At 70.9% G+C, this 55,231-nt stretch carries 42 protein-coding genes and 2 tRNA genes (1 of these 44 cut by a window edge); 24 read left to right on the top strand and 20 right to left on the bottom strand.

Going from position 1 to position 55,231, the window contains the following annotated elements; translation table 11 throughout:
• Positions 1-302: 302 nt before the first annotated feature.
• The 8 genes from HAV40_RS16250 to HAV40_RS16215 all read left to right on the top strand — a co-directional run bounded on the left by HAV40_RS16250 (position 303) and on the right by HAV40_RS16215 (position 11,205).
• Positions 303-1,256 (top strand): sulfotransferase family protein, encoded by a 954-nt coding sequence (locus HAV40_RS16250; RefSeq protein ID WP_239086484.1) that lies wholly within the window; start codon positions 303-305, stop codon positions 1,254-1,256.
• Positions 1,257-1,546: 290 nt separating this feature from the next.
• Entirely contained in the window at positions 1,547-4,372 is a 2,826-nt protein-coding gene (locus tag HAV40_RS16245) for a glycoside hydrolase family 3 protein (protein ID WP_166381956.1), read from the top strand.
• Positions 4,373-4,451: 79 nt separating this feature from the next.
• Positions 4,452-5,498 (top strand): LacI family DNA-binding transcriptional regulator, encoded by a 1,047-nt coding sequence (locus HAV40_RS16240; RefSeq protein WP_166381954.1) that lies wholly within the window; start codon positions 4,452-4,454, stop codon positions 5,496-5,498.
• Positions 5,499-5,719: 221 nt separating this feature from the next.
• The gene (locus HAV40_RS16235) at positions 5,720-8,593 is read left to right on the top strand and encodes a glycoside hydrolase family 9 protein (RefSeq protein ID WP_240935357.1); all 2,874 of its coding nucleotides are present in this window, start codon (positions 5,720-5,722) and stop codon (positions 8,591-8,593) included.
• Positions 8,594-8,950: 357 nt separating this feature from the next.
• Positions 8,951-9,271, top strand: a complete 321-nt coding sequence (locus tag HAV40_RS16230) for a YbaB/EbfC family nucleoid-associated protein (RefSeq protein WP_166381952.1) — start codon at positions 8,951-8,953, stop codon at positions 9,269-9,271.
• Positions 9,261-9,581 (top strand): type VII secretion target, encoded by a 321-nt coding sequence (locus tag HAV40_RS16225; RefSeq protein ID WP_239086509.1) that lies wholly within the window; start codon positions 9,261-9,263, stop codon positions 9,579-9,581. Before HAV40_RS16230 ends, HAV40_RS16225 begins: the two co-directional genes overlap by 11 nt.
• On the top strand, positions 9,578-10,708 hold the full coding sequence (locus HAV40_RS16220; RefSeq protein WP_166381948.1) for a hypothetical protein: 1,131 nt from the start codon (positions 9,578-9,580) through the stop codon (positions 10,706-10,708). The genes HAV40_RS16225 and HAV40_RS16220 overlap by 4 nt, the downstream gene beginning before the upstream one ends.
• A 14-nt stretch (positions 10,709-10,722) precedes the next feature.
• Positions 10,723-11,205 (top strand): hypothetical protein, encoded by a 483-nt coding sequence (locus tag HAV40_RS16215; protein ID WP_166381946.1) that lies wholly within the window; start codon positions 10,723-10,725, stop codon positions 11,203-11,205.
• Between the two features lie 75 nt (positions 11,206-11,280).
• Here the strand turns inward: HAV40_RS16215 and HAV40_RS16210 are convergent, their stop codons facing one another.
• From HAV40_RS16210 to HAV40_RS16170, 9 genes are all read right to left on the bottom strand, one after another.
• Positions 11,281-12,867 (bottom strand): pectate lyase family protein, encoded by a 1,587-nt coding sequence (locus HAV40_RS16210; RefSeq protein WP_166381944.1) that lies wholly within the window; start codon positions 12,865-12,867, stop codon positions 11,281-11,283.
• A gap of 100 nt (positions 12,868-12,967) precedes the next feature.
• Complete coding sequence (locus tag HAV40_RS16205) at positions 12,968-14,824, bottom strand: LamG domain-containing protein (protein WP_239086487.1); 1,857 nt, start codon at positions 14,822-14,824, stop codon at positions 12,968-12,970.
• Between the two features lie 8 nt (positions 14,825-14,832).
• Positions 14,833-16,479 (bottom strand): pectate lyase family protein, encoded by a 1,647-nt coding sequence (locus HAV40_RS16200; protein ID WP_239086489.1) that lies wholly within the window; start codon positions 16,477-16,479, stop codon positions 14,833-14,835.
• A gap of 154 nt (positions 16,480-16,633) precedes the next feature.
• Positions 16,634-17,992: a pectate lyase family protein gene (locus HAV40_RS16195; protein ID WP_166381942.1), complete on the bottom strand. Its 1,359-nt coding sequence runs from the start codon at positions 17,990-17,992 to the stop codon at positions 16,634-16,636.
• 179 nt (positions 17,993-18,171) lie between these two features.
• A complete protein-coding gene (locus HAV40_RS16190) occupies positions 18,172-19,287 on the bottom strand; it encodes a Gfo/Idh/MocA family protein (protein ID WP_166381940.1) in 1,116 nt (371 codons plus the stop codon).
• 124 nt (positions 19,288-19,411) lie between these two features.
• Positions 19,412-20,776: a mannitol dehydrogenase family protein gene (locus HAV40_RS16185; protein WP_166381938.1), complete on the bottom strand. Its 1,365-nt coding sequence runs from the start codon at positions 20,774-20,776 to the stop codon at positions 19,412-19,414.
• Positions 20,767-22,062 (bottom strand): enolase C-terminal domain-like protein, encoded by a 1,296-nt coding sequence (locus tag HAV40_RS16180; protein WP_166381936.1) that lies wholly within the window; start codon positions 22,060-22,062, stop codon positions 20,767-20,769. Before HAV40_RS16180 ends, HAV40_RS16185 begins: the two co-directional genes overlap by 10 nt.
• A complete protein-coding gene (uxaC, locus tag HAV40_RS16175) occupies positions 22,059-23,516 on the bottom strand; it encodes a glucuronate isomerase (RefSeq protein ID WP_166381934.1) in 1,458 nt (485 codons plus the stop codon). The genes HAV40_RS16180 and uxaC overlap by 4 nt, the downstream gene beginning before the upstream one ends.
• Before the next feature lie 4 nt (positions 23,517-23,520).
• Positions 23,521-24,834 carry a Gfo/Idh/MocA family protein gene (locus HAV40_RS16170; RefSeq protein ID WP_166381932.1) on the bottom strand — a complete coding sequence of 438 codons (1,314 nt, stop codon included), beginning with the start codon at positions 24,832-24,834 and terminating at the stop codon, positions 23,521-23,523.
• A gap of 247 nt (positions 24,835-25,081) precedes the next feature.
• Between HAV40_RS16170 and HAV40_RS16165 the strand changes: the two genes are divergently transcribed.
• The 5 genes from HAV40_RS16165 to HAV40_RS16145 all read left to right on the top strand — a co-directional run bounded on the left by HAV40_RS16165 (position 25,082) and on the right by HAV40_RS16145 (position 30,031).
• Positions 25,082-26,128 (top strand): LacI family DNA-binding transcriptional regulator, encoded by a 1,047-nt coding sequence (locus HAV40_RS16165; RefSeq protein ID WP_166381930.1) that lies wholly within the window; start codon positions 25,082-25,084, stop codon positions 26,126-26,128.
• A 5-nt stretch (positions 26,129-26,133) separates the two neighbouring features.
• Positions 26,134-27,498, top strand: coding sequence for an ABC transporter substrate-binding protein (locus HAV40_RS16160; RefSeq protein ID WP_166381928.1), 1,365 nt, complete (start codon positions 26,134-26,136; stop codon positions 27,496-27,498).
• A gap of 149 nt (positions 27,499-27,647) precedes the next feature.
• Complete coding sequence (locus HAV40_RS16155) at positions 27,648-28,631, top strand: carbohydrate ABC transporter permease (RefSeq protein ID WP_409364981.1); 984 nt, start codon at positions 27,648-27,650, stop codon at positions 28,629-28,631.
• Entirely contained in the window at positions 28,631-29,464 is an 834-nt protein-coding gene (locus tag HAV40_RS16150) for a carbohydrate ABC transporter permease (protein WP_166381926.1), read from the top strand. Before HAV40_RS16155 ends, HAV40_RS16150 begins: the two co-directional genes overlap by 1 nt.
• A gap of 3 nt (positions 29,465-29,467) precedes the next feature.
• Positions 29,468-30,031: a hypothetical protein gene (locus HAV40_RS16145; protein ID WP_166381924.1), complete on the top strand. Its 564-nt coding sequence runs from the start codon at positions 29,468-29,470 to the stop codon at positions 30,029-30,031.
• Positions 30,032-30,252: 221 nt separating this feature from the next.
• Here the strand turns inward: HAV40_RS16145 and HAV40_RS16140 are convergent, their stop codons facing one another.
• Positions 30,253-33,204 carry a glycoside hydrolase family 48 protein gene (locus HAV40_RS16140; RefSeq protein ID WP_409364982.1) on the bottom strand — a complete coding sequence of 984 codons (2,952 nt, stop codon included), beginning with the start codon at positions 33,202-33,204 and terminating at the stop codon, positions 30,253-30,255.
• Between the two features lie 282 nt (positions 33,205-33,486).
• Here HAV40_RS16140 and HAV40_RS16135 point away from each other — a divergent pair, with 282 nt between their 5' ends.
• The 4 genes from HAV40_RS16135 (at position 33,487) to HAV40_RS16120 (ending at position 36,296) form a co-directional block, all read left to right on the top strand.
• A complete protein-coding gene (locus HAV40_RS16135; RefSeq protein WP_166381922.1) occupies positions 33,487-34,320 on the top strand; it encodes an aldo/keto reductase in 834 nt (277 codons plus the stop codon).
• A 71-nt stretch (positions 34,321-34,391) separates the two neighbouring features.
• Positions 34,392-35,129 (top strand): hypothetical protein, encoded by a 738-nt coding sequence (locus tag HAV40_RS16130; RefSeq protein WP_166381920.1) that lies wholly within the window; start codon positions 34,392-34,394, stop codon positions 35,127-35,129.
• Between the two features lie 34 nt (positions 35,130-35,163).
• Positions 35,164-35,733: a hypothetical protein gene (locus tag HAV40_RS16125; RefSeq protein ID WP_166381918.1), complete on the top strand. Its 570-nt coding sequence runs from the start codon at positions 35,164-35,166 to the stop codon at positions 35,731-35,733.
• Complete coding sequence (locus tag HAV40_RS16120) at positions 35,730-36,296, top strand: hypothetical protein (RefSeq protein ID WP_166381916.1); 567 nt, start codon at positions 35,730-35,732, stop codon at positions 36,294-36,296. Before HAV40_RS16125 ends, HAV40_RS16120 begins: the two co-directional genes overlap by 4 nt.
• Here HAV40_RS16120 and HAV40_RS16115 read toward each other — a convergent pair.
• Both HAV40_RS16115 and HAV40_RS16110 read right to left on the bottom strand, forming a co-directional pair.
• A complete protein-coding gene (locus HAV40_RS16115; protein ID WP_166381914.1) occupies positions 36,177-37,568 on the bottom strand; it encodes a hypothetical protein in 1,392 nt (463 codons plus the stop codon). The genes HAV40_RS16120 and HAV40_RS16115 overlap by 120 nt on opposite strands.
• A 30-nt stretch (positions 37,569-37,598) precedes the next feature.
• Complete coding sequence (locus HAV40_RS16110) at positions 37,599-38,348, bottom strand: TetR/AcrR family transcriptional regulator (RefSeq protein WP_166381912.1); 750 nt, start codon at positions 38,346-38,348, stop codon at positions 37,599-37,601.
• Between the two features lie 118 nt (positions 38,349-38,466).
• Between HAV40_RS16110 and HAV40_RS16105 the strand changes: the two genes are divergently transcribed.
• Both HAV40_RS16105 and HAV40_RS16100 read left to right on the top strand, forming a co-directional pair.
• Positions 38,467-40,089 carry an MFS transporter gene (locus HAV40_RS16105; RefSeq protein WP_166381910.1) on the top strand — a complete coding sequence of 541 codons (1,623 nt, stop codon included), beginning with the start codon at positions 38,467-38,469 and terminating at the stop codon, positions 40,087-40,089.
• Positions 40,090-40,194: 105 nt separating this feature from the next.
• Complete coding sequence (locus HAV40_RS16100; RefSeq protein WP_166381908.1) at positions 40,195-41,088, top strand: siderophore-interacting protein; 894 nt, start codon at positions 40,195-40,197, stop codon at positions 41,086-41,088.
• A 100-nt stretch (positions 41,089-41,188) separates the two neighbouring features.
• Here the strand turns inward: HAV40_RS16100 and HAV40_RS16095 are convergent, their stop codons facing one another.
• The 3 genes from HAV40_RS16095 to HAV40_RS16085 form a co-directional block, all read right to left on the bottom strand.
• A complete protein-coding gene (locus HAV40_RS16095; RefSeq protein WP_203671525.1) occupies positions 41,189-42,622 on the bottom strand; it encodes a glycoside hydrolase family 76 protein in 1,434 nt (477 codons plus the stop codon).
• Positions 42,623-42,733: 111 nt separating this feature from the next.
• A complete protein-coding gene (gene recQ / locus HAV40_RS16090) occupies positions 42,734-44,551 on the bottom strand; it encodes a DNA helicase RecQ (RefSeq protein ID WP_166381906.1) in 1,818 nt (605 codons plus the stop codon).
• Positions 44,552-44,622: 71 nt separating this feature from the next.
• The gene (locus HAV40_RS16085) at positions 44,623-44,994 is read right to left on the bottom strand and encodes an iron chaperone (RefSeq protein WP_166381904.1); all 372 of its coding nucleotides are present in this window, start codon (positions 44,992-44,994) and stop codon (positions 44,623-44,625) included.
• Positions 44,995-45,090: 96 nt separating this feature from the next.
• Between HAV40_RS16085 and HAV40_RS16080 the strand changes: the two genes are divergently transcribed.
• The 3 genes from HAV40_RS16080 (at position 45,091) to HAV40_RS16070 (ending at position 47,856) form a co-directional block, all read left to right on the top strand.
• Positions 45,091-45,270, top strand: a complete 180-nt coding sequence (locus HAV40_RS16080) for an RNA polymerase sigma factor (RefSeq protein ID WP_166381902.1) — start codon at positions 45,091-45,093, stop codon at positions 45,268-45,270.
• A 69-nt stretch (positions 45,271-45,339) separates the two neighbouring features.
• Positions 45,340-46,317 (top strand): LysR family transcriptional regulator, encoded by a 978-nt coding sequence (locus tag HAV40_RS16075; protein WP_166381900.1) that lies wholly within the window; start codon positions 45,340-45,342, stop codon positions 46,315-46,317.
• Positions 46,318-46,368: 51 nt separating this feature from the next.
• Positions 46,369-47,856 carry a S1 family peptidase gene (locus HAV40_RS16070; RefSeq protein ID WP_166381898.1) on the top strand — a complete coding sequence of 496 codons (1,488 nt, stop codon included), beginning with the start codon at positions 46,369-46,371 and terminating at the stop codon, positions 47,854-47,856.
• 63 nt (positions 47,857-47,919) lie between these two features.
• Here HAV40_RS16070 and HAV40_RS16065 read toward each other — a convergent pair.
• Positions 47,920-47,996, bottom strand: a tRNA-Met gene (locus HAV40_RS16065).
• Between the two features lie 147 nt (positions 47,997-48,143).
• Here HAV40_RS16065 and HAV40_RS16060 point away from each other — a divergent pair.
• Positions 48,144-49,637 (top strand): cellulose binding domain-containing protein, encoded by a 1,494-nt coding sequence (locus tag HAV40_RS16060; RefSeq protein ID WP_166381896.1) that lies wholly within the window; start codon positions 48,144-48,146, stop codon positions 49,635-49,637.
• An 80-nt stretch (positions 49,638-49,717) separates the two neighbouring features.
• Here the strand turns inward: HAV40_RS16060 and HAV40_RS16055 are convergent, their stop codons facing one another.
• From HAV40_RS16055 to HAV40_RS16040, 4 genes are all read right to left on the bottom strand, one after another.
• On the bottom strand, positions 49,718-50,185 hold the full coding sequence (locus tag HAV40_RS16055) for a helix-turn-helix domain-containing protein (RefSeq protein WP_166381894.1): 468 nt from the start codon (positions 50,183-50,185) through the stop codon (positions 49,718-49,720).
• A 21-nt stretch (positions 50,186-50,206) separates the two neighbouring features.
• Positions 50,207-50,280, bottom strand: a tRNA-Met gene (locus tag HAV40_RS16050).
• A gap of 100 nt (positions 50,281-50,380) precedes the next feature.
• Positions 50,381-53,278, bottom strand: a complete 2,898-nt coding sequence (locus HAV40_RS16045; protein WP_166381892.1) for a UPF0182 family membrane protein — start codon at positions 53,276-53,278, stop codon at positions 50,381-50,383.
• Between the two features lie 176 nt (positions 53,279-53,454).
• Positions 53,455-54,528 carry a YlbL family protein gene (locus tag HAV40_RS16040; protein WP_166381890.1) on the bottom strand — a complete coding sequence of 358 codons (1,074 nt, stop codon included), beginning with the start codon at positions 54,526-54,528 and terminating at the stop codon, positions 53,455-53,457.
• Between the two features lie 108 nt (positions 54,529-54,636).
• On the opposite strand from HAV40_RS16040, the gene HAV40_RS16035 reads away from it, so the two are divergent.
• Positions 54,637-55,231: the 5' end (the start) of a zinc-dependent metalloprotease gene (locus HAV40_RS16035; protein WP_203671526.1), read on the top strand. The gene runs 695 nt beyond the window's last position; 595 of the gene's 1,290 nt are visible here — the first part of the coding sequence; it begins with the start codon at positions 54,637-54,639; its stop codon lies beyond the right edge, outside the window.

The following is a 55,231-nucleotide window of genomic DNA, read 5'->3' as shown; positions in this document are numbered from 1 at the left end:
GCGAACACCAGCTCCCGATGAAGGTCATCGCGGTCGACCACGTGCCCGCGCAACTCTTAAAGAGTCGCGCCTACAGACGACCGCTGTGGCCGCAAGTTTTTAAGAGTTGCGGCAGGGCTGGGGGCCGGCGACGCGTGCGGGCGTGCTCCCGGGCGGGGGGTGCGCATCGTGGGTCGTTTGCGGGTCGTTAATAAGGGTGTAATACGGACAAGACGCCCTTATGGACGGAGTTGCTCGTGGGTAGTGATCGGCCGGTGTTCGTTGTGGGGTGCCCGCGGTCGGGCACCACGATGCTGCAGCTCATGCTGCACGCGCACCCGCGGATCGCGATTCCGCCGGAGACGCGTTTCCTACTGGGGGCGTATCTCGACCGGGCCAGCTTCGGCGATCTCGGCGAACCCGCCAACCGGCGCGGCCTGGCGGAGTGGATCACCGGCGGGAAGACCGCCTTCGGGGACCTGGGCCTGGACGCGGACGCGGTGGCCGAGGAGATCGTGACCGGGCCACCGACGCTGGGCTCAGCGCTCGGCATCGTGTTCCGGGCGTACGCCCGCCGCTTCGACAAGCCCCGCTGGGGTGACAAGCGCCCGGCCTACCTGAACAACCTCGGACCCCTGCTGCGCCTGTTCCCGGACGCGCAGGTCGTCAACATCGTGCGCGACGGCCGCGACTGCGTCGCCTCGCTCGGTGAGACGCCGTGGCAGCAGGGCAAGGACGTGTGCCACGCGATCTCCGACTGGGCGCGGGCGATGGACTCCTCCGCGTGGGCCCGGCGGACCATGGACGCGGGCTCCTACCACGAGGTCCGCTACGAGCGGCTGGTCGCCGATCCCGAGCCGGAGCTGCGGGCGATCTGCGCGTTCCTCGGCGAGGAGTACGACCCGGCGATGGCCGAACCGGCCCGGCTGGCCGACGTGGCCGTGCCCAGCCGTAAGAGCTGGCACCGGCTCACCCACGAGCCGGTGACCACCGAGCGGGTCGGCAGCTGGCGGGACCGGCTGGAGCCCTGGCAGGTCACGCTGTGCGAGGCGAAGCTGGGCGGGCGGCTGCGCGAACTGGGCTACCCGGTGGCCGACGAGCGTTCGCCCTGGCTGCGCGGACCTGGCAGGGCCCACCACCTGCACTACGCCCACGTCGACGGCCCGCGCCGCACCGTCGCGGCGCGCCGCGTGCTGACCCTGCTGCGCGACCGGATGCGCCCCGCCGAGGCGCTCGCCTACCGCCCCGCCGAGCCACGCGAACTTCTGCCCCGCTGACGGGTATCGACGCTGCTGAGCCGCCCGGCCCCGGACCGGCCCGGAGCAGCCGTGGGAACGCTCCCTTGACGACGACCCGTCGGACACGGTAAATCTCTGGCGTACTCCGTTGCGAAACACGGCAGAAACCCACGCCGAGCGGAGTCTTTTTCAGACGATCGTCGAAGCGCTTCGAATGTGGACCGCGACCCGTGACTTCCGCGGTCGGCTGTCGAAGCGCTTCGACAGAACAGCACCGCCCACTCCACGACGCATCTTCCGACCGTCCGCCCAGACGAAGGAATCCGGCGATGAACTTCCGCGACCCCTCCTCCCCTGTCCCTGACCGCGTCGCCGACCTGCTGGGCCGGCTCACCCTCCCCGAGAAGATCGCACTGCTGCACCAGCACCAGCCGCCCGTCCCCCGGCTGTCGCTGGGCGGCTTCCACACCGGCACCGAGGCACTGCACGGACTGGCCTGGCTCGGCGAGGCGACGGTGTTCCCGCAGGCGGTCGGCCTCGGCGCGAGCTGGGATCCCGACCTGGTACGCCGGGTCGGCTCGGCGGTCGGCGACGAGGTGCGGGCCAGCCACCACAAGGACCCGTCCGGGGCCGGGCTCAACGTGTGGGCCCCGGTGGTCAACCCGCTGCGGGACCCGCGCTGGGGCCGCAACGAGGAGGGCTACAGCGAGGACGCCTGGCTGACCGGGCTGCTGGGGCAGGCGTACGCGAGCGGTCTGCGCGGCGAGCACCCCGTCTACCTGAAGACCGCCCCGACGCTGAAGCACTTCCTCGGCTACAACAACGAGAACGACCGCTGTGTCAGCTCCAGCAACCTCGGCCCTCGCGTGCTGCACGAATACGAGCTGCCCGCGTACCGCCCCGCTGTCGAGTCCGGTGCGGCGGTCGCCGTGATGGCGTCGTACAACCTGGTCAATGGCCGTCCGGCGCATGTCAGCCCGCACCTGCGCGACGATCTGCGGTCGTGGACCGGTGACGAGGTGCTGGTCGTCTCGGACGCGTACGCGCCGAGCAACCTGGCCGACCCCGCCCAGCAGGCCTACTTCCCGGACCACGCGACCAGCCACGCGGCCTCGCTGAAGGCGGGGGTGGACAGCTTCACCGACGCCGACCGGAACTCCGACGTCACCATCGGGCGGCTCACCGAGGCGCTGGAGCGCGGCCTGATCACCGAGGCCGACGTGGACGCCGCCGTGCGCCGGATCCTGACGGTCCGGCTCCGGCTGGGCGAGTTCGACCCGGCCGAGGCGAACCCGTTCACCGCGCTCGACCCGGACACCGTGAACTGCCCCGCGCACCAGGCGCTGGCCCGCGAGGCCGCGACCAGGTCCATCGTGCTGCTCAAGCAGGAGTGCCGCCTGCTGCCGTTCGACCGCGAGCAGGTACGCCGCGTCGCGGTGATCGGCCCGCTGGGCGAACAGTTGATGGCCGACTGGTACAGCGGCACGCTGCCGTACCAGGTCACCGCCCGGGACGGGCTGGCCGCCCGGCTCGGCGCGGACCGGGTGACGTTCGGCGAGGGCGCGGACCGGGTCGCGCTGCGACTGATCGGCGGCGGCTACCTGGCCGTCACCGAGCCGGGTGAGGTGCGGCGGGCGTTCGCCGATCCGCACGGGTTCGACGTGTTCGACTGGGGCAGCCACCCGGGCCCGGCCGGGCACCACGGCACGAGCGTGCTGGCGCTGCGCTCGGCGGCCAACGGGCGGCACCTGACCGTACGCGACAACGTCCTGGTCGCCGACGCGCCCGGCCCGCACGGGTGGGACGTGCACGAGACGTTCCGGCTGGTCGAGCGGCCCGACGGCACGCTGTCGCTGCACCACGAGCTGAGCCGCAGCTACCTCGTCGTCGGCGAGGACGGGGTGGCCGCGGTCGGCGCGTCCTTCGAGCAGGCGGCCCGGCTCCAGGTCGAGGTGCGGGTCAGCGGGCCCGAGCAGGCCGCCGCCGTCGCCGCCGAGGCGGACGCGGTGGTCGTCGTGCTGGGCAACCATCCGCTGGTCAACGGCCGCGAGACCGAGGACCGGGAGAACCTGGCCCTGCCGCCCGCGCAGGAGGCGCTGCTGCGCGCGGTGTACGCCGCCAACCCGCGCACCGCCCTCGTGCTGACCAGCAGCTACCCGTACGCGATCAGCTGGGCCGACGTGCACCTGCCCGCCGTGTTGTGGAGCAGCCACGGCGGCCAGGAGTTCGGGCACGCGCTCGCCGACGTGCTGTTCGGCGACGCCGAGCCTGCCGGGCGGCTGCCGCAGACCTGGTACCGCAGCCACTGCGAGCTGCCCGACCTCTACGACTACGACATCATCACCAGCGACGCGACCTACCTGTACTACCGCGGCACCCCGCTGTACCCGTTCGGGCACGGCTTGAGCTGGGGCGAGTTCGAGTACGGCGCGGTCGCCCTGGACGCCGACGCGATCGACGCCGACGGCACGGTCACGGTGACCGTCGAGGTCGCCAACGTCGGCGAGCGCGCGGGCGAGGAGGTCGTGCAGCTGTACACGCACCAGCAGCGCTCGCGGGTCAAGCAGCCGCTGCGCCGGTTGCGCGGCTTCCGGCGGATCCGGCTGGCACCGGGCGAGCGGGCCGTGGTCAGCATCGAGCTGGCCGCGGCCGACCTGTCGTTCTGGGACGTGACCACGGGACGGCCGGTGGTGGAGGCGGCCCGGCACAAGGTGATGGTGGGCCGCTCGGCGACCGACATCCGCGGCTGCGCCACGCTGACCGTACGCGGCGAGCGGATCGGCGCGCGGCGGCTGCCCGGCCTGCTGCGCGCGATCGACCACGACGAGGCCTGCGGCGTGGTGCTGGTCGACGCGGCCCCGGAGCGCGGGGACGCGGTCCGGGCCGGTGACGCGGGTGCCTGGCTGTCGTTCGGCGCGACCGACCTGACGGGCTGCGAGCAGGTCGTCTTCGCCGTCGCGGGCGGCGCGGGCCGGGTGGCGCTGGTCGCCGACGACCCGCTCGACGGCGAGGTGCTGGCCGAGGCCGTCGGCGCGGGCGGCGGCCGGTACGCGTACGAGAAGATCAGCTGTGCGCTGAGCACTTCCGGCCGGACGGACCTGTACCTGGTGTACGACGCACCGGGCATCATCGTCAGCGAACTCGAATTCTCGTGAGCTCGCGGGCCATGATGGCGGTTCCGCCCGCGCGGGGACGGGCATGACCATGAACGGGAGCAGCGGGGAGGTGCCGCCGATGAGGAGCCGTCCACGGCGGTCGTCCGCGCGCGAGGGCGTGGTGACGATCGCCGACGTGGCCCGGCACGCGGGCGTGTCGACCAGCACGGTGTCGTACGTGCTCAGCGGCAAGCGGGCCATCTCGGCCACGACCAGCGCCCGGGTGCACGCCAGCATCCGTGCGCTGGGCTTCCACCCGCACGCGGGCGCGCGTTCGCTGGCCAGCAAGCGGTCCAGCGTGATCGCGCTGGTGCTGCCGCTGCGGCAGGGCATGCACCTGCCGGTGCTGATGCAGTTCGCCACGGCGGTGGTGACCAGCGCCCGGCAGTACCACCACGACGTGCTGCTGGTGACCGCCGACGAGGGCCCGGCCGGGCTGCGCCGGGTCGCCGCGGGGGCGATGGTCGACGGCCTGGTCCTGATGGACGTGGAGATGCACGACCCGCGGGTGCCGACGCTGCGGCGGCTGGAGCGGCCCAGCGTCCTGATCGGGCTGCCCGCGGACGCGGCCGGGCTGACCTGTGTCGACCTGGACTTCCACCGCGCGGGCGCGCTGTGCGTGGAGCACCTGGCCGGGCTCGGCCACCGGGAGGTGGCGCTGCTCGGCGCGCCGCGCGTGGTGTACGACCGGGACACCGGTTTCGCCCACCGCACCCGGGACGGCTTCCTGGAGGCCGCGCGGCGACTGCGGCTGACGGCGTACGCGCAGCCGTTCGAGGAGCATCCCGAGGCCGTGCAGGAGTCGCTGGCGCAGTTGCTGGCGCACCATCCGGGGCTGACCGGGCTGGTCGTGCACAACGAGGCCGCGGTGGCGCACGTGCTGCACTCGCTGCGCGCGCTGGGCCGCCGGGTGCCCGAGGACGTCTCCGTGGTGGCGATCTGCCCGGACGAGCTGGCCGTGCGCTCGTCGCCGGTGCTGAGCTCGGTGCAGATCCCGGCCGAGGACGTCGGGCGGCAGGCGGTGGAGCTGCTGATGCGCAAACTCGACGAGCGCGCGGTGCCGCCGACGACGCTGCTGTCGCCGATGCTGACCCACCGAGCCAGCACCGGACCCGTGACCAGGTAAGGGAAATCGGGGCTTCACAAGAAGGCAACGGCGCGGTTAAATCGTGCTGACAGAGATGGGAGCGCTTCCATCGATGTCGACCGAAACGTACAGGAAAACCCTGACTTACCCACCGCCACCGCGAGCTGCGATAGCGGTGGGGCGGATGCGCCCACACCCGCCCCACCTGTGCCCTACCGCAGCGACTCGCGTCGCGCGGCTCCACGGACAGGAGAATCCTAGTGCCTACCCACAGTGACGGCATCCGCCCTCCGGGCCGGTGGCGTCGGTTGTTCGCCGGAACCTGCGGCGCCGTTCTGCTCAGTTCCCTCGCCGTCGCCACGACAGCCGCGCCCGCCCAGGCGGCGGCCCCGTACAACTACGGCGAGGCGCTGCAGAAGTCCCTGTTCTTCTACGAGGCGCAGGCCGCAGGCCCCAAGCCCTCGTGGAACCGGGTCTCCTGGCGCGGCGACTCCGCCCTGAACGACGGCTCCGGCGTCGGCGTGAACCTCACCGGCGGCTGGTTCGACGCGGGCGACCACGTCAAGTTCGGCTTCCCGATGGCCGCCACGGCCACCATGCTGGCCTGGGGCGCGGTCGAGTACCGGTCCGCCTACGCGGCCTCGGGGCAGCTCACACCCCTGCTGAACAACCTGCGTTTCGTCAACGACTACTTCATCAAGGCGCACCCGTCGGCGAACGTGCTCTACGGGCAGGTCGGCAACGGCGGCACGGACCACCAGTGGTGGGGTCCGGCCGAGGTGATGAAGATGGCGCGGCCCGCGTACAAGATCGATTCTAGTTGCGGCGGCACGGACCTGGCGGCCGAGACGGCGGCCGCGATGGCCGCGGCCTCGATGGTCTTCCGGCCCACCGACGCGACGTACGCGAACACCCTGCTCAGCCACGCCCGCCAGCTGTACACCTTCGCCGACACGGTGCGGAAGAAGTACAGCGAGTGCATCACCGACGCGAGCAGCTACTACAACTCGTGGAGCGGCTTCAACGACGAGCTGGTCTGGGGCGCGATCTGGCTGCACCGGGCCACCGGCGAAGCGGCGTACCTGGCCAAGGCCGAGTCCTACTACGCCAACCTGGGCACCGAGCCGCAGTCGAGCACCCACTCCTACAAGTGGACGCACGACTGGGACGACAAGACCTACGGCTCGTACGTGCTGCTGGCCAAGCTCACCGGCAAGCAGCAGTACGTCGACGACGCCAACCGGTGGCTGGACTACTGGACCGTCGGCGTCAACGGCCAGCGCATCACGTACTCCCCCGGCGGCCAGGCCTGGCTGCAGCAGTGGGGCTCGCTGCGCTACTCGGCGAACACCGCGTGGGTCGCCTTCGTGTACTCCGACTGGATCACCGACGCGACCCGCAAGGCCCGCTACCACGACTTCGCGGCCCGGCAGATCAACTACATCCTCGGCGACAACCCGAACAACCGCAGCTACGTCAACGGCTTCGGCACCAACCCGCCGAAGAACCCGCACCACCGCACCGCGCACGGCTCGTGGACCGACAGCCTGACCAGCCCCGTCAACAACCGGCACGTGCTGTACGGCGCGCTGGTCGGCGGCCCCGGCTCGGCCAACGACGCCTACACCGACGACCGGCAGAACTACCAGATGAACGAGGTCGCCACCGACTACAACGGCGGCTTCACCTCGGCCCTGGTCCGCATGTACGGCGAGTACGGCGGCACCCCGCTGGCCAGCTTCCCACCGGCGGAGACCCCCGACGACGCCGAGCTGTACGTCGAGTCCGGCCTGAACACCACCGGCACCACGTTCACCGAGGTCAAGGCGCTGGTCTACAACAAGTCGGCGTGGCCGGCGCGGGCGCTGAGCAACGGCTCGTTCCGCTACTACTTCACCCTCGACGGGTCGACGACGCCGAGCCAGATCAGCACGTCGGTGGCGTACAGCCAGTGCTCGCCGCCGACCGGCCCGACCCAGCACAGCGGCAACGTGTACTACGTGACGGTCTCCTGCGCCGGGCAGAACATCATCCCGGCCGGGCAGTCCGACTGGCGGCGCGAGGTGCAGTTCCGGATCACCAGCTCCGGCACCTGGGACGTCACCAACGACTGGTCCTACCAGGCCACCATGGCCCGCAACAGCAAGATCACGCTGTACGACGGCACGACGAAGGTCTGGGGCGACGCCCCCGGCGGCGGCACCCCCGACACCACCGCGCCGAGCACGCCCGGCACCCCGTCCGCGTCCTCGATCACGTCCACCTCGGCCACGCTGACCTGGACCGCCTCGACCGACACCGGCGGCAGCGGCCTCGCGGGCTACCGCGTCTACCGCGAAGCGGGCACGACCGACGTGCTGGTCGGCTCACCTGCGACGAACACGCTCGCCCTCACCGGCCTGACCGCCTCGACGTCGTACACCTACTACGTCGTCGCCCTTGACGGAGCGGGCAACACCTCCAGCGCCTCGTCGCCGGTCACCTTCAGCACCACCGCGCCGCCGAACGACACCACCGCTCCGACGCAGCCGGGCACCCCGACGGCCTCGTCGATCACGTCCTCCTCGGCGACACTGACCTGGACGGCGTCGACCGACAGCGGCGGCAGCGGCCTGGCCGGTTACCGCGTCTACCGCGAAGCGGGCACGACCGACGTGCTGGTCGGCTCACCTGCGACGAACACGCTCGCCCTGACCGGCCTGACCGCCTCGACGTCGTACACCTACTACGTCGTCGCTCTCGACGGAGCGGGCAACACCTCGACCGCCTCGACCCCGGTCGCCTTCACCACCTCGGGGACCGGCGGCGGCGCGAGCTGCGACGTGGCATACGTCATCGAGAGCCAGTGGCCCGGCGGCTTCAGCGCCAAGGTGACCGTCAAGAACACCGGCACCACGACCGTCAACAGTTGGACGCTGACCTATCCCTTCCCCGCCACCGGCCAGGCGGTCAGCAGCGGCCACAGCGCGAACTGGTCCCAGTCCGGCGCCACCGTCACCGCCACCAACCTCTCCTGGAACGGCGTCCTGTCCCCCAACGCCTCCACCACCATCGGCTACAACGGCCTCTGGACCACCACCAACCCCGAACCCACCGCCTTCAAGCTCAACGGCGCCACCTGCACCGTCAGCTGAGCACGCCAGCACCGCTCCACTGCGCCGCTCCGCTGCGCTGCCCCGCGGCGTCGCCACCGTGAAGATCGCTGTTTCGTGTCGAAATCCTTGGTCTGACCAGAGGTTTTGGCACGAAACAGCGATCTTGTCTTGGCGCGTCCGGCTTCTGCGGCCGCCGCACGGGTGCTGGCCGAGCGGGTGGGCCGGGTCGCGGACGGGGTGGCCTGTGAGCTGGGGCATCGCGGGCACTTTCCTCTCCGTCGAATCCTCATTGGACCTCGCCTGTCGTCTCATCCGGCGTTACGCTGCGCCGGTATGCCGACAGGCGAGGGGGAGATCGCGTGAGGGTCGACGAGTGCGGCGAAGGCGAGGTGTGCGATGTTCGGTGATCCGGAGGAGGGTTACCGGCGCGTCGACGACTGGCAGGCGGCGATCGAAGCCCGCGCGGCCCGCGCTCGCGAGCTGGCACAGCGGCAGAGCGAGCTGGGCGCGACCGTGTCGGTGGCCGAGGGATCGGTCACCGCGACCGTCGACCACAGCGGCAGGCTGACCACGCTGAAACTCGACGACCGTGTGCGCGGCTGGTCGCTGGAGAAGCTGTCGCGGACCGTGATCGAAGCCAACGACGCCGCCCGCCAGGCCGTGCGCACTCAGCTCGACCAGCTCATCGACGAGGCGGGGCTGCGTGATGCGCCCTGACGACGGCGGCCCGCCGCTACGGGCGCTGCCCGACCAGATCCGCGGCCACGGCCGCACCGTCGACCGCCTGGTCGAGGACGTCGCCGAGACCCGCGCGGCGGCCACCCGCGTCGGCTACGACACCGGCTCCTACGGGCTGATCAACTCCTGGCTGCCACAGCTGCTGGACGGCCTCGTCGACCGGGCGGTCGAGTGCGTCGACCAGACCGCCCGCACCATGGACGCCATCGCGGACGGCCTGCGCGCCGTCGCCGACAACTACGCCGCCACCGACGCGGCGGCCGACACCACCGTCCGGGGCGCGCGATGAGCGAGCCCGGAGACTCACTGGTCGCCGACCGGGTCGACTCCACCACCTGGTTCTCCGGCGTCGGCATCGCCGAATCGCTGGACATGCTCATCGACGGCATCGACAACGGCTCCTGGATCGACGGCACGCTCGGCGGCGCGACGCTGGTCATCGAGGGCGCCGCCTGGGCGCTGGATCCGTTCGGCATGCTGGTCACCGCCGGGTTCGGCTGGGTGGTGGAGCATGTCGAGCCGCTGTCCTGGTGCCTGGACCAGCTCGCGGGCGACCCCGACCAGCTCCGGGCCAACGCCCGGACCTGGCGCAACATCGCCGCCGAGCACCGGAGGATCGCCGACGGATACGGCCGCGGCACGGTCGCCGACATGCCGGACTGGACCGGGGACGCGGCGGCGGCGTACGCCACGCACGCCCAGCGCAGCATGGAGATGCTGTTCGCGCTCTCCAAGATCGGCGAGTGCATGGCGGTGATCGTCGAGGCGTCCAGTTCGCTGGTCGAGGCGGTGCGCACGATCGTGCGGGACCTGATCGGCGAGTGCATCGCCACGCTGCTGGCCCGGCTGCCGCTCTGGACCGCCGAGGAGGTGTTCACCTTCGGCCTGGCCACACCGGTGGTCGCCGCGCAGGTCGGCACCGTGGTCGCCCGCTGGGCGGCGAAGATCGCCCGGATCATGAAGGCGCTGGTCCGCAGCCTCGGCAACCTGATCCCGGTGATCAGGCAGGTCGACACCGGCATGGGCACGTACATCGTGTTCGCCAAGCGCCAGCAGCCCGAACTGCCCGGCCGTGGCGGGCGCGGCGTGACGCCGACCAGCGACCTCGGCGGCCTCACCCGCCCCCCAGACCCGACGAGCCAGGCGGGCGACGTGGGCCTGGTCGCCGACAGGATCGCCGAGCACGCGGGCCAGCGCAGCATCCCCGGCGTGGACGACGCCGACATGGCGGGTCACCTGGAGGACGTCATGCGGGCGAACCCCGGCCATCGGGTGCGGGACACCCCGAACGGCACACCCCGGTATGTCTGGTGGGACCCCGACACCGGCACGATCATCATCAGGGAGGGCGACCGGGGCACGTTCATGCAGCCCGACAACGGATACGCCTACTACCTGCAGCAGCTCAACGAGTGAACGGGCACCGGCATATGGCAGTGGACTGGGCCGACGACGCCCCCGCGACGGAGACCGCGTGGACGCGGCTCACCCCCGCCGAGCGGACGACGATCGAGCGGATCGACGCCGAGCGGCTGCACCACGAACGGGCGGGCATGTCGCCCCGGTTCGCCGACCGGCTGCTCGAACCGCAGTACGCGGTCCGCAACCGGTTCCGGCTCTGGGAGCACCTGATCCGCCGCCTGGAGCAGGACAGCCTCGGCGACGGCTACCTGATCGACCTGTACTTCAACGACCTGGCCAGCCGCGACTCGCTCGGCACGATCATGGAGGCGCACCCGGAGCTCGCGGCCGGGGAACTGGGCACGCTGCTGACCTCGCTCGACCGCCGGTTCGACGCCGCGACCGACTTCGACGGCGGCACGGAACGGCGGCGGTGGACCACCCGCTTCGAGTCCGAACAGCTCAGCCCACGCTGGTCCCGCCGCCCCCGCACCCTCCCCTGGGAGCACTGAACACACCGCCCGGCAGGAAACGAAGGGCATCTTCTCAACTCGTAGCGCTATGAAGATGCCCTTCGTTCGCGTTGGTCACAGGTGGCCGACGCCCGCGGTGGCGGTGACCTTGGCGGGGACGGTGTTGGCGGGGTCGAGTTGGTAGCCGTAGAAGGTGCTCGGCTCGGTGACGGTGCCGTTGGCTTCGCAGGGGCCCGAGTTCACGAACGCGTTCGCGCGCTGGACCAGGCGGCCGGGCGCGCTGTCGGCGTACCCGTTCGTCGAGTAGCACGGGAACGCCACGTTCTCGAAGTAGTTGCCCTCGACGACCACGCCCGCGTTCTCCGTGGACGCGACGCCGTACAGGCCGACGTTGCGGTAGTAGTTGTTGTAGACGTGCACCGGCTCGCCGAACCGCACGCGCGGGTGCCGCTGGTTCGAGCCGTCGAACAGGTTGTGGTGGTAGCTGACCTTCAGGCGCCCGATGTCGTCGGGGAACGTGTCGGAGTGCCCGAGCAGCATCGACTTGTCGGTGCCGTGGAACACGTTCCAGGACACGGTGACGAAGTTCGACTGCCGCTTCACGTCGACCGAGCCGTCGAAGCCCGGCCAGAACTCGTTGTGGTCGATCCATACGTGGTGGGAGGCGTTGTGCACGCTGACCGAGTCGTCGGATGCGTCGCGGAAGGTGATGTTGCGGACGATGACGTTGTTGCCGGGGCGGGTGGTCGTGCCCATCTGCAGGCCGCCACCGGTGATCTCGGCGGTGGCGCCGACGCCGATGATGCTCTTGTTGGCCACCACGGTGATCATGCCGCTGACCGGAATCCGGCCGGAGACCATGATGACGTAGGGCTCCGCCCGTCCCGCGTAGTCGGCCAGTTGAGCGGCGCTAGTGACGGTGACGGTCTGCCCGCCCGCGCCGCCGTACGTGCCGTTCTGGCCGAGGGAGTTCACCGAGGCGTAGCCGTCGGCCTGGCCCGGTGGGGGCGTGGGCGGCGGGCTGCTGCTCGGCGATGGCGAGGCGGGAGCCGAGGGTGAGGCGGACGGCGACGGATCGGGGCCGCTGCCGGTGACGACCTGCACGTCGTCGAAGGCGGCGCTGGCGTACGAGCCGACCAGCCCGATCCGGCCCGCGCCGAACGCCGCGTCGGTCGCGGTGACCAGCTGCGTGCCGTTGACCGTGCCACGCAGGGTGCTGCCCGTGACCTGTAGGGCGACGGTGTGCCACGCACCCGGGACGACCGTGGTGGCCGCCTGGGCCAGCACGGTCACGCCCCCGCCGCTGGTGCGGCGCAGTTCGGCGCGGCCCGCGCCGACGAGCACGAGCGAGTAGAAGCTGGATGTGCTCGACGCTCGCGCCGCGATGCCCGCGGCGCGGGTGCCGTTGGCGAACGCGATCGGTTTGACCCGTGCCGAGACCGTGTAGTCGGTCCAGGTCGCGGTGCCGGACAGGGACTTCGCGTCGGCGCTGGTGCTGGCCTGGCGGTAGGCGCGGGAGCCGTCGGTGACCACCGACCAGCTGCCGCCGGAGCTGCTCCAACCGGTGGCGTTGCCGTCCTCGAAGTCGTCGCTGAACAGGGTGGCCGCGGACGCGGCGGTGGTGAGGCCGACCGCCAGGGCGAGGGCGGCGGCGATGGTGCCGGCGAGGAGTGCGGTGCGCCGGCGGTGCGGTGTCGACATCTCTCCTCCGGATCAGGTACGTGAGCAGGGGTTTCGTGCGCGAGTGGTGGAGAAGGGCACCTTCTGCCACGCGGAGCGTTAAGAAGGTGCCCTTCCTTTCTCAGAGGCTGACTACACGGCCGCCGAGGGTGACGACGAGGTTGCCGCCGGAGGCGAACGACCAGCCGAGCGAACCGGTGTAGGAGGCGCAGCGGGAGCCGTTGGAGCCCATCCACCACTGGTTCGAACTGTCCGTGTTGCCGACGATCTTGTCGTTGGTGCCGCTGGAGCTGCGGCACGACGTGTTGTTGCGGAAGACCGAGGAACCGGCCTCGAAGGTGAAGTTGCGCTCGGTGTTGTTGATGGCCAGGTTGTTCGAGATGGTCATCGAGCCGGGGTTGCGGTTGAAGGTGAAGCCGTGCTTGCCGTTGGCGAAGGAGATGGTGCGGCGCACGATGTGGTTCACGCCGATGTCCTCGCCGCCCAGCTTGAAGCCGTTGCGGTCGCCGTTGCCGGCCTGGCCGCCGTTGCTGAGCGTGCCGTTGTTGTACGCCAGCGAGTCCTCGATCGTCACCGCGCCGATGGCCCCGGTGTCGGTCTTGGTGTACAGGTCCCAGCCGTCGTCGATGTTGTTGTGGGACACGCAGTAGCGGAAGACGTTGCCGGAGCCCACGGTCAGCTTGGCCGCGAAACCGTCGGCGTCCTCACCGTCGGAGTCGGCGTTGTCGTGCGACTCCGCGCTGAGGATGAGGTTGTTGGCGGGCCAGTCGGCCTTCGGGGTCGTCGACAGGGTCCGCGACAGCTGCAGGCCGGTGTCGCGGTTGTAGCGGGTGACGGTGCGCTCGAAGATGTTGTTGCTGCCGCCGACGAAGATGCCGTTGTCCCCGGCCCGCTCCACGACCAGGCCGTACACGTGCCAGTAGTTGCCGTTGACGGCCAGGCCGCGGTTGGCGGGGTCCTCGGCCTGGGCCGAGAAGTTCAGCACCGGGGTCTCGCCGGGGTACGCGGACAGCTTCTTGCGGGCGCTGGAGGTGCCGTTGTTGCCCGTGGCGACGGTGACCGTCTGCGCGTAGTTGTAGGTGCCGCCCCGCATGTAGATCGTCCCGCCCGCCGTGACGCGGGTGAGCGCCGAGGTGAGCGTGGTCGGGTTGCCGATGGTGCCGGCCGCGCCGTCGGTGCCGCCCGGTGCCACGTACACGGTGCCGCTGCTGGGCGGCGGGCTCGTGCTCGGGCTGGGGCTCGCCGGGGCGCTGGGTGAGGCGCTGGGACTGGTCGGGGCGCTCGGCGACGCGCTCGGGCTGGCCGGGGCGCTCGGTGACGGGGCGGCCCCGTCGGAGACCACGACGTCGTCGAAGCGGGCCGAGGCGTACGACGTGACCAGCACGATCCGGCCCGCGCCGAACAGGCTGCTGCTGCCGGACGCGACCTGGGCCCCGTTGACCCAGCCGGTCAGCGTGGAACCGCTGGCCGACAGCTGCAGGGTGTACCAGGTGCCGGTGGTCACCGACAGGTTCGTCCCGCCGATGACGGTGACGGTGCTGCCGTTGACCGCCTGCAGCTCCGCCCGGCCCGTGTTGAGCAGCGCGAGCTGGTAGCGGGTCGACGAGCCGGTGGAGCGCGCGCCGAGCGCGGCGTAGCGGCCGGAGCCGCTGAAGCCGGTCGGCTTGACCCGCGCGGTGACCGTGTAGTTGGTCCACGAGGCGCTGCCCGCGAACTGGCGGGCCAGCTCGCTGTCGGCCTTGCTCTGCTGGAACGTGCCGGTGCCGTCGGTGACCACCGACCAGTCGCCGCCGGACTTGGACCAGCCGGTGGCCGATCCGCTGTTGAAGTTGTCGGAGAACAGCGTGGCCGCCAGGGCGACGCCGCCGGTCAGGTTCAGCAGGGCCGTCATGACCATCGCGAGCAGTGCGGTGACCGCCGCGGTGACCAGGCCCGCCCGCCGGGCCCGGGGGCGTACGGGAAGGGATGTGCTTCTCATGGTGTCTCCTAGATCTTTCCGACGCCCGCGCTGGCCGTGACGATGGCCTTGACGTCGTTCGGGTTGTCGAGCACGTAGCCGTAGTAGGCGCTGGGCTCCTCGACGGTGCCGGAGCAGTCGGGCGCGCCGGGCTCGTTGCCGGTGTAGATGTTGTTGCGCGCCACGCAGCGACCACCCGGACCCGCGTAGCTGTTGGAGATCGGCTCCTCGACGCTTTCGAAGTAGTTGCCCTCGACCACGCAGCCGGCGTCGGTCTGGCAGGCCACGCCGACGTCGGTGTTGTGGAAGTAGTAGTTGTTGTAGATGTGCACCGGCTCGCCGTAGCGCACCCGCGGGTTGCGCTGCGGGGTCTCGTCGAACCAGTTGTGGTGGTAGCTGACCTTCAGCCGGCCGGTGTCCTGAAGGTCGTCGGCGTCGTCGCGGCCCAGCAGCATGTTCTTGGCATGGTGGTGGGTGTGGTTCCACGAGATGGTCACGTAGGACGAGCCGCGCTTGACGTCGATCAGGCCGTCGTAGCCCTGGGCCAGATCGTTGTGGTCGATCCAGATGTGGTGGGAGAACATCTGCACGTTGATGGAGTCGTCACTGGCGTTGCGGAACACCAGGTTGCGGATGATCACGTTCTGCACCGCGTTCGCGGGCGGCGAGGTGATCGCGTCGTCGATGGTGAGGCCGATGTTGAAGCCGCCGCCGGAGATGCCGGAGCCGGAGCCGACGCCGACGATCGACTTGTGCGAGCTGACGTTGTACATGCCCGCCGGGACCGTGATCAGGCCCTTGACGCAGATGTTCAGCGGGCCGGTCTGCGCGATCGCCGCGATCAGCTCGGTCGCGGTGTCGACCTCGACGGTCGGGCCGCCCGCGCCGCCGGTGGTGCCGTTGCGGCCCCACGCGTTGACGGCCGCGAACCCGGTCGGGCTGCCGCCGGTGTTGCAGGTGCCGGGCGGCGGCGGGGAGCTGCTCGGCGACGGTGACGGCGGCTGCGCCGAACCCGACGGACTCGGCGTCACCGGCCCGGCCGTGTCGGACACGGTGACGTCGTCGAACGAGACGCTGGCGTACGACGCCAGCAGGCCGATCTTTCCGGAGCCGAACGTGCTGTCGGTGGCCGTGGCGACCTGTGTCCCGTTGACGTAGCCGGTCAGCGTCGAGCCGAACGCATCCAGCCGCAGCGTGTACCAGGTGCCGGGCGACACCGCGACGGCCGCGGTGGCCAGCGTGGTGACGCCGCCGCCGGAGACGCGGCGCAGTTGCGCCGTGCCGGAGCCGGTCAGCACCAGCGCGTAGTAGTTGGACAGGCTCTGCAGCCGGGCGGCCACGCCGACCGAGCGGGTGCTGTTGCCGAAGGTGATCGGCTTGACCCGCGCCGAGACGGACTGGCCGGTCCAGGTCGAGCCGGCCTGCGCCTTGGCGTCCGCGCCGGTGCTGGTCTGCCGGTAGACCTGGCTGCCGTCGGAGACCACCGACCAGCTGCCGCCGGACTTGGACCACCCGGCGGAGTCGCCGTCTTGGAAGTCGTCCGAGAACAGCGTCGCCGCGTACGCGGTGCCGCCGAACCAGGTCGAGCCGAGCGCCAGGACGAGGGCCGTGAGACCCGCGCCCAGCATCGCGGCGAGGCCGCGACGCCGTGGAGCCGCGCGCATGGAGATGGACATGAGCGGAACCTCCTTGGAGGAACCGCACCCGGTGGTCCGGCACGGCGTGCCGGAGGGCGCCACCAGGGTGCGGGAGCTCTGTGCGCCGTCGGTGAGCGGGACCGCGGCTTACGGTGCCCGGCGGCCGGGCAGGGTCCGGCCGCCGGGCGCCGGGTCAGCGGGCGCCGAGCCGGTTCGCGCCGGACAGCAGCGTGGCCAGCGGCACCGCCCAGCCGGGCAGCGGCTGGTACGCGCGCAGCGTCGGCGTCCAGCCCGCGTCGGCACCGAAGTCGGGGTCGTGGGCCGTGTTGTACGCCGCGAGCAGGTTCAGCGGCCCCGGACGGCCGCTGCCGACCCGGCCGAAGCTGCCGATCTCGGTGACGGCGGTGCCCTTCCAGTCCTTCAGCACCCGGTCGGCGGTGATGCCGTCGGTCAGCGTGAAGTGGTTGTTCTCCAGGTACACCGCGGACTGGATGCCCAGGCCGACGCTGTAGTCGTAGAACTCGGCGATGCGGAACGTGTTGTTGTACACGTCGACCTGGCCGAACCGCACCCGCGGCGCGCGCTGGCCGACCCCGTCGAACACGTTGTGCCGCAGGGTGACCCGCAGCTTGCCGACATCGGGGCCGACGGTGTCCGAGGAGCCGATGAGCATGGTCTTGTCGTGGTGGGTGAACACGTTGGCCGACACGGTGACCAGGTCGGAGGTGTGCGTGATGTCGCACGCGCCGTCGTGCACCTGCCACGGGCGGCCGAAGTACACCGGCTGGTTGCTGTCGGGGTTGTCGCCGTCGCTGAAGGTGTTGTGGTCGATCCACACGTTCGTCGAGCGGCGCACCGAGACCAGGTCGTACTCGGAGTTCCAGTTGCCCTCGGCGCCGTCGGTGGGCCGCCAGCGAGGGAAGCAGTCGGCGGCGTCCTCGAACGACAGGTTGCGCACGATCACGTTGTTCGCGCCGTCGATCATCAGGGTGAGGTGGCGCAGCGTGGCGTCGCCGAGGCCGAGGATCGTGGTGTTCGCGCCGACCTTCAGCTCGGTGCGGGCCCGCTGGGTGGCCACCGAGCGGACCCGGGCCGCCTCGATCGGCCCGCTCGGGTCGGTGGCGCGGCCCCAGACCGCCGGGTCGTACGCGGCGAGGTAGCTCTCCAGCGAGTAACCGGGGTCGGCGAGGTCCGCGCAGGTCAACGCGGCACCGTCGGCGGTCTTGAGCCCGTCGATGACACCCTCGACGAAGACGATCTTCGGCTCGGCACCGGTCAGCGCCGCGGCCAGCTCGTCGCGGTTGCGCACCGTGAACACGTGGGCGGCGTCGGCGGCCGAACCGCCCGTGGTGCCGGTGCCGGAGGCGGCCCAGCCGTCGTTGGCCGCGAGCGGCTGCCGGGCGAGCTGCTGCGCCCACCAGCCGGGGCCGCTGGGGTCGCCGGCCGCCGCCGCGGGCGTCGCGCCCGTCAGCAGCAGCAGGACGCCGATGGCGGATCCCGCGGCTGCCCGCCGCACCCGGCGGCGTCCGACGACACTGTCTCGCAATCGCATCGCGCTCTCCAAATGTATCTGATGTGTTACGTCACCAGGCAACATAAGAAAGCTCGGACAGTGAAGTCAATGGATTGAAATAGCAGCTTTGTTGCAGTGATTAAAGCACAGTGTTGCCTGCTCCAGCGTCTGTGAAAGCTGGATCCAGCGGCTATTCAAAAGGGTCTTGCCACGCTTGTTCAGCCGTTTGCAGTCCTGTCCGGACCGTTTGCACCCCACGGCGTGGAAAGCTCGTTCATGAGCGCCCCCTCGGCGGCGCAGCGGCGCAGCACCGCGTTCACACCGACCAGCGTCCGGTGCCCGTCCTCGACCGCCAGCACGTCCGCCGCGACCTGATACGGCGGCGCGGCCGCCCGCAGCTGCTCGATGACGGTCGTGAACGGGGCGGTGCGGGCCAGCCCCGACAGCAGCGGGGTGCCCGAGGCGCGGAACGCCAGCAGGTTCTCCAGCAGCGTCTGCCGCCCCTCCACCAGCACCGCCGCCGGGTCGCCGGGCAGGCGCAGCAGGTCCTCGCGGAAGGCCAGCTCGGCGGTGCCGCGGTCGCCGTACACGGTGATGTCGCCGTCGACGTGCTCCTCCCCCGCCAGGGTCACCGCGACCAGCACCGTCACCCCGCCGGACAGCGTGATGCGCAGCGTGGCGGTGTCCTCGACCTCGATCGGGCGCACCCGCAGCCAGTCCACCTCGACCCGGAGCACCGGCAGGTCCAGCACCGCCAGGGCCTGCATCACGGCGTGCGCGAACGGGTTGGCCAGCGCGCCGTCCAGCGACGGCCGGCCGTGCACGGTGCGCCGTCCGGACCAGGCCGAACGCGACCAGTAGGCGTCGTCGCGCCGCCAGCAGCCGAGCACTGAGATCTGCCGTACCGTGCCCAGTTCCCCCGCCGCGACGGCCGCGCGCAGCCGCACCAGGGCCGGGGAGGCCAGCGACTGGAAGTTGACCTGCACCACGCGGCCGGTCGCGTCCTGCTCGGCCAGCAGCGCGTCATGCTCGGCCCGGTCGAGCACGGGCGGCTTCTCCATCAGCACGTCCGCGCCCGCGCGCAGCGCGTCGCGGGTCAGCGCCAGGTGCGTGTGCGGGGGCGTGCACACGATGACCACCTCGGGCTTGACCTCGGCCAGCATCGCCGCGTGGTCGGTGTAGACGGGCACCCCGTCGGGCGGGTCCACCACCGGCTGCGGATCGGCGAGCCCGACCAGCCGGATCAGTCCCCGTTCGGCGGGCTCCACCAGGTTCTGCCTGTGGTGCAGCCCGTGCCCGTTCGCGCCGATCAGCGCCACCGACGTGGCCGTCATGCCGTCCTCCTTCTGCTGGTCTTCCAAGCAGGCCCGCGCACCGCCCCGGCCCGGCGGGCGCGCCACTGCCGCAGGCGCGACCCGCGCCGAGCCGGGCGGCAGACCGCGAACGCCGGGCACCCCATCAGCGCACCGCCGTCCGGACCAGGTCCACCGCGCCGTGGGTGGCCAGGGCGGTGCGCCACGCCTCGATCATGCGGCGGTGGGCCGGGTCCGGCACGTGCAGCACGCCGCCGGGGCCGAACAGGGCCTCGGTGCTCAGGTCCGCGCGCACCTCGGCGGCGCGCGGGTCGTCCAGCGGCAACGCCTGCCCGGCGTCGCCCGTGCCCTCGGCGAACCGCGCCCAGGCGGCCACGATCAGCGTGGCCAGGGCCGGTTCGGCGACGGTGTTGAGCACCGACAGCACCCGCTGTGGCAGCTTCTGCGAGCCGTCCATCGCCACCTGCAGGCAGCGGTGACCGAGGCTCGCGTTGGCGAAACGCTCCAGCGCCGCCGCGCCGTAGCCCGCGACGGTGACCCCGTCCGGCGGCGTCATCGAGGCAGTGACCTCGGTGTCGACGTACCGGCGCAGCAGGTCGGCCATGCCGGGCAGGGCCAGCGCGTCGGCGATGCTGTCGCAGCCGGCCAGCGCGCCCAGATAAGCCAGAGCACTGTGTACGCCGTTGAGCGCGCGCAGCTTCAGGTGCTCCCACGGAGTCACGTCGTCGGTCAGCACCGCACCCCCCGCCGCCCAGTCGGGCGTCGCACCGGCGAAGGAGTCCTCGATGACCCACTGGTTGAACGGCTCCGCGGCGACCGCGGCCAGGTCCCGCGCCCCGAGGCAGCGCTCGGCGGCGGCGAGGGTGGCCGCCGTGGTGGCCGGGACGATCCGGTCCACCATGCTCGACGGGCAGCGCACCGACACGTCGTACCAGTCGCGCAGCTCGGCGGGGATCATCCCGGACAGCAGGTTGCCCAGCGCGACGCCGTTGGACGGCAGGTTGTCGCAGCTGAGCAGGGTGATCGGGCCGGTGTCCGCGCGGGCGCGGGCGATCAGCCCGTCGACCAGCAGCCGGGGCACGGCCGCGTCCGGGGCGTACGCCTTCTCCGTCACCGTCAGCGTGACCACCCGGATCGCCGGGTCGGCCAGCAGCGCGACCACCGCGCCGGGGTCGCTCGCGGCGTGCACCGAGCCGTTGACCGCGCCGACCACGCGGCTGCGCTCGGCCGACGCGTCCAGGGTGACCACGCTGTAGAGGTGGTCCTGCGCCCGCAGCGCCTCCAGCACGTCGCGCGAGCGCGGCGCGACCGCGACGATGCCCCAGTCACCGCCACGCGCCGCCATCGCCGCCTCGATGAACACGGCCTGGTGGGCGCGGTGGAACGCGCCCAGCCCGAAGTGCAGCACCCCGGACCGGGCCTCGCCCGGCCGCACCGCCGGGCGGCTCTGCTCGGGCAGCCGCGACAGCGTCGCCCGGCCGAGCCGGGTCGCGGGAACGGTCATCGCCATGCCGGGCCGTCCGGGAACGAGAACTGCTCGATCGACTCGGGCTTGAAGGTGACCGAGTAGCCGGGCTTGGCGGGCAGCCGGTAGCGCCCTTCGACGACGGTGATCGGGTCCTCGAAGTGCTCGTGCAGGTGCGCGACGTACTCGACCATGCGCCCGTCGAGCGAGCGCCCGAGCCGCAGGTAGTCGAAGATCGACAGGTGCTGGACGTACTCGCACAGCCCGACGCCGCCCGCGTGCGGGCACACCGGCACGCCGAACTTCGCGGCCATCAGCAGGATCGACAGCACCTCGTTGACGCCGCCGACCCGGCACGCGTCGATCTGGCACACCTGGATGGCGTCGGCCTGCATGAGCTGCTTGAAGATGACCCGGTTCGCGGCGACCTCACCGGTCGCGACGCGACAGCGCCCCTCGGACAACTGGTTGACCGCCCGCGCCACGGCAGCGTGGCCGAGCACGTCGTCGGCGTGCGTGGGCTCCTCGATCCAGTACGGGTTCACCTCGGCCAGCACCGCCATGTTGGCGATCGCCTCGTCGACGTCCCAGACCTGGTTCGCATCCATCATCAGCAGCGCGTCCGGCCCGATCTCCTCGCGGATGAGCCGCGCACGCCGGATGTCGTCGGAGATCGGCCCGCCGACCTTCATCTTCATCGCCCGCCACCCCTGGGCGTACGCCGCCCGGGTCAGCTCGCGCACCTGCTCGTCGGGGTAGCCCAGCCAGCCCACCGAGGTGGTGTACGAGGGGAACCCGTCACGTTCCAGCACCGCGAGCCTTTCGGCGTACCCGCCGTCGTCGGCCAGCAGTTCCAGCGCCTCAGCCGGGGTGATCGCGTCGGTGATGTGGTGGAAGTCGACGCTGTTCACCAGCTCCTCGGCGGGCATCTCGGCCAGCAGCCGCCACATCGGCTTGCCCTCGGCCTTGGCCCGCAGGTCCCAGACCGCGTTGACCAGCGCCCCGGTCGCCATGTGGATGACGCCCTTCTCCGGGCCCAGCCAGCGCAGCTGCACGTCGGCGCTCAGCGACCGCCAGAACGTCACCGGATCGGCGAAGATCTCCTCCAGCGTGCGCCCGACGACGTGGTGGGACAGGGCCTCGATCGCCGCGCAGGCGATCTCGTTGCCGCGCCCGTTGGTGAAGGTGAAGCCCGCGCCGAACAGGCCGGACTCGGTGTGCAGCTCGACGTACGCGGCGGAGTAGTCCCCGCGGTTGATCGCGTCCGAGCCGTCGCCCGCGGCGGCGGTCGGGAAGCGTACGTCGTGCACCTTGGCGTCGATGATTTTCATGGCTGTCCTACTCGGAAGATCTTCTTGGGCAGGTGGTATGCCAGGTCGGCGATGGTCTCGGCGGCCTCGTCGAGGCCGAGGCGGTGCTCGGCGACCAGGCGCGCGAGCCAGCCCGCGTCCACGCGCCGGGCCACGTCGTGGCGCACCGGGATCGAGCAGTACGCGCGGGTGTCGTCGACGAACCCGGCCGTGTTGTAGAAGCCCGCGGTCTCGGTGACGGCCTCCCGCCAGCGGCGCAGCGCCTCCGGCGCGTCGAGGAACCACCACGGGGCGCCGACGAACATCGCCGGGTAGCCGCCGGCCAGCGGGGCCAGCTCGCGGGTGAACGTGTACTCGTCGAGGGTGTAGACGACGACCCGGAACCGCGGGTCGTGCCCGAACTCGTCCAGCAGCGGCCGCAGCGCGTTGGTGTACTCGGTGGCCACCGGGATGTCCCCGCCCACGTCGCGGCCGTGCGTGCGGAACAGCGCCGCGTTGTGGTTGCGCGACGAACCGGGGTGCAGCTGCATCACCAGGCCGTCGTCGAGCGACATGCGGGCGAACTCCATCAGCATGTGCGCCCGGAACGCCTCGGCCTCGGCGGGCCCGACCGGCGGCCCGGGGACCACCGGCGTGCCGTCGGGCGTCCCGGCCAGGCCGTCGTGCAGCGCCCGCTCGAACATCAGTTTGGCGTCGTCCGGGGTCATCGAGCCGGTCGCCGCGGTCGGGTGGCCGTGGTCGGAGCAGGTCGCCCCGGCCGCGATGAAGTCGAGCCGCCGCTGCGCCAGCGCGGCCAGAAAGCCCTCGTAGGTGGTGGTGTCGAGGCCGGTGATCTCGCCGAGCCTGGCCACCCGTGCGGCCCAGCCGGGCCAGTCCATGTCGACCAGGTCGTCCGGCCGGAACGTGGTGATCACGCGGCCGCCGGGGCCGCCCCAGCCGTCGGCGGCCAGTTTCGCGTGGCGGGACAGGTCGTCCAGCGGGGACTCGGTGGTGGCCAGCACCTCCAGGTTGAACTTGCCGAACAGCGCCCGGGGCCGGTATTCCGGCTGCTCCAGGCGCGCGGCCAGCTCGTCGTACACCCGGTCGGCGGTCTGCGGCCCGAACGGGGTCTCGATGTCGAACACCGTTTTGAACGTCTGCTCCAGCCACAGCCGCGACGGCGTGCCCCGGAACAGGTGCCAGTGCTGCGCGAACGTACGCCAGATGGCCCGCGGGTCGGTCTCGACCGGGCCGCCGTCGACGCGCGGCACGCCCAGCCGGTCGGGCGTCACACCCTGGCTGAGCAGCATCCGGGTCACGTAGTGGTCGGGCACGATGATGAGCCGGGCCGGGTCCGGGAACGGCGCGTCCTCGGCCAGGATGCCGGGGTCGACGTGGCCGTGCGGGCTGATCAGCGGCAGGTTCCGCGCGTGCGTGTAGAGCTCCCGGGCGATCGCCCGGGTGCGCGCCTCCGCCGGGAACAGCAGGTCGTCCACGTCGTCACTCCCATTCCGAGATGTCGAGCAGTTCCGCCACGTCCACGCTGCGCCCGGAGGCGATCGACGCGTTCGCGGCCAGGCCGGTCAGCAGCGAGCGCGCGCCGTCGAGCGCCGTCGCGGACCGGTGCAGCGGGTCGGCGTCGCCGCCGAAGAGCACGCCGGTCATGCGTATGTCCGCGCCGCCGTGGCCCTGCCGGTCGTAGGCCGCGACCGGCACCTCGACCGGCGGCTCCCAGTACCGGCGCAGCCGCAGCGAGACGCTGCCGGATTCGGCGGCCGCCTCCACCCCGTGCAGCGCGGCGGAGTGGCCCTTGACCGCCCCGGCGACGCCGGGTGCGACGTGGTCGGACTCGACGATGTCGAGTTCGAGGCGGCCCCGGCTGCCGTTGAAGGCGATCCGGTAGCCCTCCCAGGGCGCGTACGCGGTGAGGTGGTACGACATGGTCGCGCCGCTGGCGTAGCGGACCAGCACCGCCATGTCGTCCTCGATGTCGGTGCCGGGCGCGAACACGTTCATGTCGCGGTGGTACCCGTCGTGGGACTCGGCATCCAGGTACAGCTCGGCCAGGTTCGGGTTGTCGGCCAGGTGCAGCGCGAACGGGTCGCCCAACGCGGCGGGCGCGCCGTGGGCGCGGGCGTAGTCGCGGGCGTAGCCGTGGCGGGCGCCGTTCTCGCCGTACAGGAACAGCCGCCCTTCGGCGGTGACCCGCACCGGCGTGCTGCCCAGCCACCAGTTGACCAGGTCGAAGTGGTGCGTCGCCTTGTGTACGAGCAGCCCGCCGGAGCTGGCCCGGTCGCGGTGCCAGCGGCGGAAGTAGTCCGCGCCGTGCCGCACGTCGAGCAGCCACTCGAAGTGCACCGAGCCGATCTCCCCGATCGCACCCTCGGCCAGCAGGTTGCGGACCTGCTCGTGTACCGGGTGGAAGCGGTAGTTGAAGGCGACGCCGACCTTGCCGTCGTTGCGCCGCACCGCCTCCAGGATGCGCCGGCATTTCGGCACGTCCACGGTCATCGGCTTCTCCGTGACGACGGAGCACCCCGCGTCGAGCGCGGCCACGATGTACTCGTCGTGGGTGGCGTCGACGCTGCACACCACGAGGGTGTCGACGCGTTCGGCGGCCAGCATCGCGGGCACGTCGCCCGCGTCGTAGGCCACGGCGGGCGGGGCGCCCGCCGCCTGCAGGCGGCGCTGCTGGGCGGCGATCCGGGCGGGGTTGACGTCGGCGAGTGCGACGAGCTCGCCGTGCCTGGTCAGGGCCTGGGCGAACATCTGCGCTCGAGCCCCGGTCCCCACGATCGCGTACCGCGTGGTCATCCGGCCTCCTGGGCCTCATGCGACTACAAACGTTTGCAGCAGAACTAACCATCGCGCTGTTACCGCGTCAATGGCTGCCCCGGAATCGGCCTCGATTGTCCTGAATTTTCCCACTGTTGAGGCCGTCAAGGTCCACTGTCGAAACCAGATCGACATCTTCGACCGTTGACACCGTCGCAACCGTTTGCATTAATGGGTCACCACCGTGATAGCCGACTCAGGATCGCGTGTACACAAAGGAGTGCAGGTGCCGGCCACTATCCGCGATGTCGCCAAGGCCAGTGGCGTGCACGTGTCCACCGTGTCCCGCGCGTTCAGCGCACCGCAGTTGGTGAACGCGGAGACCAGAGCACACGTGCTGGCCGCCGCCGAGGAGCTGGGATACCGGCCCAACCGGGCCGCCCGCGCGCTGATCACCGGACGTACGCACAACATCGGGCTGATCGTGGCGGACATCGCCAACCCGTTCTTCCCGCCGCTGATCAAGGCGGCGGAGAGCCATGCCCGAGGCCGCGACTACCACGTCTTCGTCGCCGACACCAATGAGGACGCCGGTGTCGAGGAGGAGCTGGTGCTCGCGCTCGCCAAGCAGGTCGACGGGGTGCTGCTGTGCAGCCCCCGCATGAGCAACACGCAGATCGAGCAGCTGTCCCGCGAGGTCCCGCTGGTCGTGGTCAACAGGCCGGTCCCCGGCCTGCCCGCGGTCGTGATGGACGTCGCGCAGGGCGCCCGGCTCGCGGTCGAGCACCTGGTCGCCCTCGGCCACCGCGAGATCGCCCTGCTGGGCGGCCCGCGCGGGTCCTGGACCAACCGCGAGATCCGCCGCGCGGCCACGCTGGCCGCCCGCAACGCCGGGGCCGAGCTGGTGGTCCTCGGACCCAACGCGCCCACCGAGGAGAGCGGATCGGCCCAGGCCGAGGCGGTGCTGCGAGCCGGTGTCAGCGCCGTGCTCGCGTACAACGACCTCATGGCCGTCGGGCTGATCGACGCGCTCGACCACCGCGGGGTCAAGGTGCCGGATCAGATCAGCGTCGTCGGGATAGACGACACCGCGCTGAGCCGCCGCACCCGCCCCATGCTGACGACGGTGGCCACCCCCACGGCGGCCGCCGGACGGGCGGCCGTCGACATGCTGCTCCAGCATGGCGACGACCGCCGCACCACCGCACTGGTAACGCTCCAGACCGAGTTGGTCATCCGCGACTCGTCAGGCCCGGGCCCGCATCGCACTGCGGGCCCGGGAAGGCGGCAGCAACCGCCCGTTGACGGTGTCGCTTCCGAGAGCAGGGAGTGAAAGCAATGCACCCAGCGACACCCGCGTCGGCCGACGAGCCGGCGCAGCACCACGGTAGCCTGCCGGCAGACGGCCTGAATCGCCGCCATCTGCTGCGTCTACTCGCCGGAACGGCCATCGCCGTGCCCGCGGCCGGCCTGCTGGCCGCCTGCGGCGGCGAGGAGGAGCCGAAGACCGACCCGAACGCTCCGGTCACCGTCTCCTTCTTCTGGTGGGGTGGCGAGGCCCGCGCCAAGCTGACCGAGGAGGCGCTGAAGCTCTACACGAGCAAGCACCCCAACGTCACGATCACGCCCACGTGGCAGGCGTTCACCGGCTACTACGACAAGCTGGCCACCATCTCCGCCGGCGGCAACGCCCCGGACATCTTCCAGATCGACGACAACGGCCTGGCCGAGTACGCCGGCCGCAACGTCACCCTGGACCTGTCCAAGTACACGGGTAACAAGAAGATCGACGTGTCCAAGCACCCCGAGAGCCTCACCAAGTACGGGCAGCTGGGCGGCAAGCAGGTGGCCATCGCCACCGGCGAGAACACCCCCGCGATCATCTACGACAAGACGAAGCTGGGCGAGCTGGGCATCGAGGTGCCGCAGGTCGGCTGGACGTACGAGCAGACGATCACGTGGGCGGCCGGCGTCACCACCAAGGCGGGCGGCAAGTACTGGGGCCTGATGGACCCGAGCTCGGACTACAAGGCGCTGTGGCTGTGGCTGCGTGCCCAGGGCAAGGAGTTCTACGACGGTCCCAAGATCGCCTTCAGTGAGGCGGACCTGGTCGCGTGGTTCCAGCTGTGGGTGGACGCCCGCGCCAAGGGCGCGACCCCGCCCGCCGACGTCTGCCACGAGGCGGTCACCGGCAGCGTCGCCACCCAGCTGGTGGTCACCAAGAAGGCCGCCGTGTCGTTCATGTGGTCCAACCAGCTCTCCGAGATGCAGAAGGCCACCAAGAACGACCTCGGCATGACCGCCTACCCGGGCGACCCGAAGGGCCAGTGGGCGCGCGCGTCGACGTACTGGGCGGCCTCGCGCACCACCAAGGCTCCCGACGTGGTGGCCGACATCATCAACTTCCTGGTCAACGACGTGGAGGCCGGCAAGATCCTGGGCGTGGACCGGGGCCTGCCGAACAACCTCGACGTGCGCAAGGCCGTCTCCGACGGGCTGACCGACCAGAAGATGAAGGACACCGTCGCCTTCGAGAACGAGATCACGCCGAAGTTCGGCCCGGCCCCCGCGCCGCCGCCGAAGGGCCACAGCGGCCTGCGCAACTCGCTGCGCGACATCGCCGAGACGGTGTCGTACGGCAAGGCCACTCCCGAGGCCGCGGCCAAGCAGTTCTTCAGCGAAGCCGCCTCCGCTCTGGCATGACCGGACGCTGGTGAGCAGTCTCGGCGGGCCGCCGTACAGTCGCCCCGCCGAGACGCCGCCAGCGGTCGCGGGCCCGGCCCGGCCGTATCCGGGCCGGGCCCGTTCCATTTCCGCCGTTCATCGATCTCGTTCCTGGAAGGGGACCGCGCGTGGCACTCACCACGGCTTCCCGACCGGCCCTCCCGGTTCCGGCGCCATCGCCGCCGCCGGTGCGCGGCCGGCGCAAGAACTACGCCTCCCGCCGCTCCGAGGGCCTGGCGGGCTACGTCTTCCTCTCCCCGTGGCTGATCGGCCTGATGACGATCACCGCGTTCCCCATGCTGCTCTCGCTCTACCTGAGCTTCACCAACTACGACGTCCTGTCGAGCTGGGAGTTCGTGGAGTGGGTCGGCTTCGACAACTACAAGAAGATCTTCACCGCCGATCCGACCTTCTGGCAGTCGGTGCGGGTCACCCTCACCTTCGGCCTGATCGCGATCCCGCTGAAGCTGGCCGCCTCGCTCGGCGTGGCCCTGCTGCTCAACCGGGAACGCCGCGGCGTCGGCCTGTTCCGGGGCATGTTCTACCTGCCGTCGCTGCTCGGCGGCTCGGTGGCGCTGGCCCTGGTCTGGGTGGCGATGTTCAACGGCGAGGGCGCGTTCAACGCGGGCCTGAGCCTGTTCGGCATCGAGGGCAACAACTGGATCAACGACCCGGACTGGGCGCTGGCCACCCTGATGGTGCTCACCATCTGGCAGTTCGGCGCGCCGATGGTCATCTTCCTGGCCGGGCTCAAGCAGGTGCCCACCGAGCTGTACGAGGCCGCGCAGGTCGACGGGGCCAGCAAGCGGCGGCAGTTCTTCCACATCACGCTGCCGATGCTGTCGCCGGTCATCTTCTTCAACCTGCTGCTGGAGACGATCAACGGTTTCCAGGGCTTCACCTCGGCGTTCGTGATCAGCAACGGCACCGGCGGGCCGCTGGGCTCCACGAAGCTCTACACGCTGCACATCTACGACAAGGCCTTCACCGACTTCCAGATGGGGTACGCGTCCGCGCTGGCCTGGATCTTCCTGGCGGCGATCGGCCTGATCACGATCGTCTTCTTCAGCACCGGGAAGTTCTGGGTGCACTACTCGGACGGAGAGAACTGATGGCCCGCGTACGTGGATGGGTGCGGGTGCTCGCTCTGCTCGGTGTGCTGGCGATCGTGCTCTACCCGCTGATCTGGGTGCTCGGCTCGTCGCTGAAGTCGCCGACCGAGGTCAGCAGCAACCTCTCCATCTGGCCGCAGGAGCTGACCTGGTCGAACTACGCCGACGGGTGGAGCTACATCCCCGGGGTCAGCTTCGGCCGCTTCTTCGGCAACAGCATCCTGATCTCGCTGGCCACGGTCGTGGCCAACGCGGCATCGTGCCTGGTCACCGCGTACGCCTTCGCGCGGTTGCGGTTCTGGGGCCGCAAGGGCTACTTCGCGCTCATGATCGCGACGCTGCTGCTGCCCGGCCACGTGCTGATCGTCCCGCAGTACGTCATGTTCAGCGAGTTCGGCTGGATCGACACCCCGCTGCCGCTGATCCTGCCGAAGCTGCTGGCCACCGAGGCCTTCTTCATCTTCCTCATGGTCCAGTTCATGCGGGGCATCCCCCGCGAACTCGACGACGCTGCCAAGATCGACGGTTGTGACCCGTACCGCACGTTCTGGCACGTCATCCTCCCGCTGTCGCGACCGGCCCTGATCACGACCGCGATCTTCTCCTTCATCTGGACCTGGAACGACTTCTTCACCCAGCTCGTCTACCTGCCCAGCGTGCCCAGCTACACCGTGCCCGTGGCGCTGCGGCTGTTCATCGACTCCAGCGGCCAGACCTCCATCGGGCCGATGCTGGCGATGTCGGTACTGTCCCTGCTTCCGGTGTTCCTGTTCTTCCTGGGCTTCCAGCGCTTCCTGGTCCAGGGCATCAACACCAGCGGACTGAAGGGCTGAACCATGACGGCGACGACCACCACGGACTGGCGCGACACCCTGCGTGACGCCGCCGACCTCGCCCTGGTCGGCATCCTGGTGACCGTCGCGGCGGTGCCGGTCGTGACGACCGGCGCCGCCGTCGCCGCCGGAGCCGAAGCGGTGCACCAACGCTTCACCGACGGCCACTGGCCCGGCACCCGCGACCTGCTGCGTACCTTCGGCCGCCGCCTGCTCCCCGGAGCCCTGGCCACCGTGCTGGTGCTCGCCGTCGCACTCCTGCTCGGCCTGAACATCTTCTGGCTCCGCCAGGGCCTGGCCCCCGGCGGCGAACTACTCCTGGTCGTCACCGCCGTCGCGGCGGTCGCCGTGCTCGGCCTGGTCGCCCTGACCATCCCGTTCCTCGGCCGCGGCCACACCTACCGCCACGCCCTGCGCCTCGCCGTCACCCGCCCCGCCCTCATCGTCACCAGCGCGGGCGTCGTAGGCATCGCCTTCCTCCTGGGCTCCATCCTCCCGGTAACCGCTCCCCTCCTGGTCGGCTACCTCCTCTTCGCCCTCCACACCATCACCCGCCGCGTCCCCTGACGCGCGCCGCGCCACTCCAAGATTTGTTTTTGTGGACGCTGGACGCCCCTATAGCGGCACCCAGCGTCCACAAAAACAGATCTTGAACGTGCTTTCGATGAGCCGGGCACCGTCCGCACCTTGATCGCGGTTCGGGGTGCGGTGCCGTGCGTGAAGCGGATTGGCAAGGCGGCGGGCGCCCCTGTGCAGGGGCGCCCGCCGTTTATTGCGGCTGTCCGGGGTCAGCCGTTGGGGAACAGGGCGGCGAAGTCGGCGAAGGCCATCGCCACGTCGCTCTGCGCCCAGAACCGGTGGTAGTTGAAGCTCGGGGCGGGTCCGCCGTCAAGGTGGGCCTGCACCTTCGCCCAGTCCGGGTCCTGCTTGTACCAGGACCGGATATCGAGGAACGTCTTGCCCGCGGTGATTATGTCACCGTTGGGCATGTCGCCGGTCCAGCCGGACGGGACGAAGATGCCCTGGCCGGTGGTGGCGTTGTAGGTGTCGTCGAACCGCGAGTAGTCCCCGCGGGTCTCCGTCGTCGACACGCCCTTGCTCTCGGCGCGGGCGTACAGCGCGTCGATGAGGCCCTTGCCGGTGGTCTTCGCCGCGGCGTTGCCGGACTTGGCGGCGTAGAACAGCAGCGCGCGGGCCAGTGACGCGGCGACGCCGACGTCCTGGCCGGTGCTGGTCACCGTGACGTGCAGGCCGGTGTTGGCGGCCGGGCTGGACGGGTTCCAGGTCGCGGGAGCACCGGACCAGCCCAGCTCGGACGGGACGGCGAAGTTCGTGCCGCTGACCGTGGTGTTGGCGACGGCCCACGGCACCCACTTGTCGAGCAGCGCCTTGGCCTTGAGGTTGCCGGTGGCGTAGTACAGCTCGGCGATGCGGCCCATCGACCAGACCTGCATGCCGAACCACTGGTTCGACGGCGGGTCGTGGTAGACCGGCTTCTCGTCGTAGAACATGCCGTAGAAGGTGGGCGTGTTCGCGGGCGGTGTCGCGTAGGAGCCCGCCCAGCTGTTGGTCGCGCCGCCGGCGATGCCGCCCTCGGCCGACTGCAGCCACTGGTAGAACTCCAGCTGGCGGTTGAAGCTGTTCGTCCAGTCCGCGTTCGCGGTCGGCGACTGCGGCTTCAGCGCGTTGACGTTGGCCAGGGCGTACGCCGCCATGGGGTTCTGGTAGCCGAAGTGGTTGAAGCTGGAGCCGATGCGCCACGACCAGGCCGACGTGAGTCCGCCGCCCCAGGCGTAGTACCAGGACATCAGGTAGTGCATCGAGTCACGGCCGGTCCCGGCGGCGCAGGTGGTCGCGCCGACGCAGTTGCCGATCTTCTTGAAGTACTTGTCGAACATGGCGTAGCGCAGGTAGTCGCCCATCTTCGCCGCCTTGGTCAGCGTGGACGCGATCTGCGACTGCTTGCCCTGCTCGGTGGCCCAGGTCAGCGCCCAGTAGGCCGCCTCGATGGCGCGGGCGTCGGCGTCGGGGGCGTTGGTGTACTTCCACTGCGCGGCGGGCGCGCTGGACTCCTTGACGTACAGGTCCAGGTAGCCGTTGGTGCCGCCGTGGTTGAGGTTGTCGCAGCTCGGCTGCGGGATGGTCTCCCACACCGACTCCTGCGGGCCCCGCTGGAAGGTGTTGATGTACGCCGGACGCGTGGTCCCGTTGCCGCACCGGCCGAAGCCGTACTTGTTGTCGACGTCGAGCAGCCAGTGCATGCCGTAGATGCTGCCGTTGCCGTAGGTGCTGGTCAGCTCGCTGCGCAGCGGGTCGACCCCGACGGGGACGCTCGGCTGGAGCTGCGAGGGGTAGTTGGCCGGGGTGAGGTGCTCGGCCGCGTACTGCGGGGTGCCCGCGACGCCCGCGTTGGGCTGGTCGGCGGCCGACGGGATGATGTACTGCTCCATCACCGTCCAGGCCTGGTTGAACCTGGTCCAGTCCTGGGTGAACCGGCCGTAGTAGGCCTCCAGCCACAGCCAGTAGGAGAACGCCTCGCTGGTGGTCTCGTGGCCGTAGTCGGGCGCCTCGACGATCAGGGTCTCGATCGAGTGGTACGGCACGCCCTCGGGCGAGAAGTACCCGTTGGCCGTGTTCTTGATCTTGTTGTACTGCTCGATGAAGCGCTGCGTGTAGACGTTGACCTCGTCGTCGGCCTCGGTCGCGGTGACCACGCCGGGGTCGTACCCGGTGGCGCTGGCCGTGACCGTCGCCGAGCCGGAGGCGTTGTCCGCGTCCTGCGCCGCCGCCAGGGTCACCGTCTGCTCGGTGCCCCAGTTGGTGGTGCTGAACGTCAGCGTCGCGCCGGTGGAGACCGACACGTCGGTGTCACCGGCAGTACGGGCCACGGCCACGGTCAGGTTCGCCGACGGCGCGGCCGACAGCTTCACCTTGAACGTGTTCGTGCCACCCTCGGGCACACTCACCGCCGCCGTCGCGGCACCGTTGACCAGGATCTTCGGCGCGACGGAGGCGTCCACGACGACCGTGGTGTTCGCCGTCGCGGTCGCGCCGCCGTTGTCGGTCGCCTTCGCCTGGAAGACGTACGTGCCGACCGGCAGCGCCGAGACGTCCCAGGTGTACGGGGACGCGGTGTCCGAGCCGAGCAGCAGCCCGTCGCGGTAGAACTCCACCTTCGACACGGTGCCGGGCGAGGTGTCCGCCGCGGTCGCCGCGATGGTGAACGCCGCCGGGGCGGTGTAGTGGGTGTTGTTGGCCGGGGCGGTGATGCTCACCGTCGGCGCCGGGTTGGCCCCGGTGCACGCCGTGCCGTTGATCGTGAACGACGTCGGCGAGGAGTACGTACCGCTCCAGCGGCCGTTGAAGCCGATGCCGGTCGAGCCGTTGGCGGGCACGTTGCCGTTGTAGTTCAGGTTCGTGGCGGTGATGTTCTGGCCGGACGCGGTGAAGTTCGCCGACCAGCCGGGCAGGGTGACGGTCTGCCCGGAGGGCAGCGTGAAGCCGAGCGTCCAGCTCGTCCACGGGTCGCCGAGGTTCTTCAGGGTCATGTTGGCGGTGAACCCGCCGGAGCCGGGGGCTTCGGTCCACGGATTGGCGGTGTAGACGACCTCGCAGGCGACTGCGGCCTGGGCCGGGCTCGCCGCCACCACCAGACCGCCGAGGGCGACGACCGCCGCCGTGGCGACGGCGCCTGAGCGCCGCAGGACTCTGTGGCGGGAACGCCGCAGTAGGTGCAACAAGATGAACTCCTCGCGAAGACGCCGGGACCACGTCCCGGCGGGAAACCGTTCGAACCGTCAGCGGTGACGGCGGTGCAGCAACGGCGCGTCCGTGCCCTGACGTGCCGTGTCGCGCGAACGATGGCTCCCGGTCGCGAATTCCGATCAGTCTTACATGGGAGCGCTTCCATCGCAAGGGGTCACTGCCTTCGCGCGCGGTGCGGCACGGCGCGCGTCGATTCACCGATCCGTGCCGCGCGGACCGCCGTCGGTGGGGGCCGGAGCACTGGAAGAATGGATCGCATGATCGTTCCTGACGTGACCCTCAACAACGGCGTCCCGATGCCCCAACTCGGATTCGGCGTGTGGCAGGTCGACGACGACACGGCCGAGAAGGCCGTCACCACGGCGCTGGAGTCGGGCTACCGCAGCATCGACACCGCCAAGCTGTACTTCAACGAGCAGGGCGTGGGCCGGGCGCTGCGCGCCAGCGGGCTGCCCCGCGAGGAGCTGTTCGTCACCACGAAGCTGTGGAACACCGAGCACGAGTACGACCAGGCCCTGCGCGCGTTCGACGAGAGCCTGGCCAAACTCGGCCTCGACTACCTGGACCTGTACCTGATCCACTGGCCGGTCCCGTCCCAGGACCGCTACACCGAGGCCTGGCGCGCGCTGGAGAAGCTGTACGCCGACAAGCGGGTACGCGCCATCGGCGTCTCCAACTTCACGGTGCAGACCATGAGCCGCCTGCTCGACGAGTTCGACGTGGTGCCCGCGGTGAACCAGATCGAGCTGCACCCGCGTTTCCCGCAGGAGGAGCTGCGCAAGCTGCATGCGGTGCACGACATCGCGACCGAGGCGTGGAGCCCGCTCGGCCAGGGCAAGGGCCTGCTCGACGACCCGGTGCTGGCGCGGGTGGCGGCCAAGCACGGCAGGACCCCGGCGCAGGTGGTGCTGCGCTGGCACCTGCAGTTGGGCAACGTGGTCATCCCCAAGTCGGTGACCCCGTCGCGGATCGCCGAGAACATCGCGGTCTTCGACTTCGCCCTCGACGACGAGGACATGGCCGCGATCGCCACCCTGGACAACGGCGGCCGCATCGGGCCGGATCCGGCCGTCTTCGCCTGGATGGGATAGGACGTCCACTCCCGACGGACGCCTCGCGGCTCGGTTATGCCGCAAGGCGTCCGTCTCGTATGCTCGCCGACGTGTCTGTCACGGGGCAGGGCGGCCTGAGCCGCAGTGTGACCAGGGGGCTGCTCGATCAGGCGACGCCCGGCCTGCGCTGGGCCGTGGCCGTGGTGCTGCTGGGCGTGTCCGGGCTGTTCGGCGGCCTGGACTCGGTGCCCGACCCGCAACCGGAGACGCTCACCGCGGGCACGCCCGTCTACGGCGGCCCCTGGGAGGTCACCGTCGAGGGGGCGGTCGTCCAGCGGGTGCTGGGCAAGCTGCGGCTGGAGAAGGAGACCAACCGCTGGCTGGTGCTGACCGCCACGGTCCGGATCACCGCCCACGAGAGCAGCATCCTGCCGTCCGACCTGCTGACGCTGGACGGCGTGACGGGCCTGACCAGCCCCACCCCCGCCGACGCCGCGCTCGACCGGGACAAGAGCCGCCTGCGCCTGCTGCAGCCGAACATGCCCGAGCGCGTCCTGTTCATCTGGGAGCAGTCGGGCGACGCGCCCGTGCCCTCCTCGATCACCGTGTCCGTCAAGCAGCGCACCTACCGCGAGGACAGCCTCAGCAGCGCGTGGTACTGGATGGACTCCGACACCGGCGGCGACGTCACACCCGCGGGCATCGTCACCGTGCCGGTCCGGGCCGACCTGGCAGCTCCCTCGGCCAGCCCGTCGCCGTCGGCGGGCAGCACGCCGTCGCCCGGCCCCCGGCCGACCGCGAGCCCGAAGACGGCCGGCCGCACCCCGAGCGCGGGACCCACCCCGTGAGCCGGGCCGCCGCCACCAGCCGGGGAGAAGACGCGTGAAGCTGCTGCGCCGCCTGGGATACGCCGCCTTCGTGCTGGCCGCGCTCGCCGCCGGTCAGGCCATCCAGAGCGCCGAACCCAACTTCAACCACAACCTGCGCCCCTTCCCGGTGGCCGGGGAGGTCGGCACCGAGGTCGCCGCCCGCACCTTCACCGCCCAGGTGCAGCTGGTGCGCTGCGCGGCCGCACTGCGCATCGGCGACACCATTCTGGACACCCAGGGGGTCTGGATCGTCGCCAAGCTGCGGGTGGGCGCGCGGTTCAAACCGACCAGCATCGCGTACGCCGCCGCGCGTGACGGGGCGGGCCGGGTCTACCAGACCACCGACCGGGTCACCCTGAACCTGGTCACGGGCGGGCACGTCATGCAGCCTGGCCTGCCCTACGAGGGGGAGATCGCCATCGAGGTGCCGACCGCGGCCGCGGGCAGCCTGACCCTGCTGCTCGCCGACAACAGCATCGACCAGCGGATGGACTCCATGGCCGAGATCAGGCTGCCCATCTCCGACGGCGCGGCCTGCTCGGCCGAGCCCACCACCCTGCTCGCCCCGAAGGCGCTGTCATGAGGGGCCCGGACTCGCTCGGCCGCGGCTGGTGGCGGCGTAACGTGTGGGGCCTGATCGCGCTGCTCCCGGCACTGGCCCTGATGCTTGCCGCGGCGGGCTACTCCGATCTGGAGTTCTGGCAGCGCGGCAGGCCCGCCGCGGTGTTGCCTGCCACCGACGGGGTCGCCGACTTCGCCGGTGTCCGGGTGCGGGTCGCCGAGCTGGCCCCGGCCACCGACCTGAAGCGCTCCGGCGGCCGACCCCTCGCCCTGCCCGAGAACGTCACCGCGTGGCGGGTGGTGCTCGACGTCGAGGGACCGGCCGACCCGGAGCAGGTGCCGTACTGCGAGATCAGCGTCGAGGACACGGCCGGCAACCTGTACGGCGACCAGCCGCTGGAGCTGAGCCTGGTCAGCGCGCCGCTGGGCAACTGCAAGCCGGACAACAGCCCGGTGCCCGCCGCGTCAGGCCGGCACCAGACCGTGGCCCTGTTCGTCACGCCGCGCGGGGTCGACATCGCCGCGGTGCGGGTCTCCTTCGGCACCGTCGACCAGACCCGGTACGTGCGGTTCGACCGGAGCTGACTGCACCCGCAGCACCCGGTCGACGGTCGCGGCGACCAGGCACAGCAGCAGCACCATGCTGATCGCGTCGTTCAGCACGCTGAGCGGGCCCGACACCGGCCGCCACACGAAGTTCAGGTCCTGCGCGCCGATCAGCGCCCGCTCCAGCTCCCACAGCCACGTCGGCAGCGTCTGCACGGCGATGAACAGCACGCAGAACAGCACTATCGGCACCTTGCCCGCGTGTGCCATCAGGCGGAAGCTGTGTGCCAGCGGCTCCAGGGTCTCCCGCACGCTGGCGGTGCTCGCCGCGCTCAGCCGCCGCACCGGCGCCGGCAGCTTCGCCCAACGCCGGGCCGCCTGGACCGCACGCCGGGCGGCTTTCGGGCTCAGCGGCGGCGTGCCGACGCTCTGGCCGTACACCACGGCGCCGACGACCAGCCAGGCCAGCGGCACGACCAGCACGACGTCCAGCGACATGAACAGCTCCGAGAACCAGAGCCCGACGGCCCGGACCGGCCCCTCCAGCGCCCCGAGCTGAGCGACGACCTGATGCCAGCCCGACAGCACCCACTGGTACGCCTGCCGGTGCTCGATATAGGGCAGCACCTGCTCGCTGACCCGCGTCACGAACAACGTCACCAGTGTCAGCGACAGCACCTCCAGGTAGGCCCGCACGAAGCCGATCCAGCTCCACAGCCGGGCGAAGCGCAGCCCGAGCAGGAAGCGCAGCAGCATCGCCGCGAGCGACACCACGACGAGTGTCGTGTTCAGCGTGAACGGCAGGCGCTCGTCGAGCACCAGCGCGGACGGGTCCGTGATCGCCTCGGCCTTGCTGTGTTCGTCGGCGATGATCTCCAGCAGGTAGTTGTCCCGGTCGGCCTCGAAGTAGCCGTAGGAGGCGTACACCACGATGAACGGCAGCAGCACGCTCGCCACGTGAGCCAGGGTGCGGAAACGCTGTCCGGGCTCGCCGTCCGGCGTGGTGGCGGGCAGCGAGCGCGACAGCACGCGCAGCATCAGCACCAGAGCCGTCATCACCGCGACCGGGACGAGGGCGAACACCAGGAAGCCGAGTACGCCGTCGAGCTTGCTGACCTGCACGGCCAGCAGGGTCACCCCGCGCCGGGCCGCGAACCCGGCGAAGACCAGCGCGAACAGCACGGGCCAGTGCCGCGCCAGCAGCACGCCGACGGTGCCGAGCACCGCTGCCAGCTGCCGCAGTGACCAGGCGATGCCGTGCCGCGCTACCGGGGTCGCCACGAAAGCGGGCGGAGAGGGGAGGTCCGTCACGACAGAGACCGTACCGTCCACCCCGGATGGTCAGCTGCCCGCCCGCTGGGCGATGAGCAGTCCGACGCCGTCGAGGATGCGTTCCAGCCCGAACACGAACTCCTCGTACGGCTCGTCCGCCCGGTCGAGCACCCCGGCCTCGATGACGCGTGCCAGCGCGGGGAACCGGGCCGGTTCGACGAGCAGCCGCAGCAGCTTGCCGTAGGTCGCGATGGCCTCGTCCAGGTTGGAGTCGACCGCCTCCACCGCCGTCTGCATGTCCACGGCCACGGTGGCCTCGTTGCGGACGTACATGCTGAACAGCAGCACGATCGAGAGTTTCTCCTCCTCGCGCAGCGCGGTGTCGGCGAGCGCGGCCAGTCCGGCGTCCATCCAGCCGAGCTGGTGCGGGGTGGCGGGCGGGCCGCTGATGGGCACCCGCAGCGTCCACGGCTGCCTCAGGTAGACCTCGCGGCAGGCCCACGCCCAGGCGGTCAGCCCGGCGCGCCAGCCGCCGTCGGGGTCCAGTGGCGGCGGGTCGCCGATGGCCGCGTCCATCATCAGTTCGAGCAGCTCGTCCTTGGCCCGGACGTACCGGTAGAGCGCCATGGTGGACGCGCCCGCCTCGGCGGCGACCCGGCTCATGGAGACCGCGCCGATGCCGTCGGCCGCGGCGACCCTGATGCCGGCCTGCACGATGCCGTCCAGGCTCAGTCCCGGCTTGGGCCCCTTGCCGGGGCGCTCACGCAGGCCCCATGCGGCGGCGATGTTCGCCGGGACCCCGGCGCTGTCGAGTTCCATCACACCTGCTTCTACCTCGGACGCTTGACTGCACATCCTAGTACTGCGTATAACGTACACAGAACAGCGTATGACATACACAGAAGCGCGTACCGCGTACACAGAAGGTTGGTCCTCGATGAACGAGCCACCCCCGCCAATCGCCGGCCGCCGCGAGTGGATCGGCCTCGCCGTGCTGCTGCTACCCCTCCTGCTGGTCTCCATGGACGTGTCGGTGCTCTACTTCGCCGTCCCGTTCATCAGCGCCGACCTCGCCCCCACCGCCACCCAGCAGCTGTGGATCTTCGACATCTACGGCTTCGTGCTGGCCGGGCTGCTCATCACGATGGGCGCGCTCGGGGACCGGATCGGCCGCCGCCGCCTGCTCCTGATCGGCGCGACGGCGTTCGCCCTCACCTCCGCCGCCGCCGCGTACGCGGGCAGCGCCGAAGCCCTCATCGCCACCCGCGCCCTGCTGGGGATCGGCGGCGCGACGCTGATGCCGAGCACCCTCGCGCTGATCCGCAACATGTTCCACGACGCCAAGCAGCGGGCCACCGCCATCGCGGTCTGGACCGCGGCGCTCACCTTCGGCGTCGCACTCGGCCCGATCCTCAGCGGCGTACTGCTCGAACACTTCTGGTGGGGCTCGGTCTTCCTGATCAACGTACCGTTCATGCTGCTGCTGGTCGTGCTCGCGCCGCTGCTGGTGCCGGAGTCGCGACGGGTCACCGGCGGCCGGTTCGACCGGCTCGGCGCGGTCCTGTCACTGGCCGCGGTGCTACCGGTGATCTGGGGCGTCAAGGAGTTCGCCGCCGAGGGCGACCCGCTGCTCGCCGGGGCCGCGATCCTGGCCGGGCTCGCCGTCGGCGCGGTCTTCCTGCACCGGCAGCGCACCTCGGCCGACCCGATGATCGACCTGGCCCTGTTCCGGGGCCGCGCCTTCAGCGGCGCGATCGCGGTCAACACGCTGGCCATGTTCGCCCTGGTCGGCTTCGCCATCTTCACCACCCAGCTGCTGCAGACCGTGTGGGGCATGTCCCCGCTGGAGGCGGCGCTGTGGAGCCTGGTGCCCTCGCTCGGCGTCGGCGCGGTCGCGCCCGTGGCCGCCGGGCTGGCCCAGCGCGGCGTCCCGCGCAACCGGCTGGTGGCGGGCGGCTTCCTCATCGCGCTCGCCGGGTTCGCCGCGATGACCGCGGTGCAGGCCGACTCCCCGCTGTGGACGCTGATGGTCTGCGCCGCGCTGTACGCCTGCGGCCTGGTCGTGGTCATGTCGCTGAGCACCGAGCTGATCCTGTGGGCCGCCCCGCCGGAGCGGGCGGGCGCGGCGTCCGCGCTGTCGGAGACGGCCTCGGAGTTCGGCGGCGCGCTCGGCATGGCCGTACTGGGCAGCATCGGCACCGCCGTCTTCCGCGCCCACCTGGAGGTCCCGTCCGGTCTGTCCGGCCAAGCCGCCGACATCGCTCGCGAAACGCTGGCCGGAGCCGCCGCCGTGGCCGCCGCAACACCCGGCCCGCTGGGTGAGGCCCTGCTCGCCAGCGCCCGGACCTCGTTCGTGTCCGGCCTGCACGCGGCGGCGATCGCAGCGGTCGTGCTGCTGCTCATCGCGGCAGCACTGGCCCTGCTCACCCTGCCCAGCCGCGAACCTGCCCCCACCACGGACCCCGGCGACGGCCCCGTCACCCCACCCGGTGCCGCAGGAAGGTCGGTGGTAGTGGCGCAGGCCACTCGGGAGCCGTTTGACATCGAGAGGGAAGGCTAACCTAACCTGAGTCGTGCTGCGCGGTCGCCGACCTGTGGGATGCCACGGGTCGGCCGCCGGGTCACGGCACCCCCTCAGTCGTCCGGCCGTCTGGAGATCCCGCGCATGACCGAACCCATGATGTGGCGGCTGTTCACCGTTCAGGTGCAGGCCGTCGCCGACTTGAGCCCCACCTACAAGCGGTTCACGTTCTCCGGACCGGATCTGGCCGACTTCGCCGACTGTGGCTACGACCTGCGCCTCAAGCTGGTGCTGCCCGCGCCGGACGGCGGCTTCGGCGCGCTGTCCTACGGCCCCGACTGGTACACCGTCTGGCGCGCCACCCCCGACGAGCTGCGCAACCCGGTCCGCACCTACACCGCCCGGCACGTACGCCGGGGGCAGTGCGAGGTCGATGTGGACGTGGCCCTGCACGGCGACGCCGGTCCCGCCTCGCGCTGGGCCCGCGCGGCCCGGCCGGGTGACAAGCTCGTCCTGATGGGACCGAACGCGGTGCACCCCGGTCCGCACGGCGGCGCCGAGTTCGTGCCGCCCGCCCCGGGCGTGCCGGTGCTGCTCGCCGGGGACGAGACCGCGGTGCCCGCCATCGCGGCCATCCTGGAGCGGCTGCCCGCGGACACGGTCGGCGCGGCGCTGCTGGAGGTTCCGTACGCCGCCGACGCGCTGCCGGTGACCGCGCCCGCCGGGGTGGAGGTGCGCTGGCTGGCCCGCGACGGGGCCGCCCACGGCAGCCTGCTGGTGCCCGCCGTCGAGCTGGCGGCGGCGCGCCTGGTGCCGGTGCCCGGCACGGCCGAGGTCGTCGAGGACGTCGACGTGGACAACGACATCCTGTGGGAGGTCCCGGAGGACGCCGCCAGCGGCCGCCTCTACGCCTGGCTCGCGGGCGAGGCCGCCGTCATCCGCACCCTGCGCCGCCACCTCGTCGGCGAACGCGGCCTGGACCGCAAGGCGGTCGCCTTCATGGGCTACTGGCGCCAGGGCCGCACCGAAGAAGGCTGACCCGGCCGCCCGGTCGGCCGGGCGTGATCGCTGTTTGCGGCCAGAACCTGCGGTTGGACCCCGCGTTCTGCCCGCAAACAGCGATCATCGCCCCGCTCGGTTAGGGGGCGGCGTTCATGAGGTCGAGGGCGCTGTGCTGGCGGGCGGCGTCGAGTTTGTCGATGGGACCGGCCCAGCGCAGGCCGTAGAGGTCGAGCGGGGTGCGGTCGGCGGCGTACGCAGCGTCGGCCTGGCGGCGCAGGTAGGCCGTGTAGGGGTGGTCGGGCAGGGCGTTGTTGAGGACGGCCAGGCCGCGCACGTAGGCACCCTTGAACGAGGGGCCGTCCGCGCCGCAGTCGCCACCCTCGCACGGGTCGCGCAGGATGCCGTTGACGTGCAGCTGGCCGGTCGTGGTCGACGCGTCGGCGAGCCGCCGCGCGGTGGTCAGCAGGCCCGCGTCGCCGGTGGCCCGGTGCAGTTCCACCAGCCCGCCCAGCGGCACGCCCTGGTTGTACGACCACACCGGCTGCCCGTTGTTGCGGCAGGTCGACAGGTTGACCCCGTCGTTGATCAGCGACGACGCGTTGATCATCCCGGTGCCCTGGAACCACGTCCACGTCGCCCGAGCCCGGTTCAGGTACACCGTGTCGCCCGCGATGCGGTTGTGCAGCGCGGCGGTGACGTGCAGGTAGAGCCCGTTCGCGATGGCGTTCTTCGAGGTGCGGGCGGTGTTCCACCAGACCCCGCCCCCGCAGACGCCGTCCCAGTACGCCGCCATGTGGTCGGCCGCGACCCGGGCGGTGCTCAGGTAGCGGGCCTCGCCGGTGAGGTCGTACGCGGCGATCCAGGCCAGCGCCCACCAGCCGGTGTCGTCGATGTACTCGTTGCGGAAGCTGCCCTGGTACGCGTTCAAGTTGAGGTCGTAGGTGCGGCCGATCGCGTACCGGTAGCTGCCCATGCCGGTGATCCGGGCGTTGTCGATGATCGCGGTCAGCGCGTTGGCCGTGTTCCACCAGCCGGTGGTGTCGAACCGCCCGGTGGCCAGGTTGTAGGAGGTCATCAGCCCGGTGGCCGCGGCGGTGCGCCGGTTGCCCGCGTTCCACGTGGTCCGCGCCCAGGTCGTGCACGCGATCTCGGGCCGGTCACCCGCCTTGCCGCAGGCGCGCAGCGCGCCGACGCCGAGCGCCGCCCAGTCGTCCACGTTGAACATCGTGGTGCGCCAGCCCCGCTGGCCCGCCGGGACGGCGGTGTCGCCGAGCAGGCCGGTCCAGGTGCGGCCGCCGTTGAAGGAGCGGTCGAGCCAGACCCTGTCGCCGGTGGTGCCGTTGGCGATGCTCGCCCAGCCCATCGCGTCGGCGTCGTCGAAGTGCAGCACGATCTGCCTGCCCCAGACTCCGGCGCTGACCGGCGCGCGGTCGCCCGGCGACAGCGCCGCGTCGCGCCCGTCGCAGTAGCGGTTGCAGATCGGAGCGGCCACGGCGGCGCTCGCCATCGGACCGGCGACCAGGCCGGCGACGGCGAGCCCGGCGGCCAGAAGACGTACCGGTAGTCGCATGTTGAACCTCCTGCTCAGGGAAACCCGGGATGCAGGAGAGCGCTCTCACTGAGCACTCATGTAACAGGAGGTTTACATTTTCGTCAACGTCGATGGAATGCCAACCATGCGTCAGGCCGCGGCCAGCGTCTCCAGCACCCCTTCGCCGTACTTGGCCAGCTTGTTCTCGCCGACGCCGCTGATCCCCCGCAGCTTGCCCAGCGAGTCCGGGGCCTGCGCGGCGATCTCGCGCAGCGTCGCGTCGTGGAAGATGACGTACGCGGGCACGCTCTGCTCCTTGGCCGTCGCCGCACGCCAGGCGCGCAGCGCCTCGAACCGGGGCACCGCGTCGGCGGGCAGCTCCGCCACGGCAGCGGCGGCCGAGGCCTTACGCGACGAACCCGACGAGCGGGCCGCGCGCTCCGGCTCGCGGCGCATCATCACCTCACGGCGGCGGCCCAGCACGTCGGCGCTGGCGTCGGTCAGCGCCAGGGTGCCGTGCTCGCCCTGCACCGCCAGCAGCCCCTGGGCCAGCAGCTGGCGCACCACTCCGCGCCATTCGGACTCCTGCAGTTCGGTGCCGATGCCGAACACGGTCAGCTCCTCGTGGCGGTGCTGCGCCACCTTGTCGGTCTTGCGCCCGAGCAGGATGTCGATCGACTGCCCCGCGCCGAAGCGCTGGTTGCGCTCGCGCTGCAGGCGCAGCACGGTTGACAGCAGTTTCTGCGCGGGCACCGTGCCGTCCCAGGACTCCGGCGGGACCAGGCACGTGTCGCAGTTGCCGCAGGCCTCGCTGACCTGCCCGAAGTAGGCCAGCAGCTGCACCCGGCGGCACTGCACCGTCTCGCACAGGGCCAGCATCGCGTCCAGGTGCGCGGCGAGCCCGCGCCGGTAGGCCGCGTCCCCGGCCGAGCCCTCGATCATCTTGCGTTGCTGCACCACGTCCTGCAGCCCGTATGTCAGCCAGGCCGTCGACGGCAGCCCGTCCCGCCCGGCGCGGCCGGTCTCCTGGTAGTAGCCCTCGACCGACTTCGGCAGGTCGAGGTGTGCGACGAAACGCACGTCCGGCTTGTCGATGCCCATGCCGAACGCGATGGTGGCCACCATGATCATCCCGTCCTCGCGCAGGAAGCGGGACTGGTTGGCCGCACGCGTCGCCGCGTCGAGCCCGGCGTGGTAGGGCAGCGCGTCGATGCCCTGCTGCACCAGGAACTCGGCGGTCTTCTCCACCGACGCCCGGGACAGGCAGTAGATGATGCCCGCGTCACCGGGGTGCTCGGTGCGCAGCAGCTCCAGCAGCTGCTTCTTAGGGTCGTTCTTCGGCACGATGCGGTACTGGATGTTGGGCCGGTCGAAGCTGGAGACGAACAGGCGCGCCTCGGTCAGCTGCAGGCGCTGTGCGATCTCGGTGCGGGTGGCGGTCGTCGCGGTCGCCGTCAGCGCGATGCGGGGCACGTCCGGCCAGCGCTCGTGCAGCACGGACAGGGCCAGGTAGTCGGGCCGGAAGTCGTGGCCCCACTGCGAGACGCAGTGCGCCTCGTCGATGGCGAACAGCGAGATCCTGCCGCGCTCCAGCAGCCGCAGCGCCGATCCGGAGGCCAGCCCTTCCGGGGCGAGGTAGAGCAGGTCCAGCTCGCCCGCGACGAACTGCGCCTCGACCACGCGGCGCTCGTCGAGGTCGAGTGTCGAGTTGAGGAAGCCCGCCTTCACGCCCAGCGCGGTGAGCGCGTCGACCTGGTCCTGCATCAGCGCGATCAGCGGCGAGATGACCACGCCGACGCCGGGCCGCACCAGCGCCGGGATCTGGTAGCACAGCGACTTGCCGCCACCGGTCGGCATCAGCACCAGGGCGTCCCCGCCGCCGATCACGTGGTCGATGATCTCCTGCTGCTCGCCACGGAACGAGTCATAGCCGAAGATCCTGCTCAACACCTGCGAAGCATCCTGCACCCGTCGATCCTATGGACCGCCCCCGACGGCATGCATGCCGGTGCGACGACGGCAACACGACCAGGGGCGCATCACGCACCTCCAGGATCACCCGCCCGCTGCGCCACCAGGGCGGCGGTGACCCGGGTGATCACGTCGTACGGGATCGGCTCGCGCAGCGGGAAGCGCAGCGTGCCCTTCGCCGCCCGGTACGGCGCGACGACCTCCTCGAAGTCCGCGTCCCCGTCGGGCACCGGGTACACCGAGACGTGGTGCTTCCAGCCGGCGAAGTACACGAGATACCGGCCGTCCAGCGTGATCGTGGGGATGCCGTAGCTGATGCTCTGCCCGGCGTGCGCGGGCGCTGCCGCCAGGATGGTCCGCCGGACCTGCTGGAGCACGTCCTGCACCTCGGTGGGGAAGGCGTCGATGTAGTCGTCGATCGTGGTGAACCTGGCCGCCATTCATTCATCATCGCGCCTGCGGGTCCCGCGCGGCAGGCGTGCGGCGGTGCGGAACAGCGGGGCCCGGTGCGGGCAGTCATGAGTATGTTGCACACCATGGCCGAGCCCCGCCCGTCCGACGTGGCGGGCCTGTTCGACGAACACGGGGCCGAGCTGCTGCGCTACTGCGCCGGCCGGGTCGGGCCGACGGTCGCCGAGGACGTCGTCGCCGACACGTTCCTCATCGCGTACCAGCGAAGGGACCGGCTGGCCGACGGCCCGGCGCTGCCACCGTGACACAATTTCATCGACGATCTAAGATGTGTGGATCTCGCCCGCGGCCACGACCTCCTGACGGGAGAGGCCATGAACCTGGAGATCCGGCACCTCAGAGTGGTCTGCGCGATCGCGGACACCGGCAGCGTGACCAAGGCGGCCTCGCTGCTCGGGCTCGCCCAGCCCGCGGTCACCGCGCAGTTGCAGCGCATCGAGCGCTCGCTGGGCGGCCCGCTGTTCGAGCGCGGCCGCCACGGCGCGACGCCGACGGCGCTGGGTGAGCTGGTGCTCGCCCGCGCCCGGGTGGTGCTGCCCGCGATGCGCGGGCTGCAGGAGGACGCGGCACAGCTCACCGGCACCCGCGTCCGGCCGAACCAGTGGCGCATCGGCGCGGTCAACGGCCCGATCCTCGGCGGGCTGATGTCCCGGCTGGCCGCCGAGAAGGACGGCGTGGAGGTGCTGACCCATCCCTCGCACTGGGCCGACCAGCTGTGCGACCTGGCGGTGGCGGGCAGGCTCGACTTCTGCATCGTCGGGGTCTGCGGCGACACCGTGCCGGGCACCCCGGAGGACGGGCTGACCTGGCGGGAGATCGCCATCGACGCCATCTTCGTGATGCTGCCCGAGAGCCATCCGCTGGCTGACCGCTGGGAGATCGACCTGGCCGAGCTGGCCGACGCGCAGTGGGCCAGCATGCCGGGCGACGGCTGCTTCGGCGACTGCTTCGCGGCCGCCTGCGCGCGGGCCGGGTTCACCCCGCGCACCATGTACGAGATGGACATCGGCAACGCCGTCGACGCGGTGCTGTCGGGGCACGCGGTCGGGCTGTGCAAGGCGACCTTCCGCCGGGTGGACGGCATCGCCACGGTGCCGCTGGCGGGCGGGCCGCTGCGCTGGCGGCACCTGCTCGGCTGGCATCCGCGCAGCGAAGCGGCCGGATACGCCGACGTCATGCTCGCCCACGCGGCGGCGGCGTACGCGGAGTCGGCCGCCCGCAATCCGCAGTACCTCCAGTGGGGCAAGGCCAACCCGCAGTTCGGTCCCCGGGTTTCCATCGCATCGCGGTAGGACCCAAGCGGTATCTACCGTCGACTATATATAACGCATAACTTGCCGAGCATGAACCACAGACTTCTCTTCGCTTCGGCGGCGGCCACCCTCACCCTGGGTATCACCGTCGCACTGACGTATCCGGCCGCGGCGGGACAGGCCCCCGACCCGGCAGCCGACGCCGCCACCGCGGCGGGCATCTCGCCCCAGGTCCTCCAGGCCATGTCCCGCGACCTCAAACTCGACCCCGCCGGGGTGCGGGCCCGGCTCGCCGACGAGGCCAGGGCCGGCAAGGCCGACCTGACCCTGCGCAAGTCGCTCGGCACGACCTACGGCGGCGCGTGGCTGTCGGCCGACGCGAAGACCTTCACCGTCGGCGTGACCAGCCAGGCCCAGGCCGACAAGGTACGCGCCGCGGGCGCCACCCCGAAGCTGGTCGCGCACAGCCTCGCCCAGCTCGACGCGGTCAAGGCCCAGCTCGACGCCGTCGCGGCCAAGGCCCCCAAGGCCATCCCCGGCTGGTACGTCGACGTCGCCGCCAACCAGGTCGTCGTGCTCGCCCGCACGGGCGCGGACGCGGCCGGCTTCGTCAAGGCCAGCGGCGTCGACGCCACCGCCGTACGGATCGACGCGAGCACCGAGACCCCGGTGCCCTACATCGACGTCATCGGCGGCAACGCGTACTACATCGGCAGCGGCAGCCGCTGCTCGGTCGGCTTCTCGGTCAGCGGCGGCTTCGTGACCGCGGGCCACTGCGGCACCACCGGCTCCACGACCACCCAGCCCAGCGGCACCTTCGCCGGGTCCAGCTTCCCCGGCAACGACTACGCCTGGGTCCGGGTCAACTCCGGCAACACCCCGCGCGGCCTGGTCAACAACTACGCCGGCGGCACCGTGTCGGTGTCCGGCTCGACCGACGCCGCGATCGGCGCGTCGGTGTGCCGGTCCGGTTCGACGACCGGCTGGCACTGCGGCACCATCCAGGCCCGCAACGCGTCGGTGACCTACTCGCAGGGCACCGTCAGCGGCCTGATCCGCACCAACGTGTGCGCCGAGCCGGGCGACTCCGGCGGCTCGCTCATCGCGGGCAGCCAGGCCCAGGGCGTGACCTCGGGCGGGTCCGGCAACTGCAGCTCCGGCGGCACGACCTACTTCCAGCCGGTCAACGAGATCCTTTCGGCGTACGGCCTGACGCTGCTCACCGGCACCGGCACCCCGCCGTCGTCCCCGCCGCCCGGCGGCAGCGGCTGCACCGGGTACGAGTTCTCCCGCAACGGCTCGCTGTCCAGCGGCGGCAGCGCCTACCAGCCGGACAACAGCTACTACCAGTCCACCGCCTCCGGCACCCACCGCGGCTGCCTGGCCGGCCCGTCCGGCACGGACTTCGACCTCTACCTGCAGAAGTGGAACGGCTCGGCGTGGGCGAACGTGGCCCAGGGCGCGACCGCGTCCAACGCGGAGACGCTGACCTACTCGGGCACCGCGGGCTACTACCGGTACCGGGTGCACGCCTACAGCGGCGGGGGCTCCTACGCCCTCGGCTTCACGAACCCGTGACGCCTGGCTGACCCCGAACGCACCGGAGCCCGGTTCCTGTTTCAGGAACCGGGCTCCGGTCTGTGGTAGCGGGGGCCAGATTTGAACTGACGACCTCTGGGTTATGAGCCCAGCGAGCTACCGAGCTGCTCCACCCCGCGTCGCTTGTTGCTGGCACAGACTATGTCACCGTTGTCGACCGTGTCCAATCGGTTATCGGCCCACATTCACGCACGCCGTCGTCTTGGCAGGACGGGCTCCACCGTGTTCGATGACTGGAAACAATCCTTACGAAAAGGAGCCAGTCGATGCGGACACTTCGCGCGGTCGCCGCCACGGCCGCCGTCACCCTGCTGGGCGCAGCGGTTCCCTACCTGACCAGCACCGCCGCGCACGCCGCCGGACCCGTGCTGCGGGCCACGGTCACCCAGGTCAGCGTATGGGCCACCGGATACGGCGCGGACGTGACCGTGACCAACATCGGTGACGCCCCCGCCACGGGCTGGACCGTCGTATTCGACCTGCCCACGGGCACCACGGTCAGCTCGTCGTGGAGCGCGGTGCGCACGCAGAGCGGCCAGCGCTACACCTTCACCAACGTGAACTGGAACGGCACCGTCAACCCGGGCGCGTCGCAGACATTCGGCTTCAACGCCGCCGGTATCGGCACCCCGGCCAACTGCACCGTCAACGGCGCGTCCTGCACGGGCGGCCCGGCTCCGTCGACCTCGCCGTCAGCCTCCGCGTCGCCTTCGGCCTCGCCGTCACCGTCCACTCCCCCGTCGCCGTCGCCGTCACCCTCGCCGTCGGGGTCGCCGCCGCCCGGCGGGCCGGTCGTCGACGTGGCCACGGCCGCACAGCTCAGCAGCGCGCTGGGCAGCGTGAACCCCGGCACCACCATCCGCCTGGCGCCCGGCACGTATCGCGGCTCGTTCGCCACCACGCGGCCCGGCACGGCAGGCTCGCGGATCACGCTCACCGGGCCGCGCACCGCGATCCTGATCAACGACGGGCCGAGCGGCACCGGGCCGTCCTGCCCCGCGCCCACCGCGGGCTGGGACTCCGGCTACGGCCTGTGGCTGTTCGACGCGCCCTACTGGAACCTCACCGGGTTCACCGTGGCCGAGTCGAAGAAGGGCATCGTGCTCGACAACTCCCACCACGTGACGATCAGCGGCGTGTACGTGCACCACACCGAGGACGAGGGCGTGCACTTCCGCCGCTCGTCGGCCGACGGGGTCATCCGCGACTCGATCGTCGAGTACACCGGCCTGGTGCAGCCCGGCTACGGCGAGGGCGTCTACCTCGGCTCGGCCGGGTCCAACTGGGCCTGCCACGGCAACTCCGGCGGCGTCGACCGCTCCGACCGGGTGCAGGTGCTCAACAACCGCATCGGCCCGTACGTCGCCGCGGAGCACATCGACGTCAAGGAGGGCACCTTCGACGGCGTCATCCGGGGCAACACCTTCGACGGGCGCGGCATCTCGGGGCAGAACTCGGCCGACTCCTGGATCGACGTCAAGGGCATCGGCTACCTCATCGAGAACAACACCGGCACGTTCGCGGCACCGGGCACGTTCGTCAACGGGTACGAGACGCACAACCCGGCGACGACGCCGTCGTTCCTGAACGGCTGCGGCAACATCTGGCGCTCCAACACCTCGAACCTGGGCGGGATCGGCCAGTACGCGATCCGGATCACCTCGACCTCGAAGTGCCCCGGCAACCTCAACGTCGTGTACGCCTCCAACACCGTCACCAACGCCGTGACCGGCCTGACCAACATCGCGGTCACACCCTGATCACGGGGCGTCCGTCGCGGTGATCGCTGTCTACGGTCGAAAAGTGCGTTCTGAACGCAGGTTCTGACCGTAGACAGCGATCACCGCGCGACGCTGGGCCGGCGGACCTGGCGGAGGTAGCGCTTAGCGACACAGCCGGGCAGGTTCGCGGTCCAGGAGTGGTCGCGGGCCCGGTAGGCGCTCGGGCTCTCGCCGACGATCTCGGTGAACCGGCTGCTGAACGAGCCCAGCGAGGTGAACCCGACGGCCAGGCAGACCTCGGTGACGTTCAGGTCGCCCCGGCGCAGCAGGGCCTGGGCGCGCTCGATCCGGCGGGTCATCAGATAGCCGTGCGGCGTCTCGCCGAACGCGGCCCGGAAACTGCGCGAGAAGTGACCCGGCGACATCAGGGCGGTGCGCGCCAGCGCGGCCACGTCCAGCGGCTGCGCGTAGTCGCGGTCCACCCGGTCGCGGGCCTGCCGCAGCCGGATGAGGTCTTCCCTGGTCACTCTGGTCACCCTATCGGCAAGCAGAAAGGCTCGGCCACATGTAGAAGGACCCGGCTCCATCGGAGCCGGGTCCTTCGTTCGTAGCGGGGACAGGATTTGAACCTGCGACCTCTGGGTTATGAGCCCAGCGAGCTACCGAGCTGCTCCACCCCGCGTCGGTAGGTAAACCATAGCCGGTTGATCGCACCACCCGCAAATCGACACGGGGTGAGCGCCGTCTCAGCGCTCACCCCGTGTCGTCTCAGCCTGTCATCGTCAGCCGGTGGTGGCCGGCGAGGGCGACGGTGAGGGCGGCGGTGCGGAGGGCGAGGCAGCCGGGGGCGGCGTCGTCGTGCCGCTGGCCTGCTCGAACTCCTTCATCGCCGCCTCCAGGGCGGCCAGCGCCTTGCCGTACGCCTCGAAGTTGCCGGACTGCTGGGCGGCCCGCACGTCGTCGATGGCCTTGTTGACCTTCTCGGCGGCGGCGGCCAGCGTCGGCGAACCCGTCGTCGGCGGCGGCTGGTTCGGCGTGGTCACCGGTGGTGTGCCGGTGGTGGTGCCGACCAGCTGTTTGATGCCGTCGGTGAGGGTGTCCGCGAAGGCCACCTTGTCGCCGTAGCTGACCAGCACCTTCTTCATCAGCGGGTACGCCTTCTCCCCGCTGGAGCGCAGGTAGATCGGCTCGACGTAGAGCATGCCGCCGCCGTACGGCAGGGACAGCAGGTTGCCCTTGACGACGTTGTTACCCCAGATGTTGAGCTGGGTGCGCGCCGCGTCGAAGTTCTCCATCAACTGCTGCGCCTGGCCCGGTCCGGGGATCCGGCCGTCCTTGCTCAGCTCCAGCACCTGCAGTGTCGGCTTGCCGTCGACGTACGACCCGGAGATCAGCGCGGCCAGGTTCTGCCGTTCCCGTGGGGTCACCGCGGCGGTGAGCTGGAAGCGCGGCTCGGTCTGGCCGGGCAGCTGGGTCAGCAGGTAGTACGGCGGCTGCTTGGCCGAACCGGCGGTGGCCGGGTCGTTGGGCACGGCCCAGAAGTCCGGCGCGTTGAAGAAGTCGTTCGCGTTGTTGACGTGGAACCGGGTCAGCAGGTCGCGCTGCACCTTGAACATGTCCGCCGGGTAGCGGAAGTGCTGCGCCAGTTCCGCCGGGATCTCCGACTTGGCCGTGATCAGCTTGCCGCCGAAGGCGTTGTTCCAGGCCTTGAGGATCGGGTCCTTGTCGTCGAACTCGTAGAGCTTGACGGTGCCGTCGTACGCGTCGACGGTGGCCTTCACCGAGTTGCGGATGTAGTTGATGTCCTGCCGGGCGAGCCGGAACGTGCCGTCGCCGGTCAGCGAGTCACTGGTCGCGTCCTGCAGGTCGATGCGCTGCGCGTACGGGTAGTTCGCGCTGGTCGTGTAGCCGTCGACGATCCACACGATGCGCCCGCCGACCGCCGCCGGGTACGGGTCGCCGTCCAGGGTGAGGAACGGCGCCACCTTCTGCACGCGGGTACGCGGGTCGCGCTCGTAGAGGATCTTCGAGTTGTCGTTGACCGCGTCGGCCAGCAGGAAGTTCGACTCGGCGTACTTGATCGAGTAGAGCAGCCGCCGCCAGGTCGAGTCCAGGTCGACGCCGCCGGAGCCGGTGTAGGTGTAACGGGCGTCGGTGGCGTCGCCGGTGGGGCGGTCGTACTCGGCGCTGGTGCCGCCGTCGGCCTTGCCGACGATCGCGTACTCGCCCATGCGCTCGCCGTAGTAGATGCGCGGCTGCTCGACGGGCAGCTTGTCGGTGGCCGACGAGCAGCCCTGCTCCGCGCCCTGCGCCTGGCCGGTGAAGAACCCGGAGACGAAGTAGGGCTGTCCCGCGCAGACGGTGGTGTTCGCGGGGGCCGCGACCAGGCCGTAGCCGTGGGTGTACACCGTGTGCTTGTTGATCCAGTTGCTCTGCGCGGTGGTCAGCTTGCTGTACTCGATCTCCCGGACACCCACCACGTAGTCGGCGGTCTTGCCGTCGATGGTGTAGCGGTCGATGTCGAGCTTGTCGCCGAACTGGTAGAAGCTGCGCACCTGGGACAGCTGCGTGTAGGTCTCGGCGACCACGGCCGGGTCGAGCAGGCGGATGTTCGGCACGATCGTCTTGTCCTGCGCCAGCGACGCGGGCGGCTCGACCGTGTCCGAGGCGTACGGCGTGTTCGTCGCGCCGTCCAGCCCGTACGCCGCGCGGGTGGCCTGGATGGTGCGGTCGATGTACGGCGCTTCCTTGACGTTGCGGCTCGGGTCCACCTGGAACGTCTGCACGCCCCACGGGTAGATGCCGCCGATGGCGACCGCGGAGATGGCCAGCAGGCCCAGCGCGACGCCCGGCCACACCAGGTTGCGCATGACCGCGTTCGAGAAGATCAGGATCGCGATGACGACGATGACCGAGATGTAGGTCAGCATCTCCTTGGCGGGCAGCAGCGCCTGGATGTCGGTGTAACCCGCGCCGGTCAGGTCGGTGCCGGAGATGGTGTCCAGCAGCAGCGCCCGGCGGTCCAGCACGTACGCGACCGCCTTGAGGCTGACGAACAGCGCGACCAGGCCGGTCAGGTGGGCCCGCGCGCCGGTGGTCATCCGGTCACCCGCGCCGGACAGCCGCACCCCGCCGTAGAGGTAGTGCACGCCGAGCGCGCCGATCAGCGCCAGCACCGTCACGGTGAAGCCGGTGTTCAGCAGGTACTGCCAGAACGGCAGCTTGAAGACGTAGAAGCCGATGTCGATGCCGAACTGCGGGTCCTTCTGGTTGAACGGCTCCGCGTTCTCGAACAGCAGCCACTGCTGCCAGTGCCCCTGCGCGGCGAGCCCGGCGAAGAACGCGACCGCGCCCGCGGCCAGCGCGAACCAGCGCATCAGGTGCGGGCCCAGCAGGTAGCGGTAGCGCTCCAGCGCCTGCTGCTCGACCCCGGTCGGCGGCAGGAACGGGCGCAGCTTGTACGCCAGGTACAGGTTGCCGAACAGGAAGGCCCAGATGATCAGCCCGAACACCGCGAACAGACCTATCCGCGTGCCGAGCTGGCCGGTGAAGACCTGGGTCGCACCCAGTTCGTCGAACCAGAGCCATTCGGTCCACGCCTCGACCACCCAGCCCAGGACGGCGAAGAAGATGAGCAGGCCGGTCAGCACGATGAGCCAGGCTCGTCCGCGGCGGCTCATGTGCGGCAGTTGACTTGATCGGGTCACCACGGTGGAAGCCTACGTTGCCTTGCAATACCGCTGCACTGATGGCAGGCCCTATGAAACCGTGGTGAGTCGTCTGACCTGCGGTTCAGCGCGGGGCCCCGGCAGCCGGGACCCCGCGTTTTCTCAGCTGATTAACAGGAAGCCGAGCCTCAGCAGGTGGGCGGCGTGCCGCCGGCGCGTACGGTCGCCAGCGCCGCGAGCGCGTCCTGCAGCGTGCTCACCTTGGCCAGCGGCAGTCCGGGCAGCGCGTTGGCCTTGGCCTCCGCGCAGTTGTCCGCGGGGGTGAGGAAGACCTTCGCCCCGGCGGCCTTGGCCCCGTGCAGCTTCTGCGGGATGCCGCCGATCGGCCCGACGTTGCCCTCGTCGTCGATGGTGCCCGTACCCGCGATGACCTTGCCGCCGGTCAGGTCCTCCGGCTTGATCTTGTCGATGATGCCGAGGGTGAACATCAGACCGGCGCTAGGGCCGGCGATGTCGTCGAGCTTGATGTTCAGCGTGAACGGGTGCGGCTGCTCGGTCTTGACCTCGATGCCCACCCGCGGCGTCTTGTCCTCGGCCGAGGCCGCCTTGGTGGTGACCTCCACCGTGGCCGGGGCCTTGTCGCGGGTGACGCCGAGCTTCAGCGTGCTGCCCGCCGGCTTGGCCTGGATCAGCTCCAGCAGCTTGCCGTTGGAGGTGACCGCGGTGCCGTCGACGGTGTCGATGACGTCACCCGGCTTCAGCTTCCCGTCGGAGGCGCCGCCCTCGACGACCTTCTCCACCGTGATCCGCACCGGGTAGCCCAGCTCGCGCAGCGCCGCGGTCTCCGCGCTGGTCTGCGAGTTCTTGAAGTCCTCCTGGCCCTGCTGGTCGATCTCCTCGCGGCTGGCGTCCGGCGGGTAGAGCAGCTCGTACGGCACGACCGCCTCCTCGTCGGACCACCAGCCCCGGATCACCGAGATCAGGTCGGTCTTCGACTGCACGTTGACGGTGACCAGCCGCAGCTGGCCGTCGGACTTCGTGGCCGTCCCGCCGCCGCTGACCGAGATGACGTCGTGGCAGCTCTGCGACGCTCCGGGCGCCCCCGGCGTGCAGACCTCGCCCTTGTCGTCGACGGCGGACAGGGTGTCCACGGTCGGGCCGGCGCTCTCCACCACGTACGGCACGTTCACCCGCCCGATGGCGATCAGCAGCAGCACCGCCAGGAGTGCGCCCAGCACCACAGTCAACCCGCGACGTCTCATGGCGGCCAGCCTATCCAAGCGGTCCGCGAGCCCGCCGGACCCTGACTTGTCCCCTATCACGGGGTGGGTATGAGTCACTTGCGCTCAACTTCGCGTACGGTGGAGGGCGTGCCTGACACCCCGTTCGGGTTCGCCCTTCCTGGCGGCCAACCACCAGACCCCAACGACCCGCAGCAGATGCAGCAGTTCCTCGCCGGGCTGCAGCAGCTGATGGCGATGAGCTCCAGCGGCGGCGGCCCCGTCAACTGGGACCTCGCCCGGCAGGTCGCCACCACCTCGCTCAACAGCGAGGGTGACCCGGCGGTGTCCGCCGCCGACCGCCGCGAGGTCGACGAGGCGCTGCGCCTGGCCGACCTGTGGCTCGATCCGGCCACCTCCCTGCCCAGCGGCGTGCTCACCACCGCCGCCTGGAACCGCAACGAGTGGATCTTCAACACCCTGGACGTCTGGCGCAAGCTGGCCGACCCGGTCGCCGACCGCATGGTCAACGCCATGGGCGACCTCGTCCCGCCGGAGGCCCGCGCCCAGCTCGGCCCGATGGCCGCGATGATCAGCAGCCTCGGCGGCGCGCTGTTCGGCGGCCAGTTCGGCACCGCCCTGGCCAAGCTCGCCGTCGAGGTCCTCTCCGCCGGTGACATCGGCCTGCCGCTCGGCCCGAGCGGCACCGCCGCCCTGGTCCCCGCCAACATCCGGGCGTACGGCG

Origin of the sequence: Catellatospora methionotrophica, assembly GCF_011297335.1 — a bacterium.
In the GTDB taxonomy this organism is placed as follows: domain Bacteria; phylum Actinomycetota; class Actinomycetes; order Mycobacteriales; family Micromonosporaceae; genus Catellatospora; species Catellatospora methionotrophica.
Note: the sequence above shows the minus strand (reverse complement) of the source record. Positions and strands in the feature narration are given on the sequence as shown.

Excerpts from the sequence above, each read along its gene's own strand:
- HAV40_RS16110 (WP_166381912.1), bottom strand. The coding sequence starts at position 38,348 with ATGGAACTCGACAGCGCCGGGGTCCCGGCGAACATCGCCGCCGCATGG.
- HAV40_RS16085 (WP_166381904.1), bottom strand. The coding sequence starts at position 44,994 with ATGGCGGCCAGGTTCACCACGATCGACGACTACATCGACGCCTTCCCC.
- HAV40_RS16145 (WP_166381924.1), top strand. The coding sequence starts at position 29,468 with ATGACGGCGACGACCACCACGGACTGGCGCGACACCCTGCGTGACGCC.
- HAV40_RS16250 (WP_239086484.1), top strand. The coding sequence starts at position 303 with ATGCTGCACGCGCACCCGCGGATCGCGATTCCGCCGGAGACGCGTTTC.
- HAV40_RS16150 (WP_166381926.1), top strand. The coding sequence starts at position 28,631 with ATGGCCCGCGTACGTGGATGGGTGCGGGTGCTCGCTCTGCTCGGTGTG.
- HAV40_RS16135 (WP_166381922.1), top strand. The coding sequence starts at position 33,487 with ATGATCGTTCCTGACGTGACCCTCAACAACGGCGTCCCGATGCCCCAA.
- HAV40_RS16180 (WP_166381936.1), bottom strand. The coding sequence starts at position 22,062 with ATGAAAATCATCGACGCCAAGGTGCACGACGTACGCTTCCCGACCGCC.
- HAV40_RS16060 (WP_166381896.1), top strand. The coding sequence starts at position 48,144 with ATGCGGACACTTCGCGCGGTCGCCGCCACGGCCGCCGTCACCCTGCTG.
- HAV40_RS16045 (WP_166381892.1), bottom strand. The coding sequence starts at position 53,278 with ATGAGCCGCCGCGGACGAGCCTGGCTCATCGTGCTGACCGGCCTGCTC.
- HAV40_RS16070 (WP_166381898.1), top strand. The coding sequence starts at position 46,369 with ATGAACCACAGACTTCTCTTCGCTTCGGCGGCGGCCACCCTCACCCTG.
- HAV40_RS16185 (WP_166381938.1), bottom strand. The coding sequence starts at position 20,776 with ATGGCGATGACCGTTCCCGCGACCCGGCTCGGCCGGGCGACGCTGTCG.
- HAV40_RS16210 (WP_166381944.1), bottom strand. The coding sequence starts at position 12,867 with ATGTCGACACCGCACCGCCGGCGCACCGCACTCCTCGCCGGCACCATC.
- HAV40_RS16105 (WP_166381910.1), top strand. The coding sequence starts at position 38,467 with ATGAACGAGCCACCCCCGCCAATCGCCGGCCGCCGCGAGTGGATCGGC.
- HAV40_RS16205 (WP_239086487.1), bottom strand. The coding sequence starts at position 14,824 with ATGAGAAGCACATCCCTTCCCGTACGCCCCCGGGCCCGGCGGGCGGGC.
- HAV40_RS16040 (WP_166381890.1), bottom strand. The coding sequence starts at position 54,528 with ATGAGACGTCGCGGGTTGACTGTGGTGCTGGGCGCACTCCTGGCGGTG.
- HAV40_RS16220 (WP_166381948.1), top strand. The coding sequence starts at position 9,578 with ATGAGCGAGCCCGGAGACTCACTGGTCGCCGACCGGGTCGACTCCACC.
- HAV40_RS16075 (WP_166381900.1), top strand. The coding sequence starts at position 45,340 with ATGAACCTGGAGATCCGGCACCTCAGAGTGGTCTGCGCGATCGCGGAC.
- HAV40_RS16055 (WP_166381894.1), bottom strand. The coding sequence starts at position 50,185 with ATGGAGCCGGGTCCTTCTACATGTGGCCGAGCCTTTCTGCTTGCCGAT.
- HAV40_RS16190 (WP_166381940.1), bottom strand. The coding sequence starts at position 19,287 with ATGACGGCCACGTCGGTGGCGCTGATCGGCGCGAACGGGCACGGGCTG.
- HAV40_RS16100 (WP_166381908.1), top strand. The coding sequence starts at position 40,195 with ATGACCGAACCCATGATGTGGCGGCTGTTCACCGTTCAGGTGCAGGCC.
- HAV40_RS16240 (WP_166381954.1), top strand. The coding sequence starts at position 4,452 with ATGAGGAGCCGTCCACGGCGGTCGTCCGCGCGCGAGGGCGTGGTGACG.
- HAV40_RS16170 (WP_166381932.1), bottom strand. The coding sequence starts at position 24,834 with ATGACCACGCGGTACGCGATCGTGGGGACCGGGGCTCGAGCGCAGATG.
- HAV40_RS16095 (WP_203671525.1), bottom strand. The coding sequence starts at position 42,622 with ATGCGACTACCGGTACGTCTTCTGGCCGCCGGGCTCGCCGTCGCCGGC.
- HAV40_RS16160 (WP_166381928.1), top strand. The coding sequence starts at position 26,134 with ATGCACCCAGCGACACCCGCGTCGGCCGACGAGCCGGCGCAGCACCAC.
- HAV40_RS16215 (WP_166381946.1), top strand. The coding sequence starts at position 10,723 with ATGGCAGTGGACTGGGCCGACGACGCCCCCGCGACGGAGACCGCGTGG.
- HAV40_RS16245 (WP_166381956.1), top strand. The coding sequence starts at position 1,547 with ATGAACTTCCGCGACCCCTCCTCCCCTGTCCCTGACCGCGTCGCCGAC.
- HAV40_RS16230 (WP_166381952.1), top strand. The coding sequence starts at position 8,951 with ATGTTCGGTGATCCGGAGGAGGGTTACCGGCGCGTCGACGACTGGCAG.
- HAV40_RS16225 (WP_239086509.1), top strand. The coding sequence starts at position 9,261 with ATGCGCCCTGACGACGGCGGCCCGCCGCTACGGGCGCTGCCCGACCAG.
- HAV40_RS16195 (WP_166381942.1), bottom strand. The coding sequence starts at position 17,992 with ATGCGATTGCGAGACAGTGTCGTCGGACGCCGCCGGGTGCGGCGGGCA.
- HAV40_RS16120 (WP_166381916.1), top strand. The coding sequence starts at position 35,730 with ATGAGGGGCCCGGACTCGCTCGGCCGCGGCTGGTGGCGGCGTAACGTG.
- HAV40_RS16080 (WP_166381902.1), top strand. The coding sequence starts at position 45,091 with ATGGCCGAGCCCCGCCCGTCCGACGTGGCGGGCCTGTTCGACGAACAC.
- HAV40_RS16200 (WP_239086489.1), bottom strand. The coding sequence starts at position 16,479 with ATGTCCATCTCCATGCGCGCGGCTCCACGGCGTCGCGGCCTCGCCGCG.